The following is a 54099-nucleotide window of genomic DNA, read 5'->3' on the forward strand; positions in this document are numbered from 1 at the left end:
GCCCCCCCCCCCCCCCCCCCCCCCCCCCCCCCCCCCCCCCCCCCCCCCCCCCCCCCCCCCCCCCCCCCCGGATCGGCCCGCGCATCGCGCGGGCCGATCTGCGTTCAGGGCCGCCAGCGCAGGAAGTTGGCGATCAGGCGCAGGCCCGTCCGCTGGCTCTTCTCGGGGTGGAACTGCGTCCCGACCACGTTGTCCCGCGCGACGATCGCCGTGACGTCCCCGCCATAGTCGACATGGGCCAGCCGGTCCGCCGGATCGGCCATGGTCATCGCGTAGGAATGCACGAAATAGGCGTGATCGCCCGTCTCGATCCCCTCCAGCACCGGATGGTCCCCGGTGAGCACGAGGTCGTTCCACCCCATATGCGGCACCTTCAGCGCCGCATCCGAGGGCACGATCCGGTCGATCGTTCCGGGCACGAGGTCGAACCCTGCGACGGGCTCGTATTCGCGCCCTTCGGTGGCCAGCATCTGCATGCCCACGCAGATCCCCAGAAACGGCACCCTGCGGACCGTCACGGCGTCCAGCAAGGCCTCCTCCAGCCCGTCGAACCCCTTCAACCCGCGCCGACACGCCGGGAAAGCACCGTCGCCCGGCAGGACCACGCGATCCGCGCGCGCGACGTCCTCGGGGCGCTGGGAGACGAGCACCTCGCCCGCATCCGCCTCCCGCGCCATGCGCTCGAAGGCCTTCTGCGCCGAATGGAGATTGCCGCTGTCGTAATCGACGAGAACCGTCAGCACGTCAGAGCGACCCCTTCGTGGACGGGATCGCATCCGCCTTGCGCGGGTCCGTCTCGAGCGCGTCCCGCAGCGCGCGCGCCACGGCCTTGAAACTCGCCTCGGCGATGTGGTGCGAATTGACGCCGCGCAGCCCGTCGACATGCAGCGTGATCCCGCCATGGGTCGAGAAGGCCTGGAAGAATTCGCGCACCAGCTCGGTGTCGAACCCCTTGATGGCGGGCGCCGTCATCGGCACCTCCCACGCGAGCCACGGCCGGCCCGACAGGTCCAGCGCGGCCCGTACCAACGCATCGTCCATCGGCAAGTAGCAATGCCCGTAGCGACGGATCCCGCGCTTGTCGCCCATGGCTTGCGTCAGTGCCTGGCCCAACGCGATGCCCACGTCCTCGACGCTGTGGTGGTCGTCGATATGCGTGTCGCCCGTGCAGCGCACCTCCATGTCGATCAGCGCGTGGCGGGCCAACTGGTCCAGCATGTGGTCGAAGAACCCGACACCGGTGCGATTGTCGTAACGTCCGGTCCCGTCGAGGTTCACCGACACCGTGATCTCGGTCTCGGCGGTCGTGCGGGTGATCGTGGCCTGGCGCATGAGGGCGGCTCCGGTTTGCGGTCGCCGCCGTCATAGGACGCGATCGCACCCGGTGGGAACCCCCCGGGCCGGCGCGCCCCGAGATGCGTGACGCCATGTCCGCAACAGTCTGTAGATGGCCGGGGATCCCGCACCGGTCATATTTAGGACAACTTATTCAGGCATTTGAAGAACTGCGGAGGTTCGGCGCCAAGATCGGATCCCGTGAGGCAAACACGAGCACGGATCCGACGACCCCATGGCGACTTTTTCGTTCCGAATCTACGGGGTAGACCCGTGGAATGTGTTCAGCCAGACGGCGGGCAACACGTCGACATGGAGCTCGACCTCCGCCGCGACGGGCACGCTGGACCTCACCGATAACGGCGGCGGGGCCGAGGAAACCTACCTCACGGATGCCAGCAATGGCGAAACGGCCACAGGTGACATCACCTTCCCCGGCACCACGATCTCCAATGCCGATATCCACGCTGGCGAGACCTGGATCCTCGAGGACAGCGTCACCGGCGAACAGATCAAGGTCACCACGATCACCGTCAATGGCGGCGCGAGCTACTATACCATCTCGTCGGTGCCGCTGGTCGAGGGGCGCAGCTACGAGACGATCCAGTTCGACGCCACGCCGGACCAGCCGTCGGGCACCCAGTTCGACTATGACGAATACAATGACGGCACCGTTCTCGGAACCGCAGGCAACGACACGATCGACCGCGACTACACGGGCGATCCGAACGGCGACAAGGTCGACGCCAACGATCTCTATACCTCGCAGACCTCCGAGCAGCTCTTTCAGTGGAACACCTTCGCGGCGAACCAGGACATGTCGGCCGGGGCCACGCAGACCCTCGACGACGTCTCGGTCACGATCACGTCCAGCCTGCCCACCGGCTCGACCTTCATCGCCAATTACGACGTCGGCAACGCCGCCGCCGACGAGCTTCCGTCGGGGCAGGGATTCTCGACCACGTCCAACGCCCGCTTCTTTTCCAACGGCAACGAGACGAACACCACCCTGACCGTCGATTTCGACAGCGCGGACCCCTCGAAATCGACCGAGGTCCACAATGTCGAATTCATCATCTCCGACATCGACGGCATCACGAATGGCGGCAACAACTTCCTCGACGTCATAACGGTCGATGCCTTCGACGCAGAGGGCAACGCGATCACCGTCGATATCGAGATCCTCGGCGATGATATCCGGTCCGGCAACACGGTCACGGCCGCGAACAATCTCGACGCCACGAACGAGACGGCCGGCGCGATCCGGATCACGATCCAGGGGCCGGTCGAGCGCATCGTCATCGACTACGACAACCTGCCCGCGGGCGGCGGTACGACGACCCAGCAGGCCGTCCTGATTTCGGACATCCAGTTCGACGCCGTCTCATCCCAGGGCAATGCCGACCTGATCGACGCAGGCGCGGGCGATGATGATGTCTTCGCGGGGTCGGACAACGACACGGTCTTCGGCGGGACCGGCAACGACACGATCGACGGCGGCAGCGGCGATGACAGCCTCTCGGGCGGCGCGGATGACGACAGCATCCTCGGCGGGTCCGGCAACGACACGCTCGAAGGCGATGGCGGCAACGACACGTTGGACGGCGAGGCGGGCGATGACAGCCTCTCGGGCGGTGCGGGCGACGACAGCCTCGTCGGCGGCTCGGGCAGCGACACGCTCGACGGCGGCGCCGACAACGATGTGCTCGACGGGGGCGGCAATGCCGACAGCCTCGTCGGCGGGGCGGGCAACGACACCATCATCGGCGGCGGCGGCGCGGATACCGCCTTCGGCGGCGACGATGCCGACAGCATCACCGGCGGCGGCGGCAACGACGTGCTGGATGGCGGGTCGGGCGGCGACACGATCGATGGCGGCAACAACAACGACAGCATCACCGGCGGCGCGGGCGACGACAGCCTGATCGGCGGCGCGGGCAGCGACACGCTCGCGGGCGGCCTCGGCAACGACACGATCCTCGTGGGCACGGGTGACACCGCGACCGGCGGCGACGGCGACGACCTCTTCCTCATCGACCCCGCGCAGGTCGGCGGCGGCACCCTCACGGTCGTGGGCGGCGAGGGCAGCGAGACGGGCGGCGACACCCTCGATTTCAACGGGCTCTGGGTGCCAGGACAGGTCTTCATCGACGACAGCCTGCCCGACAGCGCGGGCGGCTTCTCGGGCAGCGCCACGCTCTCGGACGGCACGGTCGTCACCTTCGAGCAGATCGAGAAGATCATCTGCTTCGCCCATGGCACTGAGATCTCGACGCCGCAGGGCGCGCGCCGGGTCGAGGATCTCGCCCCCGGCGACATGGTTCTGACGCGCGACGCGGGCGTACAGCCGCTGCAATGGATCGGATCGCGCCACGTCCTGACCGCCGCCGACCAGGCCCCGATCCGCTTCGCGCCGGGCACGGTCGGCAATTCGCGCGTCCTGCGTGTCTCGCCGCAGCACCGGATGCTCGTCCGCGGCTGGCGTGCCCAGCTCACCTTCGGCGAGGACGAGGTGCTGGTGCCGGCCAAGGCCCTGATCGACGGGGCGGGCGTGGTGCAGGAGGGCGTCGGCCCGACCAGCTATTTCCACCTGATGACCCCCGATCACGAGGTGATCTTCGCCGAGGGCGCCGAGACCGAGACCTTCCTTCCGGCCGCCTTCGGCCTCGAGGGCATCGCCGCCGCCGATCGCGAGGCGCTGTTCCGCGTGCGTCCCGAACTGCGTGCCGACCTCGCGGCCTATGGACGGGCCGCGCGGCCGCTGGCGCCGACCCGCCTTGCGCGCCTGCTCGCCGCCTGATCGCGACCTGCGCGAAACCGCCCCCCGCAAACGCAAAGACCCCCGGCCGTTCCCGGCCGGGGGTCTTTCGCGTCCGAATTGGAGCGGGCGAGGCGATTCGAACGCCCGACCCTAACCTTGGCAAGGTTATGCTCTACCCCTGAGCTACGCCCGCCCTCTTCGGTGTGGGTCACTTAGAAAACGCGCGGCGCGGGTGCAAGGGGAAATACGGGCGCATCCCCCGGTTTTTCGACCCGTTCGCGCCCCGGTCAGGCCGGATCGGCGAGACCCAGCATCGTGAAGTTGTCGATCGCGAAACTCTCGTCCGAGATGCCCTGGTTGGCATCCGAACCGAAGCCGAACTTGATCGACTCGCCCGGGTTGGTGACCGTGATCTGGATGCTCGTCCGGCTGTCGCGGGACCAGCTCTGCTCGATCATCATGCCGCCCAGTTCGATATCCTGTTCGATCACGTTGCCGACGATGGTGATGCCGTTCTGTTCGACCGCCGTGAAGGTCGACTTGCCATGCTCCGACGTCACGTAGCCGACGACCTGGTCGCCGATATAGACGTAGCCGCTTTCGTTATCGAGGCTGTCGAGCGACAGCAGATCGAAGCTGATCGTGGCCTCGGTCGCGTCGGCTGCGACGTCGAAGACCTTGGTGACGGTCTGCGCGCCCGTGCCGCCCGCAATGGGGCCCAGCACGGTTCCGACGCCGAACATCTTCTTGGCATCGGCGCCGACCCAGCCAACGGCGCCGTTGTCGAACCCGTCGCTGTAGACGAGGCCCGGCCCCGAATATCCGGGCTTGCCGCCCAGCTCGTCGTTCACGTTGCCCGCAAGCACGCCCATGCCGCCGAACAGCACCTCGTTCACCGCGAACCCGAGGCCTACGGCCGCGGCGGTGATGACGACGTAATCGACGGTCACCGCACCGCGCGTGTCGGCGACGAAGCGGCGAATGGGGGCGAGGGGGGCAAACATGGGGGCACTCGTGTTATGACGGTTGACCCGAATGACTAACCCCGAAGCCTGACGCTGGGATGGCGGAAACCGGGCACGGATGGGGCGCCGCCACGTCGAAACGGCGACAATTCGTGCGATCCGACGCCGTCGTTGCCGCCCCCACGGTGGATCAGTCGGTCATTCCAGCTCGACCAGAAGGTCCTTCGCGTCGATCTGGGCGCCCGGCGCGACATGCACTGCCTTGACCACCGCGTCACGCTCGGCATGGAGGCCGGTTTCCATCTTCATCGCCTCGATCGTCAGCAGAAGGTCGCCCTTGAGCACCTTTGCCCCCGCCTGCGCCGCGACCGATGCCACGACACCCGGCATCGGTGCGCCGACATGGTTCGCGTTGCCCGGCTCGGCCTTCGGCATCTTCGCGGCGCTGCCCGTGACCCGTCGATCCGGCACGCGCACGACGCGCGGCTGGCCGTTCAGCTCGAAGAACACCCGGCGGTCGCCGTCCTCGTGGGTGTCGCCCTGGGCCACGCAGCGGATGTTGAGCGTCACGCCGGGGTCGATCTCGGCCTCGATTTCGTCGCCCGGCTCCATCCCGTAGAAGAAGACCGGCGTCGGCAGGGCGCGCACGGGGCCGTAGAGCGCATGCCGCTCCGCGTAATCGGTGAAGACCTTCGGATACATCAGGTAGCCGTTCAGATCCTCGTCGTCGATCGCCACGCCGAGCTTGTCCGCAAGCGCCGTCCGCGTCGCCTCGAGATCGACGGGCGGCAGGTGCTTGCCCGGCCGATCGGTCAGCGGCGCCTCACCCTTCAGCGCCTTCTTCTGCAAGCCCTTCGGCCAGCCACCCGGCGGCTGCCCGAGATTGCCCTTCATCATGTCGACGACGCTGTCGGGGAAGCTGACCTCGGTCTTCGGGTCGGCCACCTGCGCCGTCGTCAGGCCCTGCGCCACCATCATCAGTGCCATGTCGCCCACGACCTTCGAAGACGGCGTGACCTTCACGATGTCCCCGAACATGGCGTTCACGTCGGAATACATCTGCGCCACCTCGTGCCAGCGGTCCTCCAGTCCCATCGAGCGCGCCTGCGCCTTGAGGTTGGTGAACTGCCCGCCCGGCATCTCGTGGAGATAGACCTCCGACGACGGCGCCTGCATCCCGCTTTCGAAGGCGAGGTACTGCGCGCGCACTGCGTCCCAGTAGTCGTCGATCCGCCGCACCGCGTTCATGTCGATGCCGGTGTCGCGCTCGGACCCCTTGAGGGCTTCGACCACGGTGCCGAACGTGGCCTGCGACGTGTTCCCCGAGAGCGAGTCCATCGCCACGTCGGCCGCGTCCACGCCCGCATCGGCGGCGGCGAGGATCGTCGCGCTCGCGATGCCCGCGGTGTCGTGGGTGTGGAAATGGATCGGGATCGCGATCTCGTCCTTCAGGGCCTTGATCAGCACCCGCGCCGCCGCGGGCTTCAGAAGCCCCGCCATGTCCTTCAGCCCGAGGACATGCGCCCCCGCCGCCTCCAGCTCCTTGGCCATGCCAACATAATACTTGAGGTCGTATTTCGCGCGATCCGCGTCGAGGATGTCGCCGGTGTAGCAGACCGTGCCCTCGCAGATGCGCCCCGTCTCGATCACCGCGTCCATTGCGACACGCATGTTCTCGACCCAGTTGAGACTGTCGAACACGCGGAAGACGTCGATCCCCGTCTCGGCGGCCTGCGCCACGAAGCTCTGGACGACATTGTCGGGATAGTTGGTGTAGCCCACGCCGTTCGACGCGCGCAGCAGCATCTGGGTCAGGAGATTCGGCATCGCCGCGCGGAGATCACGCAGCCGCTGCCAAGGGCATTCCTGGAGGAAGCGGTAGGCGACGTCGAAGGTCGCACCGCCCCAACATTCCATCGAGAAGATCTGCGGCAGGTTCGTCGCATAGGCCGGGGCCACGCGCACCATGTCGATGGAGCGCATTCGCGTCGCCAGAAGCGACTGGTGCCCGTCCCGCATCGTCGTGTCGGTCAGAAGAAGCGGCGTCTGCGCCAGCATCCAGTCGGCCACGGCCTTCGGGCCCTTCGCCTCGAGCAGCGTCTTCGACCCGGAGGGCGGCGCATCCGCGATCCGCTCGGGCGCGCGGGGCGCACGGATATCGGCGGGCGGGCGCGGGCGGCCCTCGGTCTCGGGATGCCCGTTGACCGAGATGTCGGCGATATAGGTCAGGATCTTCGTCGCCCGGTCGCGGCGCGGCTTGAAGTCGAAAAGGTCCGGCGTCGTGTCGATGAACTTCGTCGTGTATTCGTTCGACAGGAACGTCGGGTGCTTCAGAAGGTTGATGACGAAGTCGATATTCGTGCTGACCCCCCGGATGCGGAACTCGCGCAGGGCCCGGTCCATCCGCCGGATCGCGGCCTCGGGCGTCGGCGCCCAAGCGGTCACCTTCTCCAGGAGGCTGTCGTAATAGCGCGTGATGACGGCGCCCGAATAGGCCGTGCCGCCGTCCAGCCGGATGCCCATGCCCGTGGCCGACCGGTAAGTCGTGATCCGCCCGTAGTCGGGGATGAAGCTGTTCGCCGGGTCCTCGGTCGTGACCCGCGTCTGGATCGCATGGCCGTCCAGCTTGACGTCGTATTGGCTCGCGATGCCGGTCGCCTCGGTCAAGGACTTGCCCTCGGCGATCAGGATCTGGGCGCGGACGATGTCGATGCCGGTGACCTCCTCGGTCACCGTATGCTCGACCTGCACGCGGGGATTCACCTCGATGAAGTAGAATTCGCCCGAATCCATATCCATCAGGAACTCGACCGTGCCCGCGCATTCGTAATTCACATGCTCGCAGATTTTCTTGCCGAGGTTGCAGATCTGCTCGCGCTGGGTGCCGCTGAGATACGGGGCAGGGGCGCGCTCGACGACCTTCTGGTTGCGCCGCTGCACCGAGCAATCCCGCTCGTAGAGGTGGTAGGTGTTGCCGTGGCTGTCGCCCAGCACCTGCACCTCGACGTGACGCGCGCGCTGGATCATCTTCTCGAGGTAACCCTCGCCGTTGCCGAAGGCGGCCTCGGCCTCGCGGCGGCCCTCCAGCACCTTCTCCTCCAGCTCGTCCTCGCCCGCGATGGGGCGCATCCCGCGCCCGCCGCCGCCCCAAGAGGCCTTGAGCATCAGCGGATACCCGACCTCGGCGGCCTGCTTGGCGATCAGGTCCATGTCCTCGCCCAATACGTCGGTGGCCGGGATGACCGGAACGCCCGCCTCGATGGCCACCTGCCGCGCGCTGGCCTTGTCGCCCAGCTTGCGCATCGTTTCGGCCTTGGGGCCGATGAAGGTGATCCCGGCGGCGGTACAGGCATCGACGAATTCGGGGTTCTCGGACAGGAGGCCATAGCCCGGATGGATCGCATCGGCACCCGATGCCTTGGCCACACGGATGATCTCGGGGATCGACAGGTAGGCCGCGACCGGGCCCAGACCCTCGCCAATCTTGTAGGCCTCGTCCGCCTTGAACCGGTGGAGGCCCAGCTTGTCTTCCTCGGCGTAGACCGCGACCGTCCGTTTCCCCATCTCGTTCGCGGCCCGCATAACGCGGATGGCGATTTCCCCGCGGTTGGCGATCAGGATCTTCTGGAATTCGGCCATGGCGGGTCCCCCGGACATCTGTGACGGTTTGGTAACGCCCATGCCGCGCTGCGGCAACCGCCGGGTTCTGGGTAGGCGGCGGCCCGTGATAGCATCGTCGCGGAAGGACGGGCCCCATGCCGCGCATCATCCGCCTCTATCTCAAGGCCATCGCCGTCGGGTTCGGGGTGGCCGCGCTCTTCACCGCGCTCCTGCTCTGGTGGGACGTGGGGGGGCTCGGTCGCCTGATCGCGGGCTCGGACCGGGGTGCGCTCGCCACGTTTCTCCTTTGGTTCTTCAACGGCATCGTCTTCACCGGCGTGCAGGTCGTCTGGATCCTGAGCCAGATGGCCGGGGGCAACGAGGACTGACCGTCAGGCCACCACCTGCGACCGGAGCCGCGCCTCCATCGCATCCATGAACGCCTCGAGCCGCCGGGTCCGACGCTCGGGGGCGAAAGCCATGTGCACGGGCAAGGGGCGCGCCTCGGCCAACCGCACCAGAAGCCCCGCATCCAGCTCGCGCCGAAGGTACCAGTCGGGCGCGATCGCCACGCCCAGCCCCTCGACCAGCGCCCGCGCCACGACGGCGATGGAGTTGGTGTTGAGGCCGGGTGCTGCATCGAAGCGCCGGTCCGCCAGCACGATCTGCCGCCCCTCGTAGGGGCCCAGCGTGATCCACGGCGCGTCCGCCAGGTCGATCTCGGCGAACCGGGGATGCCCGATCGCATGGCGCGCCACGTCGCCCACATGTCGCACCACCAGCGTGTCGTCCGGCACCGGCCCGACCCGGATCCACAGGTCGGCCCCCGTCTCGGACAGGCGCACGGGAGCATCCGTCAGCTGCCAGTTGACGGTCACGTCCGGGTGCGCGGCCCGAAACGCGGCCAGTGCGGGCATCAGCTCCGTCTGGCCCAGCGCGATCGGGGCCACGACATGCAGCGGCCCCGACAGCGTATCGTCCTCGGCCAGGTCTTCGGCGATCCCGTCCCACGCGGCCAGCATCCGTCGCGCGCGGGGCAGGAGGGTGCGCCCCGCTTCCGTCAGGGCCAGCGCATGGGTCGTCCGGTGCAGAAGCCGCGTGCCGAGTTCCGCCTCCAGCGCGGCGATGGCCCGCGTGACCGTGGGCTGCGACACCGACAGGTCGCGGGCCGCCGCCGTCAGCGAGCCGCGCTCGGCCACGCGAAGGAACACTGCAAGATGGGACAATCGATCTGCCATACGTATCTTGTATGGCAGAGATGCAGGTCATGCCCATACCGTTGATCTGTTGCGAGTGCCATCTCTCCGATCAGCAAAGGAGACACGACATGGACAGCTTCACCTTCCTCAACGGCCGCACGATCAACCGCCTCGGGATGGGCGTCATGCGCCTCACCGGCCGGCCCGGCAATTTCGGCCCCTATCCCGTTTGGGACGCGGGCCTCGCCCTCTTGCGCCAGGCGGCGGATGCGGGCGTCCAACTCTTCGACAGCGCCCGCGCCTACGGCCCGGAACATGCCGACCGCATCCTGGGCGAAGCGCTCGGCAATCGCCCTGACGTTTTCCTCGCGACGAAGGGCGGCATCGACAAGCATTCGCCCACCGAAATGTCCCGCGACGCCTCGCCCGAGCGGCTGGCCGCGCAGATCGAGGATGCGCGCCGCAACCTCCGCCGGGACCGCCTAGACCTGTTCCAGCTGCATTGGGTCGACCCTAACGTGCCCATCGAGGTCTCGGTCGAGGCGATGGCCAAGGCCCGCGAGGCCGGCCTCATCGACATGATCGGCCTCAGCAACGTCACCCCCGAGGAGCTGGACCGCGCCCGCGCCGTCGCCCCCATCGCCAGCGTCCAGAACCGGCTCAACATGGACGACACCGAACAGCTCGAGATGGTCGAGAAGACCCGCGAACTGGGCATCGCCTTCCTCCCCTACGGACCGCTCGGCGCGAACCCGATGCAGCCGGGTGCCACGCTTGTCCCGGCCCGCGCGATCCGCTGGCTGCTGGACCTGTCGCCCAACGTCATCGCGATCCCGGGCACGACCAACCCCGACCACCTCGCCGCGAACATCGCGGCCGCGCGGGCCGCGACCTGAGGCATTTCGCGCCCAGATGGAACGCAACGCGAACACGGGCTTCCCTTGGCGGGAGGCCCGTCCTATCTGTGGGGCCATGGTCCAGCATGATGATTCCGACGCCTTCGAGGCGGCCTCGCTGTCGTCCCGCGCGATGGCGGCGCGACCCGCGCCCTATCTCGACGGGCTGAACCCGGCGCAGATCCAGGCGGTCGAGACGCTGGACGGCCCGGTCCTGATGCTGGCGGGGGCGGGCACCGGCAAGACCCGCGCCCTGACCGCGCGGATCGTGCACCTGATGGCGCAAGGCAAGGCACGCCCGAACGAGATCCTGGCCGTCACCTTCACCAACAAGGCTGCCCGCGAGATGCGCGAGCGCGTCGGCGCCATGATGGGCCAGGCGGCCGAGGGGATGCCATGGCTCGGCACCTTCCACTCGGTCTGCGTCAAGCTCCTGCGCCGCCACGCCGAACTCGTCGGCCGCACGATCATGGTGGGTGGTGATCCGCGCGACATCCATCTCCGCTCGAACTTCACGATCCTCGACACCGACGACCAGAACCGCCTCCTCAAGCAGCTGATCGAAGCCGAGGGCATCGACGCCAAGCGCTGGCCGCCCCGGATGCTGGGCGGCATCATCGACCATTGGAAGAACCGCGCCTGGACCCCCGACAAGATCCCGGCCCACGAAGCGCAGGCCTTCGACGGCAAGGGCGTCGCGCTCTACCGCGCCTATCAGGACCGTCTCCTGACGCTGAACGCCTGCGATTTCGGCGACCTCTTGATGCATGTCATCGACATCTTCCAGCGCCATGACGACGTGCTTGCGCAATATCGTCGCTGGTTCCGCTACATCCTCGTCGACGAATACCAGGATACCAACGTCGCCCAGTATCTCTGGCTGCGGCTGCTGGCGGGCGGACATCGGAACATCTGCTGCGTGGGCGACGACGACCAGTCGATCTACGGCTGGCGCGGCGCCGAGGTCGGCAACATCCTGCGCTTCGAGAAGGATTTCGAGGGCGCCGAGATCATCCGCCTCGAACAGAACTACCGCTCCACGCCCCACATCCTCGCCGCCGCCTCCGGCGTCATCGCCGGCAACAAGGGTCGGCTGGGCAAGACCCTCTGGACCGACGCGACCGAGGGCGAAAAGGTCCGCCTGATCGGTCATTGGGACGGCGACGAGGAAGCCCGCTGGATCGGCGAGGAGGCCGAGTCGATGCAGCGCGGCACGCGCGGCCTCGACCCCTACACGCTCGACGACATGGCCATCCTCGTCCGCGCCGCCCACCAGATGCGCGCCTTCGAGGATCGCTTCCTGACCATCGGGCTGCCCTATCGCGTGATCGGCGGCCCCCGCTTCTACGAGCGCTTGGAAATCCGCGACGCGATGGCCTATTTCCGCCTCGTCGTCAGCCCCGACGACGACCTCGCCTTCGAGCGGATCGTCAACACCCCCAAGCGCGGCCTGGGCGACAAGGCCCAGCAGACGATCCAGGTCATGGCGCGCTCGAACGGCGTCAGCCTCGTCGAGGGCGCGCGCCTCTGCGTGCGCTCCAAGACGATCGGCGGCAAGGGCGGGCGCGCGCTCGAGGAGCTGGTCGACGGTCTCGCGCGCTGGCGGGCGGAGCTGCTGGACGGGCGCGACCACATCCACCTCGCCGAGGAGATCCTCGACGAGAGCGGCTATACCGGCTTCTGGCAGAACGAGAAGACGCCCGAGGCGCCTGGCCGGCTGGAGAACCTCAAGGAACTCGTGAAGGCGCTGGAAGGGTTCGAGAACCTGCAGGGCTTCCTCGAACACGTGTCGCTCATCATGGACAACGAGCAGGCGCAGGACGAGCCGATGATCACCATCATGACGCTCCACGCCGCCAAGGGCCTCGAATTCCCGGCCGTGTTCCTGCCCGGCTGGGAGGACGGCCTCTTCCCCAGCCAGCGCAGCATGGACGAGTCGGGCGTGAAGGGCCTCGAGGAGGAGCGGCGGCTGGCCTATGTCGGCATCACGCGGGCCGAGGAGGTCTGCACGATCAGCTTCGCCGCCAATCGCCGCGTCTACGGCCAGTGGCAATCCGCCCTGCCGTCGCGCTTCATCGACGAGCTGCCAGCCGACCACGTCGATGTCCTGACGCCCCCCGGACTCTATGGCGGTGGCTTCGGCGCATCCGGCATGGCCGCGGCCCAGAAGACCGCGATGGGCGGCGGCGTCGAAAGCGACCTGCACGATCGTGCCACCAAGGCCGACGTCTACAACTCGCCCGGCTGGCGGCGGCTGCAATCCAACGCGACGCGCCCCGTGCGCCAGCCCGCCGAAGCCAAGAACCTCGTCATCGACGCCACCGCCGTCTCGGCCTTCTCCATCGCCGACCGGGTGTTTCACACGAAGTTCGGCTATGGCGAGGTGATGGCGATCGAGGGCGACAAGCTGGAGGTCGAGTTCGACAAGGCCGGGTCGAAGAAGATCGTCGGCCGCTTCCTGATGGCCGCCGATCAGGCGGGCGAGACCCCCTTTTAGGCCACCCCCAGCCAATCGAACGCGGCGGCGACCACCCCGTGCGCGTCCGCGGTGACGGGCGGGCCGTGCGCGAAGACCGCTTGCCGGATCGGCCAGTCGAGGATGCGCCGCACGGCCGCCCGACCTGCCCGCCGGTCCGTCTGGGCCAGCCGGAACTTCAACGGCACGTGCGGCCGGGGCCCCGTCATCCGGTCGAGCCGCGCGACCGCACCCCGCCAGCCGCTATTCGCGTCGGGCGGCAGCTGCTGGAGCAAGTCGGTGAAGATGACCGTGCCGCTGAGTGCATGAAACGCCACGATCTCGGTCGTGATGCGGTTGCCCGGCACGGTCACCGCGTCGAGCGCCCCGGCCCAGGTCTCGGGCCAGGGCGCGGACAGCACGCCGTTCAGGGCCAGGTCCGGTCGCTTGGCCGCGAGCCCCGGCGCGGCGAATATCCGCGCCTCGGGGCACCGCGCCGCCCAGTCCGCGATCCAGAGATGGTGCAGGTGGTTGGGTGCCACGATCTGTTCGACCGGACCGAGGGCCGCCGCGCCTGCGACCAGTGCGTCTCCCGCCGCGACCGGCGACCAGAGCACCAACCCGGCCGACGCCAGCCGGATCACCACCATCCGCGTCGGATAGCGAAACCCGGCCACCGTCGCGGTGGCGCCATCCGCAAGCCAGAGGCCGGGACCGAAGGGCAGGAGACAAGTCACGAACGGGAGCCTAGTGGGATCGAGCGTCGTGCAAAACGAAGAACGGCGGTGCTCCACGCTTTGGGGCACCGCCGTCTATGGTGCGCCGTCCGCTTCGGGGGGGACGATGTGCGGTCGCGGCGCGTCGGACGATCGCCAGAGGGAACAAGCGGCGTCCAATCAGTCACCGAACGCCGGTCCAGCCATCCGGTTCCGCCCAAGGGCGAAGTTTTCTTCGCGCACCGCGCGGTGGATGCCGGGCAAAGAGGGAGGGAGGGTCGTCCGGTCCGGCGATTCCCAAGGGAGGGTGGTTATCGCCGGACCGGTCGATGTCGCGCATCCGGCCCAAGGGAGGATGGGGGACGCGCGGAACGGTCTCGCCCGAGGGAGGACGGGGAGCCCGTGTCTGGCCGGCCGGTCGCGAACGCGGCCCGGCGCGGGGTCAGTCGGTCCCGGCGGCGCCCCTCAGGGAGGGATGGGGCGCCGTCAGGGCCTTCCGTGTGCACCGTTTCCCGTGGGAGGACGGGGTTCGGCGCGGACCGGCCCGAGGGAGGTCGGGCCGGGGGGTGTGGCGGACGATCCGGGAGGAGGACACCGCCACATCGACCCGTCGGAGCGCAAGGGAGGATGCGCCCGCCGGGATGGGAATTACTGCTTGCCGTAGGCCGCTTCCATCGCGATCCACGGGATGTTCGAACGCGCGATGGCGAGATCCGCCAGGTCGCGATCCGAGAGCGCCGAGAGCTCGTTGAGCGTCTGGCGGTAGACGCGCCACTGGCCCCATTGCACGCGGGCGAGACGCAGGCGGTCGGCGATACGATCGCGCAGCGTGGTGGAGGTGGCGGCCGTATTGCCGTAGGTGGTGACAGTCATGTCTGACCCTTTCTTTGAGGGGCATTCTGCCCCGCCGGTGACCGACCCCATTGCCGGGTGCATCCGTGTTTCCTTGAGAGGAAGATGGGCCGGATGCTGCACCCGCACAACGCCCCGATCCTTCAATGCTGCTATGCGGCATCTGCATGGGTGTCCTTGCGTCAGACCCCTTGTTTCGCCGCCGCGCCCTGTCGAAGCGCCCGGCATGCGCCATATCGCGATGCGATGAGCGCGCTCTCACATATCGGCTTCCGGGCCTATTTCGTGGCTGCCGTCCCGCTGGTGCAGGCGCTCTGGGCACAGCGCGTCACGCTGGGATGGCTCGCCTGGGACGTGTCGGGTTCGGCACCCTTCGTGGGGTTGATCGCGGCGCTGGGTCTGGCGCCGATGCTGATCTCGGGTCCGATCTTCGGCGTGCTCGTGGATCGCGCCGACATCCGCCGCGCGCTCTTCGCGACCAGCATCTCGATGGCGCTGCTGCTGGCGCTCGCGGCCCTTCTCGCCGGCGGGCCGGGGCTCGGGCGCTGGGGACTGGCCGGGCTGGCGCTCGCCATCGGGGTCGTCACCTCGGCGCATCACCCCGTCCGCATGTCGCTCGGCCCCCGGCTCGTGCCCCGCGCCGAGGTGCCGTCGGTCGTGGCGCTCTCGGCCCTCAACTTCAACCTCGCGCGGCTGCTGGCCCCCGTCCTGACCGGGATCGCCATCGCGGCGTTCGGCGCGGTCGCGACGCTCTGGGCCTCGGCGCTCCTCTACCTTCCGATGCTGGTGGCGATCCGCTGGATGGATCCGCGCCCGCTATCAGCCCGCACCACACAAACCAGCATCGGCGCAGGCATCGCCGAGGCCGCGCGATACCTCTGGACCACGCCCGTCGCCCGTCAGGCGGTGATCCTGACGGCGGCGATGGCGATCCTCGTGCGCGGGTATCTCGAGTTGCTGCCCGTCATGGCCGAGGGTGTCCACGCGCGCGGCGCCGAAGGATTGGGCTGGCTGACCGCGGCGGCCGGCGCGGGCGCGCTGGTCGCCGCGATGGCCAAGACCATGGGCGCGGGGCAGACCGAGACCGGCACCTCGCGCGCGACGCTCGCGATCCTCGTGGCGGGCATCGCGTCGCTCTCGGCGCTGGGCGCCTCGGTCTCGTGGCAGGGCGCGCTGGTCTGGACCGCGGTCGCGGGCTTCGCCTCGACCTTCTGCGGCGTCAGCTTCCAGGCCGCCGTGCAGCAGGCACTGCCCGACGACCTCCGGGGCCGGGTGATGTCGCTCTGGGTCGTGGTCGGGATCGGGGCGGTGGCGATCGGCTCGGGCCTTCTCGGCTGGCTCGCGGGGCCGTTCGACCTGCCGACGGTGCTGCGCTGGGCCGGGGCGGCCGGCGCCGGTCTGGCGGCGCTCCTGGTCTTGCCTTCCCTGCGCCGCGCCGCCACGTAAGGCCCGACACGGCGACAGGGGACGGGCCATGGCGATCACGCGCGACGACGTAAAGGCGGAACTGGCCCGCGTGGCGGTGCCCGACGGGCGCAACCTGGTCTCCGCCGACCTGGTCCGCGCGCTCACCGTGGCCGACGGCGCGGTCAGCTTCGTCATCGAGGCCCCGTCGGCCGAGATCGCCCGCCAGATGGAGCCGTTGCGCGCCGCTGCCGAGGGCCTCGTGGCCAAGATGCCCGGCGTCGCCCGCGTGCAGGCCGTGCTGACCGCCCCGACCGAAACCAAGGCGCCGCCGTCCTTGAAGGTCGGCGGCCACCCGAAGCCGCAGGACGGGCCGATGCGTGTGCCCGGCGTGGATCGCGTTGTCGCCATCGCGTCCGGCAAGGGCGGCGTGGGCAAGTCCACGCTCGCCGCCAACCTCGCCGTGGCGCTGGCACGGCAGGGACGGCGCGTCGGCCTGCTCGACGCCGATATCTACGGACCCTCCCAGCCCCGCATGATGGGCGCCAACCAGCGCCCCGCCTCACCCGACGGCAAGACCATCCACCCGCTTCAGGCCCACGGCGTCACGCTGATGTCGATCGGGCTGATGCTCGATGCCGACAAGGCCGTGGTCTGGCGCGGCCCGATGCTGATGGGTGCCTTGCAACAGATGCTGGGGCAGGTGGCCTGGACGCATCACACCGATGGCGCGAACCTTGACGTCCTGATCGTCGATCTGCCGCCGGGGACCGGCGACGTGCAGCTCACGCTCTCGACCAAGGCCGTCGTGACCGGCGCGGTCGTCGTCTCGACCCCGCAGGACGTGGCCCTTCTGGATGCGCGCAAGGCCCTCGACATGTTCGCCACGCTCAAGACTCCGGTGCTGGGGCTGGTCGAGAACATGAGCCTCTTTCACTGCCCGAATTGCGGCCACGAGGCGCATATCTTCGGCCACGGGGGCGTCGCGGCCGAGGCGGAGGCGCTGGGCCTGCCGCTGCTGGGATCGTTGCCCATCGACCTCGAGACCCGGCTCGCCGGGGACGAGGGCACGCCCGTCGCAGCGGGTGAGGGGCCGATGGCCGACGCCTTCGCCGCCCTCGCGCAGCGGCTGATCGAGATGGATGCCGGCTAGAGCCAGCCGCAAGAGCGGAATGGAATCTCATGCCACCACGTCCACCGATCCAGACGCCGTTCGATGACGCGCACAGGCCCACTCCGATTCGGAATCGTGCCCCGAACAGGTGATTTCGAAGCAAACCCCTGACTCCACGGAAAGATTCAGGGTTCGGCCTGAAATCCGGGCAGTGTGAGAACGCCGTGAACCGTTGGTCGGGGCTGACGTTGGGGCCGTTCCTGTGGGCAATTTGCCACTGTTCAAGCACGGGGACGGAACTCTCTCCCACTTTCTGAAAACACCACAAATTCCGTTAAATCTTTGCAGACATGCTACATATTGTGGTATATTCCGCTTATCCCCAAAGTTATCCCGTGGCTGTGGATAACTTTGGTGGCGCAAAGTGGCATAAAATGGGTTCCCAGGGCGGTCCGTCTCTGGCATCAAGATTTCACAGAGCAGAGGGTGGCTACGGAGCGAAGACTTCAGACCCCCAAATCGAGTTGAGGCAGGTTAAAACAGGCACCCCCCTTCGTCTCTGAACGACGAAAAGATCCAAAGCGCGCCGTGGCAGACATCCCCCCAGGTGACAGCGCGCCAAGGACGCCCGGCAACGGGACACCAAGGCGGACCGGGTATTGGCAGACACCCGGTCCGCCTTTTTACGTCCGGGGGACGAATTCAACCCTGGCGTGTGCTCCCCGCATACGCCGAAACGGACAAGATCGGTGACGCTCCGCTTTCGAGGCAACAGCACGCACAAGGTCGATGGCAAGGGCCGGGTATCCATCCCGGCGGATTTTCGCCGCGTCCTCGATGCCGCCGACCCCGATCGCGAGCCGGGCACGAACGCCCGCGTCCATGTTCTCTACGGCGATACGCGCAACCCCTGGTTGACCTGCTATTCGGTCGCGGCGCTGGCCGAGGAGGACGCCAAGATCGAGCGTTTGCCCGACGGTCACCCCGACCGCGAGGTCCTCGAGGATTACTTCTATACCTTCGTCGAAACGCTCAGCATCGACGATAGCGGGCGGCTCGTGCTGCCCCGCGCGCTGCGCGATCAGGTCGGCATCGGCGACGAGGCGGTCTTCGCCTCGAAGGGCCGCACCTTCCGCATCCTGTCGCCGCAGGTGCCCGAAGTGGCGGCCAACCCGCTGAAGACCCGGCTGGGCGAACTGCCGGAAGGTTTCTCGATTACGCGGCTGCTTCCGTCCGACACGCCGCCCGCCGCATCGTGACCGCACCGAGTGAGTCCGGGGCGCCACATGTCCCCGTTTTGCTGTCGGCGATCCTCGAAACCGTGGCCCCCGTCCGTGGCGTCTGGTTGGATGGCACCATGGGCGCCGGCGGATACACGCGGGGGCTGCTGGAAGCGGGGGCGGACCGGGTGATCGGTCTCGACCGCGATCCGACGGCCCACCAGATGGCGCGCGAATGGGCAGACGGACGGGTCGAGTTGGTGAAGACGGTTTTCTCGCGGATGGACGAGGTCGCGCGCGATCTCGATGGTGTGGTCCTCGATCTCGGGGTCAGCTCGATGCAGCTCGACCAGGCCGAGCGCGGCTTCAGTTTCATGCGGGACGGCCCGCTGGACATGCGGATGGGGGATGACGGGCCCAGTGCCGCCGATGTCGTCAACACGGCCCCCGAAGCGCTCCTCTCCGACATCCTGCACCGCTACGGCGAGGAGCGGGCCGCCCGCCGCATCGCCCGCTCCATCGTGCGGCGGCGCGACGAGGCCCCGTTCGAGACGACGCTTGACCTGGCCGAGACGGTCGCCGCCAACCTGCCGCGCCAGAAGCCCGGCCAGTCCCATCCCGCCACCCGCAGCTTCCAGGCGATCCGCATCGCAGTGAACGACGAGTTCGGCGAGCTGGCGCGCGGTCTGTCGGCCGCCGAGCGTGCGCTCGCGCCGGGCGGTTGGCTGGCCGTCGTCACGTTCCATTCGGTCGAGGACCGCGCCGTCAAACGCTTCCTTGCCGACCGCTCCGACGCGGGCGGCGGCGGATCGCGCCACGCGGCCCCCCAGCCGCCCCGGAACCCAGCCTTCGACGTGATCCACAAGGCCATCGCGCCCAGCCCCGAGGAGGTCGCGAACAACCCGCGCGCCCGCTCGGCCCGGCTGCGCGTCGCCCGCCGCACCGATGCGCCCGCGGGCGAGGTCGACCGCCGGACGCTGGGTCTACCCGACCCGGTCGAGGGGATCTGACGATGCGCGGTCTTCTCTACGCCTTGTCCATCGCCGCCGTCGTGGGTCTCGCCTTCTGGGCCTATCGCGAGGGCTACGACACCCGCGACACCGAGCGGCAGGTGGCCCAGCTCAAACGCGAGATCGGCGCCCGGCATCAGGAGCTGTCGATGCTGCGCGCCGAATGGGCCTACCTGAACCGCCCCGATCGCCTGACGGCGCTGACCGAGATGAATTTCGAGCGGCTCGGGCTGATGCCGCTGCAGGCCGACCATTTCGCGCTGGCCGAGCAGATCCCGTTCCCGCCCCCCGCGACGCCCGCCTTTCCAACCGTCTGGGCCGCCGATGAGGGTCTGGACGAGAAGCTGGGCGAGGTCATCATCATGAACCACCGCTTCGGCGCCGATGCGGCGCCTGCGTTGATCGCGCCGCCGACGCTGGCCGATGACGGGGAGCAGTTGCCGTGATCCGCCGCCGCCGTCGTCCCGCCGTCGCCACCGACCCGTTCCAGCCGGTCGTTCCCACGATTCCGCGCGCCCGGGTTGAGCCGGTCGCCGTGCCCCGCGAAGCGCCCGAACGCGTCCGATTGCGGGCCGAACGTCGCCTCAAGTTCACCGCCGCCTGCTTTCTGGTGGGCTTCGCCGCGATCGGGCTGAAGATGGGCGCGATCTCGGCCTCTGAGGCGCGCGAGCCGTCGATCGGCGCCCGCGCCGGGGCCTCCATCGTGTCCGAGCGGTCCGACATCACCGACCGCACGGGCCGCGTGCTGGCGACGAACGTCGTGGCCACCGCGCTCTATGCGCAGCCGCATCTGATGGTCGATCCGGTCGCCGCCGCCGAGGGCCTGTCTCGGGTGTTCCCGGACATGGACGCCTCGGTCTGGTCCCGCCGCTTCCAGAGCGGGTCCAAGTTCTTCTGGCTCAAGGGAAATATCTCGCCCGAGCAGCAGCAGGCCGTCCACGACCTGGGCGAGCCGGGGCTTCTCTTCGGCGAGCGCGAGATGCGCCTCTATCCCAACGGGCCGCTCGCCTCCCACGTGCTGGGCGGCGCCCGCTACGGCGAGCAGGACGTCCGCGCCGCCGAGATCAAGGGCATCGCAGGCGTCGAGGCCGTGTTCGACGACTACCTCCGCGATCCCGCCCAGCAGGGCGCGCCCCTGCGCCTGAGCATCGACCTGTCGGTGCAGACCGCGCTGGAGCAGGTCCTTTCGGGGGGCATGCGCCTGATGAACGCCAAGGGCGCGGCCGCGATCCTGATGGACGTGCATACGGGCGAGGTCGTCGCGCTCGCCAGTCTGCCCGATTTCGACCCGAACGACCGACCGCGCCCCGCGACCGAGGGCGATCCGGCCGACAGCCCGCTCTTCAACCGCGCGGTGCAGGGCGTCTACGAGCTGGGCTCGACCTTCAAGATATTCACCGCCGCCCAGAGCCTCGAACTGGGGCTGACCAACGCGGGCACGATGGTGAACACCCAAGGGCCGCTTCGCCAGGGGCGCCACCGCATCCGCGACTTCCACGATTACGGGCCGCGCCTCTCGGTGACGGACGTGATCGTGAAATCCTCGAATATCGGCACCGCACGCATGGCGCTCGATATCGGCGCCAAACGGCAGCAGGACTTCCTGCGCGCGCTCGGCTTCTTCGAGCCGACCGCGATCGAGCTGACCGAGGCGCCCGGCGCCCGCCCGCTCGTCCCGACGCGCTGGCCTGAGATCTCGACCATGACCATCAGCTACGGCCACGGCCTCTCGGCCTCGCCGCTTCATCTCGCGCAGGGCTACGCCTCGCTCCTGAACGGCGGCACGCGGGTCCGCCCGACGCTCTTGGCCCGGAGCGCCGTGCCCGATCCCGGCGCGCGGGTCGTCAGCACGCGCGTCTCGGCCGAAGCGCGGCACATGCTGCGACAGGTCGTGATGCGCGGTACCGCCTCCATGGGCGAGGTGCCCGGCTACCAGGTCGGCGGCAAGACCGGGACCGCCGACAAGCCCAAGCACACGGGCGGCTATTGGGATGACAAGGTCATCACCACCTTCGCCAGCGTCTTCCCGGCGCAGGATCCGAAATTCGTCCTCGTCGTCACGCTGGACGAGCCCGAGATCGACGCGGCGGGCGAGCGGCGCCGCACCGCGGGCTGGACGGCGGTGCCGGTGGCGTCCGAGATCACGGCGCGCGTCGGCCCGCTTCTGGGGATGCGGCCCGATTTCGACCCCGCACAGGATGCCTTCGGTGCATATCTGACACAGGCGGGTCTGCGCTGATGGACGGGGCGCGCCGGGCGGGATAATCCGGGCGCGCGATACGAGGCACGGGCGAGGGCGCCATGATCAGGACACTGGCGGAACTGGGGCTGACGGGACCATCGGACCTGCGCGTGTCGGGCCTGGCCGTCGACAACCGCCGCGTCCGCCCCGGCGACCTGTTCGCTGCCTTGCCCGGCGAGAAGACCCACGGCGCGCGCTTCGCCGCCGACGCGGTCGCGCGTGGTGCCGTCGCGATCCTGACCGACCCCGCGGGCGCCGCCGTCGCCGGGGATGTCGCCCCCGTCATCGTGGTCGAGGACCCGCGCGCGGCCCTCGCCTTCGCCGCCGCGCTGATCGCCGGACGCCAGCCCGAGACGGTCGTCGCCGTCACCGGCACCAACGGCAAGACCAGCGTCGCCAGCTTCACGCGCCAGATCTGGGACGCGCTGGGCATCCAGGCCGTCAATATCGGCACCACCGGGGTCGAGGGCGCCTTCCACGCCCCCGCCACCCACACCACGCCCGAGCCCATCACGCTGCACCGCCTGCTGGCCGAGATGGCCGAGTTCGGCGTCACCCATGCCGCGATGGAGGCGTCGTCCCACGGGCTCGACCAGCGCCGCCTCGAGGCCGTGCGCCTCGCCGCCGCGGGGTTCACCAACCTGACGCAGGACCATCTCGACTACCACGGCACGATGGAGGCCTATTTCGACGCCAAGGCCGGGCTCTTCGACCGCATCCTGCCCGGCGATGGCGTCGCGGTGATCGATCTCGACGACCCGCACGGCCCCGACCTCGCCGCCGCCTGCACCGCGCGCGGACAGGAGGTGATCGGCGTCGGCCGTCACGATGACGCGCGCATCCGACTGACCGGCCAGCGCTTCGACGCAACAGGGCAGGATGTCCTGTTCCAGTGGCAGGGCCACGCCCATACCGCCCGGCTCGACCTGATTGGCGGCTTCCAGGCGGCGAACGCGCTTCTGGCGGCGGGGCTGGCGATCGGCGCGGGCGAGGAGGCCGAGGCCGTCTTCCGCGCGCTGGCCAAGCTCGAGGGTGTGCGCGGCCGGATGGAGCTGGCCGCGACGCGCGACAACGGGGCCGCGGTCTTCGTCGACTACGCTCACACGCCCGACGCCATCGCCACCGCGCTGCAGGCGCTGCGCCCCCATGTGATGGGCCGCATCGTGGCCATCATCGGCGCGGGCGGCGACCGCGACACGGGCAAGCGGTCGCTGATGGGCGAGGCTGCGATGTCGCATGCCGACGCCGTGATCGTGACCGACGACAATCCCCGCTCCGAAGATCCGGCGGCCATCCGCGCCGCCGTGATGCAGGGCGCGCCCGGCGCGACCGAGATCGGTGACCGCGCCGAAGCGATCCTGCGCGGCGCGGGCGAGCTCGAACCCGGCGACGCGCTTCTGGTGATGGGCAAGGGGCACGAGACGGGCCAGACCGTCGGCGACATGGTGCTGCCCTTCGACGATGTCGAACAGGCCTCGATCTCCGTCGCCGCCCTCGAAGGCCGCGAGGCATGACGCTTTGGACCGCAGCCGATGCCGCGGCCGCCACGGGTGGCACCGCGACCAGCGACTGGGCCGCAACCGGCCTCAGCATCGACACGCGCACGCTCGCGCCCGGCGATCTCTTCGTGGCGCTGACGGCCGCGCGCGACGGGCATGAGTTCGTCGCCGACGCCCTCGCCGCCGGGGCGGCCGCGGCGCTCGTCTCGCGCGTGCCGGACGGGATCGACGCGGCGCGCTGTCTCGTGGTGCCGGAGGTGCAGACAGGTCTGGAAGCGCTGGGTCGCGCGGGGCGCGCGCGCACGTCCGCGCGGGTCATCGCCATCACCGGCAGCGTCGGCAAGACCTCGACCAAGGAGATGCTGCGCCATGCGCTCGCCCGCCAGGGCCGCGTCCATGCCGCCGTCAAATCCTTCAACAACCATTGGGGCGTGCCGCTGACGCTGGCCGGATGCCCCGCCGATGCCGATTTCGCGGTCATCGAGATCGGCATGAACCATCCCGGCGAGATCGCGCCCCTGGCGGCACTGGCCGCGCCCGATGTCGCCATGGTCACCAATGTCGCGCCTGTGCATCTCGAGGCCTTCGCCGACGGCGTGCCCGGCATCGCGCGCGAGAAGGCGGCGATCTTCGGCGGGCTGCGCCCCGGCGGGGCCGCGATCTGGAATGCCGATCTCGAGACCTCCGACATCCTCGCGCGGGCGGGCACCGTCTCGTTCGGGTGGGCGGGGGCGGCGGATTGGCGGCTGATCGACGCCAATCCCGGCCCCGACGGAACCGCCTGTCGCGCGATGACGCCTCTGGGCGAGGTGCTGTTCCGCGTCGGCGCGCCGGGTGCGCATTTCGCGCTGAACGCGCTGGCCGTTCTGGCCGCCATCCACGAGGCCGGGGGCGACGTGGCGCTCGCCGCGCTGTCGCTCGCCGACTGGACTCCGCCCGCGGGGCGCGGCCAGCGGCACGCGCTGGTCCTCCATCCCGACGAGCCGCAGGTCGACCTGATCGACGACGCCTACAACGCCAACCCGGCTTCGGTCGGCGCGGCGCTGGACCTTCTGGCCGCGACGCCGGTGCCGCCCCGCGCCCGCCGCATCGCGATCCTCGGCGACATGAAGGAGCTGGGGCCGACCGGACCCGACCGCCATGCCGCGCTGGCCGATCACGACGGGCTGGCCGCGCTCGACCGCATCCATACGGTCGGCCCGCTGATGCGGCATCTGCACGACGCGCTTCCGGGCGATGCGCGTGGTCGGCATGTCGATACGAGCGACGCGCTGCTGCGTGACCTGCGCGACATGGTGCGACCCGGCGACGCCGTGCTTGTGAAGGGCTCGCTTTCGATGAAGATGGCCAAGCTGGTCGCGGGTCTCCGCGCCCTGGGCGAGGCCGACGCCTCCACTCCGAAGGACTAGGACCGCACATGCTCTACTGGCTCACCCAGCTCTCGGATGGCGGCGACGTCTTCAACCTCTTTCGCTACATCACCGTTCGCGCGGGCGGCGCGTTCTTCGTCGCCCTCATCTTCGGCTTCATCTTCGGGCGACCGCTGATCGACCTCCTGCGTCGCCGGCAAGGCAAGGGTCAGCCGATCCGCGACGACGGCCCCGAGACGCATTTCGCCAAGGCGGGCACGCCGACCATGGGCGGGGTCCTGATCCTCGGCGCGGTGACGGTCGCCACGCTGATGTTCGGGCGGCTCGACAACCCCTATGTCTGGCTCGTGCTCTTCGTGACCATCGCCTTCGGCGCCATCGGCTTCGTCGACGACTACGCCAAGGTCTCGGCGGGCAACGCCAAGGGCGTGCCGGGCCGCGTGCGGCTGGCGCTGGGCTTCGTGATCGCGTTGGTCGCGGGACTGGTCGCGGTCTGGGTCCACCCACCTGAGCTAGAGAACCAGCTCGCCTTCCCGGTCTTCGCGGACGTCCTTCTGAACATGGGCTGGGTCTTCATCCCCTTCGCGATGATCGTGATCGTGGGCTCGGCCAACGCCGTGAACCTGACCGACGGGCTGGACGGGCTGGCGATCATGCCGGTGATGATCGCCGCGGGCACCCTTGGGGTCATCGCCTACGCCGTGGGGCGCACCGACTTCACCGAATATCTCGGCGTGCATTACGTGCCGGGCACGGGCGAGCTTCTGATCTTCTGCGCCGGGTTGATCGGCGGGGGGCTCGGGTTCCTGTGGTACAACGCGCCGCCCGCGGCGGTCTTCATGGGCGACACGGGCTCGCTGGCGCTGGGCGGCGCGCTGGGCACCATCGCCGTCGTCACCAAGCACGAGCTGGTCTGGGCCATCATCGGCGGCCTCTTCGTGGTCGAGGCGCTCTCGGTCATCATCCAGGTCCTCTATTTCAAATCGACCGGCAAACGCGTCTTCCTGATGGCGCCGATCCACCACCATTTCGAGAAGAAGGGCTGGGCCGAGCCGCAGGTCGTGATCCGCTTCTGGATCATCGCGCTGATCCTCGCGCTGATCGGGCTTGCCACGCTGAAGGTCCGCTGATGGGCCTCTGGGGCGAGGGCAGCGACAAGGCAGGGGGTACGCGGCCTGCGCGCAATCCCCTCGCGCTGTCGACCAAGGCCGCGCGCTACGGGGCGGTCGCTGTCCTCGCCGGGCTCGCGATCCTCGCGCTGCCGGTCGGGCGCGGCTATCTCGACGGGCGGGCCGTGGCACCCGACCATGCCGCGCGTGCGGATGCGCTGATCGCCGAAGGCCGGGGCGGCGACGCGCTGGGCGAGGGGCGACTCGACCGGCTGCTCGAAGTACAGGATCCCGGCTTTCACGAACATCGCGGCATCGACCTCGCCACGCCCGGGGCGGGGATCACGACGATGACCCAGAGCCTCGCCAAGCGCGTCGGGTTCGAGGAATTCCAGCCGGGTTGGGCCAAGCTGCGCCAGTCCGGTCTCGCCATGGGCTACGAGACCGGGATGACCAAGGCGCAGATCGCCGCGCTCTGGCTCGAGACGGTCGAGATGGGGCCGATCGAAGGCCAATGGCGCATCGGGTTCTTCGACGCGGCCGAGGTGCTGCACGACCGACCCGTCGCCGCCCTGACGAATGCGGAGTTCGCGGACCTGACCGCGCGGCTGATCGCCCCGGGGGCCTTGGGCCGGGACACGGAGGCGCGTGAAGAGCGGGTCGCGCGCATCCTGCGCCTCTGGGCGGGGGACTGCGCGCCCACCGGGCCGCGCGACGTCTGGCTCGAGGGCTGCGCGTGATCCCGGTGCGCGGCTTCGACGGTGCCACGGTCGCCGTCCTCGGGCTCGGGCGCACGGGGCTGACGGCGGCGCGGGCGCTGCGGGCGGGCGGCGCGCATGTGCTGGCTTGGGACGACGGCGCGGCGGGCCGGGACGCGGCCGAGGCCGAGGGATTCGAGCTGCGCGACCTGACCCGTGCGGGCGCATTCGAGGACGTGGCGACCCTCGTCACTTCTCCGGGCATCCCGCATCTCTACCCCGCACCCCATCCCGCCATCGCCGCCGCTTGGGACGCCGGCGTGGCGGTCGACAACGATATCGGCCTCTTCTTCCGCTCGCTGGGATGGGATGGCGAGGCGCCCCGCGTCGTCGCGATCACCGGCTCGAACGGCAAGTCCACGACCTCGGCGCTGCTGCATCACGTCCTGACGCAGGCGGGCCGCACCGCGCATCTGGCGGGCAATATCGGGCGTGGGGTGCTGGATCTCGATCCGCCGGGTCCGGAGGATGTGATCGTCCTCGAACTCTCCTCCTACCAGATCGAACTGGCGCGCGCGCTGACGCCCGATGTAGGCGTCTTCACGAACCTCTCGCCGGACCATCTGGACCGTCATGGCGGCTTCGGGGGCTATTTCGCGGCCAAGCGTCGGCTCTTTGCCGAAGGCGGGCCGGATCGTGCGGTGATCGGCGTCGACGAGAACGAGGGCCGTTTCCTTGCCATGCAGATGCAGGAGGCGCGGGGCGACGATCGGGTGATCCGCGTCTCGACCGGAAAGTTGGCCACGCCCGGCTGGCAGGTGACCGCGCGCAAGGGCTGGCTGGCCGAAACGCGCAAGGGGCGGCAGGTCGCGTCGGTCGATCTGCGCGACATTCCGGGGCTGCCGGGGCGGCACAATCACCAGAACGCCTGCTGCGCCTGGGCCGCGGCGCGCAGCCTTGGGCTGGGCCCGCGCGAGATCGAGGCGGGCCTGCGCTCCTATCCGGGGCTGCCGCATCGCAGCCAGGTCGTCGCGGAGCGCCGTGGCGTCACGTTCGTCAACGACTCGAAGGCGACGAACGTGGACGCCGCCGCCCAGGCGCTGGCCGCCTTCCCGCGCATCCGCTGGATCGTGGGCGGGCTGGTCAAGGAGGGCGGCTTCGACCGCCTGCATCCGCATTACGGCCACGTCGTCCGCGCCTATGTCATCGGGCGCGAGGCGGCGGGGATTGCGCTGGCGCTGGGGCCGGTCAAGACCGAGATCTGTGGTGACATGGAAACGGCGGTCGCACGCGCGGCGACGGATGCGGAGCCGGGCGAGACGGTGCTTCTGGCCCCCGCCGCGGCGAGCTTCGATCAATACGACAATTTCGAACGGCGGGGCGAGGATTTCGCGGCGCGGGTCGCGGCACTGGACGACGCGGGCTGAGGCGCGCAGGCTCGGGGCCGAAGGAGAGCCGCGCCATGACCTGCACCCATACCGATACCATCACCCGCCCGCGCCTGACCGAGGACGAGAAGGCCGGCGCGGTCTGCGCGGATTGCGTGAAGATCGGCGGCGACTGGCTGCATCTGCGGCACTGCCGGAGCTGCGGCGCGGTGCTCTGCTGCGACGACAGCCCCAACCGGCACGCCCGCGCCCATGCGGATGGCGAGGGCCATCCGATCATCACCTCGGCCGAGCCGCGCGAGATATGGTCCTACTGCTATGTCGACGACCAGATGTTGCCGCGCGGGACCTGAGGTCAGCTGACGACGGTCGCGCCCTCGGGCACCTCTTTCGGGAGCTGGCTGGCCGGGTAGACGAGCCCCGCCGAGATCACGAGCTTGGCGGCGTCCTCGACCGTCATGTCGAGCATGATGATGTCCGAGACCGGCAGGAACAGCAAAAACCCCGAGGTCGGGTTGGGCGTGGTCGGCAGGAAGACCGACATCATGGGTTCGGCCGCGCGGCCCGCGATCTCGCCCTTGGCGGTGGTCGAGACGAAGGCGATGGCCCAGGCGCCGCGCCGGGGATACTCGATCAGGCAAGCCTGTTCGAAGGAGGTCTGATCCTGCGCGAGGATCGTCTCGGCGATCTGCTTGAGCCCGCCATAGATCGAGCGGATCACCGGCGTCTTCTGCACCAGACCTTCGGCCCAGCGAATGATCGAGCGCCCGATGAAGCCCTTGGCCAGCCAGCCGACGAGGATGGTGAAGACGAAGAAGAACGCCACACCGATCCCGCGGATGTCGACGTCGAGGCCGAAGCGCTGCAGCAGCCAGATATCGGGGCGGTAGGCGGCGGGGACGAAGGGGAGGACCCAGCTGTCGAACCAGCCGATCACCGACCAGATCAGCCAGAAGGTCAGGCCCACGGGCGCGATCACGATCAGGCCGGTCAGGAAGCTGTTCCTGAGCCGGGTCAGCAGCCCCGCGCGGGGCGGCTTCACCTTGATGTCGTCGCCAAGCTGCATCGGATCTCGATCTCTTTCGGCTTCGACATATTCCCCGCATCCGGCGGGAACAAGGACAGGTTGAGCCGCCGCCGGGGCAGCCGCCCCGAGCCACGCCGCGTGCCGCGGGCTTGGGCGCGGTGCCCGGCGATGCGGCGACGCTCAGGTGGTCCAGGCCGCGTTCTGAAGAACGGTGCGCCAGCCTTCCGGGTCGGCATAGGTTCGGCCCCGCGCGTCCCAGTAGGGGTTCGCCGCCTGGACCGGCGCGAACCCGGCGCGCGCCATGCGGCCCGTCGCCGCCCGCCAGTCGTCGGGATCGGGCAGGTAGAGGACGAGCAGGCTCTCGGGGCCGGGCGGCGGCGGGGCGGGCGCGTCGCCGTGGCGGGTGAATTCCAAGTGCCAAGGCGCGTTCGGATGGCCGAGGATCAGCCCGTCGAACCCGTCGTGATCCATGAACCGCACGAGCACGTCGAACCCGAGACCCTCGACGTAGAATGGCAGGAGCGCGTCGAGATCGGTCGCCGCCCGCGCGACCCGAAGCGTCGGGGGCGCCATCAGTAGCTGTCGCCGGACACGTAGATCGCCGCCGCCTCGAGCGCGCGTTCGAGGGCGGCATCGGGCGCGGCCCCGCCCGCCTCGGCGGCGATATGGGCCGCCATGAACGTGTCGCCCGCACCGGTGACGCGGGTCACCATCACCTCGCGGGGCTGCCGCGTCAGCACGCCGCCCGGATGGGCGCAGGCGGCCATGCGCGGCCCGTCGGTTACCAGCGCCCGATGCAGGCCGCGGGCGCGCAGGGCCGCGGCGGCGGCGGGCGCGTCGGGCTGGGGCGCGTGAAGAAGGGTGCCGGCCTCTTCCAGGTTGACGTAGAGCGTCGCGGCGTCGTGGCCGAGGAACGGCATCAGCCGATCGGCCTTGCCCGGCGAGGCGGGCGCGATCCGCAGGTCGGCGGCGGCGAAGCGCGGGTCGGTGGCGATCCGCGACAGCAGGTCCTGCGTCAGGTTGCCGTCGAGCGCGATCGGTCCCTCGAAGCCCAAACCATCCAACGGCCGAAGGATCTTGTCGCCCGCCGCCTCGAGCGAATGGGCGTCGGCGATGGCGGCAATCAGGCCGTTGGCGCCCTCGACCGCCATGTAGACGTCGGTGGGCAGGTCGTCGGAGCGATAGAGCGTGTCGGTCACGAGGCCCAGCCGTCCGAGTGCGGCGACCAGCTCCTCGCCCTCGGGATCGCGGCCCACGCAGGAGAGGAGCGCGGGCGTCATCCCGTAGGCGCGCGCGGCCATCGCGATGTTCAGTGCGACGCCGCCGGGCAGGCGGGTGATGCGCCCGCCGACATCGGTGCCGCGCTCCATGTGGACGGGGGCGCGGCCGATGATGTCCCAGAGGACCGAGCCGATGCAGAGAAGGTCAGGCGTCATGGCGGGAGTGATGGCGGCTGGACGCGGCGGGGGCAAGGTCGGGCGCGGCGCGGGCGGGAGGGCGACCCGGACCGAGTTGCGAGGGGGGCAGCCGCCCAGGCCCCCCCAGGCATCTTTTCGGAGCAAAGAGGGTGGGCGAGGCCTCAGGGCCCCTCGATGCCCCACTTGCGCTCGAGCCCCTCGATGGCGGCGATGCGCTCGTCGGTCTTCGGGTGGCTCATCAACCAGGCGGGCGCGCCGTTGCCCCCGAGGCCCGAGAGCTTTTCGAGCTTGGAGAAGAGCGCCTTTTGCGGCGCCGTCCCGATCCCGGCCTTGACGAGGAGCGCGCTGGCATAGGCGTCGGCCTCGTATTCGTCCTGCCGCGAGAGGCGGGCGGCCACCAGCGAGGCGACCGCGTTGGCGATCCAGATGCCGACGCCGGGAATGATGCGCCCGAGGACGCCCGCCAGCACGACGCGGATCGCATTCTGGCCCGAGAAATCGATCAGCCGCCGCCGGGCGTGGCCCAGCGCCACGTGCCCCAGTTCATGCGCGACGACCGAGGCCAGCTCGTCCGGCGTCACCGCGCCGGAATCGAGCTTTCGCAGGAAGCCGCGCGTCAGGAAGATGCGGCCATCGGGCGCGGCGAGGCCGTTCACCGGCTCGACCTCGTGGACGTTGACGCGGATGCGCTCGACCTCGAGGACCTTCGCCATGCGGGCGAGGACGGGCGCCAGCCGGGGATCGTCGAGCGGGGTCGAGGTCTGGTCCATCTGGCGCTTGAGACGCCAGGCCGAGAAGAGCCAGAGGACGAGGCCGTAACCGATCGCGAGGGCGAGGGCGGGGAGCTTGAGCATGATCCTCGATATGGGGGCTGGGCGCGCCGAAGGGAACCGTGCGGGCCCCCCGCGCGTCGAGACGGGCAGGGGAGGACCGACATGCCGGACTGGATGACCTATTTCGTGGACGCAGCCGTCCTCGTACCCGTGATGGTGCTGTTCGTGCGGCTGGCGGGGCTGCGCGCCTTCTCGAAGATGTCGAGCTACGACTTCGCGGTGACCGTGTCCTTCGGCTCGGTCCTGGCGGCGACCGTCGTCAATCCGGGTGTCACGCTGGGACAGGGCGTGCTGGCGATGGCGGCGCTTTTTGCGGTCCAATGGATCATAGGGTGGGTGCGTTCGCGCTGGGACGCGGTCGAGGACGTCGCCGACAACGATCCGGTCCTCCTGATGCGGGACGGCACGATCCTGCACGATGCGCTGCGGCGGACCCGCGTGACCGAGGGCGACCTGCGGGCGAAGCTGCGCGAGGCGAACGTGCTGGATTACGGAATGGTCCGCGCCGTCGTGCTGGAGGCGACGGGCGACGTGTCGGTCCTCCATGGCGAGACGCTGGACGATGGTCTGCTGGACGGGGTGCGCGGCACCGGATGAGCCGGGTGCTCAGCGGGTCAGCATCTTCATGCCCGCAGTCAGCCCCTCGAGGGTCATCGGCACCATACGGTCCTCGAAGATCTCGCGGATCATGCGCACCGAATGGGTGCCGTCCCAATGCGTGCGCGGCAGCGGGTTGATCCAGAGGTTCGAGGCCCATTGCGCGCGGGCACGGTCCAGCCAGACCTGCCCGGCTTCGGCGTTCCAATGCTCGTTGGCCCCGCCCGGATAGGCGATCTCGTAGGGCGACATTGACGCGTCGCCGACGAAGATCGCGCGGTAGTCGGGGCCGTAGGTGTTGAGCACGTCGCGCGTGGGTGTCACCGCGTCCCAGCGGCGGCGGTTGTCGGTCCAGACGCCTTCGTAGAGGCAGTTGTGGAAGTAGAAATGCTGGAGCGTCTTGAACTCGGCGCGGGCGGCCGAGAACAGCTCCTCCAAGACCTTCACATACGGGTTCATCGACCCGCCGATGTCGAGAAACAGGAGCACCTTGACCGCGTTGCGCCGCTCGGGCCGGGTCTGCACGTCGAGATAGCCGTTCCGAGCAGTGGCCCCGATCGTGCCGTCGAGGTCCAGCTCGTCCTCGGCGCCGTCGCGGGCCCAGTTCCTCAGCCGCTTGAGGGCGACCTTGATGTTGCGCGTGCCCAGCTCGACCCCGTCGTCGAGATTGCGGAACTCGCGCTTATCCCAGACCTTCACGGCGCGCCGGTGGCGGCTTTCGTCCTGCCCGATGCGGATGCCCTCGGGGTTGTAGCCGTAGGCGCCGAACGGCGAGGTTCCGGCGGTGCCGATCCATTTCGACCCGCCCTGGTGGCGGCCCTGCTGCTCCTTCAGGCGCTGCTTCAGGGTCTCCATCAGCTTGTCGAAGCCGCCCAGTGCCTCGATCTCGGCGCGCTCCTCGGGGGTGAGGTGCTTCTCGGCCTGCTTTTCCAGCCAGTCGGCGGGCAGGTCGACGGCGTTCAGGATGTCGGCGGCGGTGATGTCCTCGAGCCCGGCGAAGGTCGCCGAAAACGCGCGGTCGAACCGGTCGATATGACGCTCGTCCTTCACCAGCGCGCTGCGGGCGAGGTAATAGAAGCCTTCGGCGTCGTAGATCACCAGCTCGGCGGCCATCGCCTCGAGGAAGGTCAGATGCTCGCGGAGCGAGACGGGGACACCGGCCTCGCGGAGGGTCTGGAAGAAGCGCAGGAACATGGCGGCGGTTCTAGCGCGGCGGCCGGGCGGGGCCTAGAGCCGCGCGAGAATGATCAGCGCGATCAGGCCCAGGAGGCCGCCGATGATGGCCCAGACGGCGGCCCATTGGGCCATGTCGAAGCCCGAGCCGCGGCGGCGGCGGGCGGCGAGGGCGCCGAGGACGGCGCCGATGAGGGCTGTGAGGATCGGCAACATGGGGGCGGCTTACGCGCCCGGTGCCAGACCCGCAACCTCGGCCACGCGCAGGGCGAGGACGCGGTCGCCCCAGGCGTAGCGGCCCCAGGCGAGGCCTTCGCGGCGGATGCGCGCGGCGGCGGCGGACGCGCCCTGCATCTCGGCAGCCTCGGCCCGAAGCAGCAGGAGCGTCGCGAGAAGGGCCGCGTTCTGCGCGCCGTCTGCTGCGGGGATGGCGCGGTCGAGCACGGCGAGGGCCGCGTCCGGCTGGCCGGAGGAGAGCGCGAAGGCCCCGAGTTGCAGCGCGACCTGCGCCTCGTGGATGCCGTCGGCCCCACCCGCCGCATAGAGACTGCCGGCTTCGAGGAAGGACGCGATGGCGAGTTCGCCGTCGCGGCTGAGCGCGGCGCGCCCGAGGGCGAGATGCGAGAAGGCCAGCCGTTCGTCGCGCCAGCCGGCCGCGCGTGCCAGCGTCACCGCGTTCTGCGCATGGGCCAGGCGGCCGCGTTCGGAGCCGCGCGGGTCGAGCGCGCCGCGGATCGAGGCGATCCACTGGGGCGACGATTCGGGGACCGGCCCGCGATCGGCGACGCGGCCGCGCGGATTGATCCGGGCGAGGATGGCGGGCAGCCGGGCGGCGACGTCCGCCTGACTCATCCCCGAGCGGAGGTCGCGGTCATAGGTCGCGCGCAGCACGAGCATGTCGAAGCTGGTCAGCACGACGTGGGTGTTGTCGTCGTTGAAGACCGACCAGGGCATCCGGTAGAGATCGTTGAGCGGGCCGAGCGCCTGCGCGATCTCCTCGTGGAGGCAGTCGCGGATCTCCTGCGGGGAGACGTCGGCGGGCAGGAAGACGCTGGCGCGACGGCGGGTCTTGAGCGTGGTCCAGTCGGTCGCGGGGCCGAGCCGCTTGGAGAGGTAGTCCTTCCAGCCCGCGACGCGCGGCACCACGAAACAGGCCGCACCCGGCACGAAGCGCTGGAGCGTCTTGCGGGGCAGGGCGGAGACCGTGATCGAACCCATCTCGCCCTTGCTCGCGCGGCGGATGTCGATGCCGGCCTCGTTGCGCAGGCGCGCGATCAGGTCGTTGAGATCGGGGCCGAGCGTCGGCGGGGCCGCGCCCTCGACCGCGACGGTGATCGGGCCTTCGAAGCGGGTGAAGACCGGCAGCGCGCGCCCGGTCTCGAGCTGGAACGACAGCGCCATGATATCGCGCGCGAGCTGGCCGTTGGGCTGGACCGGGACGGCGATGCGCGGCGCGCCGGTGAAGCGTCGGGCGTCGGGCAGGGCGTCGGACATGGTCGCGACCGAGGCACGGGTGGCCTGTGGCCCGCCGGTCGGCGCGCAGGAGGCGACGGCCATCGCGGCGGCCAGGAGCGTGGCGCGGATCATCATGCGGCGGGCCGGTCGTAGCGGATGAAATCGGTGAGAGTGCCGATGCGGTCGTAGAGACGGCGCGCGGCGTGGTTGTGCGACTGCGTCAGCCAGTAGACGCGCGGCGTGCCGTGGGCGTCGGCATCGGCATAGACCGCCTCGATCAGGCGGCGGGCGACGCCGTGGCCGCGCGCCTCGGGCGCGGTGTAGAGATCCTGGAGATAGCACGTCCCCTCGGGGCGCCACATATGCGGATGGAACACCCAGTGGACCAACCCGACGGCGCGGTCCCCGGCCCAGGCGAGGCGGCCGCGAAAGCTGGCCGGATCGTCCGAGAGCAGACGGTCGAAGGCGGTGTCGTAGGTCGTGTCGGGCAGGGCGGTCCCGTAGAAGTCGAGATAGGCGCGCCACAACTGACCCCAGGCGTCACGGTCGCCCGTCGCCACGGGCCGGAGCCCGATCGTTTCCATATCCATCACTGCTCGTCCGCATCTGCGTGCTTTGCGTCGAGGCTAGGTGTCCAATGTGGCGGGAATGGGGCGCGGAGGCCGTCCGGCGGCGTCAGAACCGATAGGAGAGCCCGAGTGTTGCACTGCGGATCGGACCGTTCTCGACGGTGTAGGCCTGCGAGCCGGGCGCGCCCTGTCGATTGGCCCGGCGAAAGGACGGGATGTCGATTTGCATGACCTCGCCACGCAGCGACCAGCGCTCGGTCACGCGCTGCTCGAAGCCCACGCCCAGCGCGAGGCCCGAGCGGACCGTGTCGCTGCGATAGGCGTCGTTTTCGTCGAGGCGGCCGCCGTCGATATCGCCGCCAAGATTGGCGATCTGCGCCGCGCCCCAACCACCGCGCGCGTAGACGAGCGTGTCCCCCGTCGCATAGCCGATCCGTGCGGTCACATGGCCGGTCCAGTCCACTTCGAGCACGTCGATCGCCCCGTCGGCCCCGGAATTGGCGAGCCGCACCGTCGATCCGAGCGGAGCGGCGGCGATCGCGGCCCCGAGCCCGAACACGAATTGGCCCCGCTGCCAGTCCCAGCCGCCGCTGAGCTCGACCACCGGGCCGACATCGCCATGGGTGACGCGGTTGGCAGCGCGGTTGAGGTCGTAGGTGTTGCGCGTGCCGGTAATGTCGGCACCCCCCGACGCGACGCCGAACCCGATCCCGACATGGCCGCCGGACCAGATGTCCTGGGCCACGGCGATGCCGGAGGATGCAGAGACCAGGATCGCGGCGACGAGGGCGGCGCGGAGCGTGCGGAAATCGTTAGCCATCTGCCGCGAATGGCAGGGGGCGCGGCGCGGGGCAAGCGCGGGCGCGTCGATTGCATGACGGCCGCGACCCTGACGCCACGTCGAAGGGCCGGCAGGACGCGTTGTCCGGGCCGGTCGGTCTGGCGTCTCGCGTCGGGGGTCGTGAGGTGGGGTGGCGCCACCCCGGTTCGGGGGGACGGCCCCTCGCGTCACGGGACGCCGGTTGGGGCGCCCCGCCTGGGGTCGGGCCCGACCCCGCGCGAAGCGGAGCCGTCCTGTGAATGGGCGATGGTGTCAGCACCGCCCGGATGTCGCGACAGGTGGGGTTCTGGGCCCGAGCGGTTAACGGGTGGTGAATGGCGCGTGCGCCGGGTTCAGGCGTCGGGGGCCGCCGCGCGCAGGCGTCCCAGATGCTCGTCCCAACCCTTGTCGAGCGCGAGGGTCAGGTCGAACGCCTCCGCCCCCTGCGGCAGCCCCTCGTGGCGCAGCGTCAGGTTGGTGCCGCCAGGGACTTCGGTCAGGCGGAACCGCACGGTGCTCGTGGCGCCTTCCATCTGCTTGATCGAGAAGGTGTATTCCAGCCGCTCGAACGGATCGGCCACGAGGATTTCGCCCCACATCAGGCGGTCGCCGCTTTCGGTGCCGAACATCTCGTATGTGCCTTCGACGAGCGGAGATTTCGGCGCGTGAAACCAGACGGCGAGCTTTGCCGGCTCGGTCAGGTAAGCCCATACGCGGGCCGGTGTGGCGCGCAGATAGATGGATTTCTCGAGAACCGTATCGGTCATTGGACGTCCTTTTCGATTGCGGATTTGAGCCTGTCGAGACGGCTGTCCCAGAAGGCGTCGAAGACGCCGAACCAGTCGAACAGGGGCCGGAGCCCGTCCGCGTTGAGGGCGTTGCGGCGCGCGCGGCCCTCGGCCCGGACCGAGATCAGGTTGCCGTCCTCGAGGATCGTCAGGTGCTTCTTGACGGCGGCGCGGGTCATGTCGAACCGGTCGGCCACCTCGGCGATGGTCATGTCGTCGGTGGCCAGCATCCGCAGGATGCGGCGGCGCGTCGGATCGGCGAGCGCGCGGAACCCGGCCTGTTCGGACGCGGGGGCGGGCGGTCCGGCGGACAGGTCGGACCGGGGCGGGGGCTGGGTCATGTCGGCTCCTGAAGTGATACCGTCTGGTATCTCTTCATATGAAACCGATAGGTATCATGTCAACGGCATTCGCCGCCCCTAGCGCTGACCCCGCGCCATGAAGGCCAGTCGCTCGAAGAGATGGACGTCCGCCTCGTTCTTCAAAAGCGCGCCGTGCAGCCGGGGCAGGGCGTTGGTGCCGTCGGCGGCCAGATCTTCGGGCGAGAGATCCTCGGCGAGGATCAGCTTCAGCCAATCCAGAACTTCGGACGTGGACGGCTTCTTCTTCAGGCCCTGCTGGTCGCGGATCGCGTAGAACCGGGTCAGCGCGGCGGTCAGGAGTTGTGACTTGATGTCGGGGAAATGGACGCCGACGATCTTCCTGAGCGTCTCCATCTCGGGAAAGCGGATGTAGTGGAAGAAGCAGCGGCGCAGGAAGGCGTCGGGCAGCTCCTTCTCGTTGTTGGACGTGATGATGACGATGGGGCGATGGATGGCGCGGATCGTCTCGCCCGTCTCGTAGACATGGAACTCCATCCGGTCGAGCTCCTGCAACAGATCGTTCGGGAACTCGATATCCGCCTTGTCGATCTCGTCGATCAGCAAGACCACGCGCCGATCCGCCTCGAAGGCCTGCCAGAGCTTGCCCTTGCGGATGTAGTTGGCGACGTCATGAACCCGCGCCTCGCCGAGCTGGCTATCCCGGAGCCGCGAGACGGCGTCGTATTCATAGAGGCCCTGCTGCGCCTTGGTGGTCGATTTCACCGCCCATTCCAGCATCGGCACGCCGAGGCTCGCGGCGACCTGGCGGGCCAGCTCGGTCTTGCCCGTCCCCGGCTCGCCCTTGACCAGCAGCGGACGCTGCAAGGTGATCGCGGCGTTGACCGCGACCGTCAGGTCATCGGTCGCGACGTAGTCTTCGGTGCCTTCGAAACGCATGTCGGTCCCCGTGCCATTCGGTCCGCGCGCGACCCTATCAGCGCGGCGATGGGGCGCAACCGACCGGACCCGCGAAGGACGTGACAAGGCACGTGACGTGATGTAAGCGCCGTCCCACAGACCCCGGCCCGCCATCCAAGACGGACTGAAACCTGCAACGGGCCGGTGTGAGGGAGCCACCGAATGAAAGCCGAGACCTTTCTTCCGAACGACTACTCGCCCGCCGAGGACGAGCCTTTCATGAACGAGCGCCAGACGGAGTATTTCCGCCGCAAGCTGCAAGCCTGGAAGGCGGATCTGCTGGACGAGACCGAGCGCACCATCAGCGGCCTGCAAGGCGCGGCGCGCAACATCCCCGACATCGCCGATCGCGCCAGCGAGGAGACGGACCGCGCGCTCGAACTGCGCACCCGCGACCGCCAGCGCAAGCTGATCGCCAAGATCGATTCGGCCATGCGCCGCATCGACGAGGGCGAGTACGGCTATTGCGAGGTGACGGGCGATCCGATCTCGCTCAAGCGGCTGGATGCGCGGCCCATCGCGACCATGTCGCTCGAGGCGCAGGAGCGGCACGAGCGGCGCGAGAAGGTGCATCGCGACGACTGACGCGATGCGCCGATGCGCGATGTGGTCGGCCGTCCCGCGGTGACGGCCGACGTCACGATCCTCGGCGCGGGTATCGCCGGGCTGGCTGCCGCGATCGCCTGCGCGCGTCGCGGACATGCCGTCGAGGTTATCGAACAGGCCCCGGCCCTGCGGGAGGTGGGGGCGGGCCTGCAGATCGCACCCAACGGGGCCCGCGTGCTGGACGCGCTGGACGTCGACATCCCCCATATCGAATCCCGCACCGTCGCGTTGGTCGACGGCCCCACGGGGCGGCCCGTCCTGCGGATGCCGCTCGCCGCACCCTTCCGGCTGGTGCATCGCGCGGACCTGATCGCGGGCCTCGCGGCGGCGGCAAAGGACGCGGGCGTCACACTCCATCTCGGGCAACAGGTCCGGCGCGTCACCGAGGCGGGGCTGGAGACGGCGGCCGGGCTCCGGCCCTACGTGCGCCTGATCGGGGCCGACGGCGCGCGCGGCGCGTCCCGCGCCTTCGTGGCGCCGGACCATGCCGCCGGGCAGGGGCGGCGCTTCACCGGACAGGTCGCGTGGCGCGCGACGCTGCCGGTGACCGACTGGCCGCACGAAACGCGGGTCCAGATGGGGCCGGGGCGGCACCTCGTCCTCTACCCGCTGCGCGGTGGCGACCGTCTCAATATCGTGGGCGTCGAGGAGCGGGCCGACTGGACGCCCGAGGGCTGGGATATCGACGACGATCCCGACCATCTGCGCGCGGCCTTTTGCGGCTTCGCGGCACCGGTCCGCGCCCTTTTGGACCGGGTCGAGACGGTGAAGCTCTGGGGTCTGATGGATCACGGTGCGACGCCGCGCTGGACCCGGGGCCGCGTCACGCTGGTCGGTGACGCGGCGCACCCGACGCTGCCGTTCCTCGCGCAGGGCGCGAACCTCGCGCTGGAGGATGCCTGGACGCTCGCCGCCAGGCTGGATGATCCCGCGGCCTGGGAGGCGACGCGACGCACCCGCGTCGAACGAGCCCTCGCTGCTGCGCGCGGGAACGCGACGAACTATCACCTGAGCGGGATGCGTCGGGTCGTCGGGCACGGCGTGCTGCGCGTTCTCGACCGGGTGGCGCCGGGCGTGATGGCGCGGCGGTATGATTGGCTCTACGGGCATGACGTGACGAAGGGGTAGGGTGCGGGCTCGGACGGTCGTGACGAGGACCCGCAGGGCGGTCCCATAAGGCTGAACCCGCCGCCGGACGCCTTGTGCATCGACGATGGCGTATAGAACCGCAGATTTCTGCTTCGCAGAATTCGCGGGGCCTGGGGTCTTGTGGAGAAACCCGACAGTTTCGGCTCCGCCGAACCTGCGGGAGGATGGTGCTGTGAGAGAGGATTGAACTCTCGACCTCACCCTTACCAAGGGTGTGCTCTACCACTGAGCTACCACAGCATCCGGTGCGCGGATTAGACCGAACCGCGCGGCCCCGCAACCCCCTAGGCGCGGCTCTCTGGACCCCCGTGCCGCCACCCGCTATGTCGGCGCGAGGCAACAGGACCGCGCATGGCGAAGCGACCCCCCGAGACCCGCGAAGACCGGCTGAAGGCCGCGCTGAAGGCCAATATGGGTCGGCGCAAGGCGCAGGCGCGGGCCCGGGACGAGGAGGAGCCGCCGAAGAAGCCGGCCGAGCAGGAGAACGACAATGGATAGCATCATCGTCACGGGCGGTGGCCCGTTGAAGGGCGACATCCCGATCGCCGGCGCCAAGAATGCTTGCCTTACGCTGATGCCCGCGACGCTTCTGTCGGACGAGCCGCTGACGCTGACCAATGCGCCGCGCCTGTCGGATATCCGCACGATGTCGACGCTGCTCGAAAGCCTCGGGGCCGAAGTGTCGCCGCTCTCGGACGGGCTGGTTCTGGCGATGTCGTCCCATGCGCTGAACGGGGCGCGGGCCGATTACGATATCGTCCGCAAGATGCGCGCCTCGATCCTCGTCCTCGGCCCGCTTCTGGCGCGGCTGGGCGAGGCGGTCGTCTCGCTGCCGGGCGGCTGCGCCATCGGGGCGCGGCCCGTCGATCTTCATCTCAAGGCGCTCGAAGCGCTGGGGGCCGACCTGGACCTGCGCGACGGCTACGTCCACGCCAAGGCGCCGTCGGGCGGGCTGCGCGGCGGGGATGTCGAGTTTCCCTTCGTCTCGGTGGGTGCGACCGAGAACGCGCTGATGGCCGCGACGCTGGCACGGGGCACGACCCGCTTGAAGAACGCCGCGCAAGAGCCTGAGATCGTTGATCTTGCCGATTGCCTTCGAGCCATGGGCGCGCAGATCTCGGGCGACGGCACCGACACGATCGAGATCCAGGGCGTCGACCGGATGCACGGCGCGACGCACCGGGTCGTGACCGATCGGATCGAACTCGGCACCTACATGCTGGCCCCGCTGATCGCGGGCGGCGAGGTGACGTGCCTCGGCGGGCGGCGCGATCTGCTCTCCGCCTTCTGCGACAAGATCGAGGCGGCGGGCGGGTCGGTGACCGAGAGCCCCGAGGGCCTGACCGTGACGCGCGCGAACGGGCCCATCCAGGCGGTCGATGTCGAGACCGAACCCTTCCCCGGCTTTCCGACCGACCTGCAGGCGCAGATGATGGCGCTTCTCTGCACCGCCGAAGGCACCAGCATGCTGGAGGAGAAGATCTTCGAGAACCGCTTCATGCACGCCCCCGAATTGATCCGCATGGGCGCTCAGATCGACGTCCATGGCGGAACGGCGACGGTCACGGGCGTCGAGCGGCTGCGCGGCGCGCAGGTGATGGCGACCGATCTGCGCGCCTCGGTGTCGCTGATCCTCGCCGGGCTCGCCGCCGAGGGGGAGACGCGGGTCGGCCGGGTTTATCACCTCGACCGCGGCTACGAGCATGTCGTCCGCAAGCTTTCGGCCGTCGGCGCCAAGATCGAACGGGTGCGCGACGATGAGTGACGCGCGCTTCCACGATGCCGACGGCGCACCGCTGCGCCTCTGGGCGACCGATCCCGAGGATCTGCAGATCGTCGCGGCGCTGTGTCAGGACGCGGTCCTGCCCGCCTCGGAGATGCGCTGGTCACGGGAGGCGCGGACGCTCGACCTTCTTCTGAACCGCTTTCGGTGGGAGCATGGGGCGCGAACGCCTGAACGGGTGCGTTGCGTGCTGCGTGCGACCGATGTGCGAAACGTACGCGGGCAAGGGGTCGTGCCGGGCGATGCGGATACGATCCTGTCGCTCCTGACCGTGGAATGGGTGCCGGGCCCCGATGCCGACGGTGCGTTGCGGCTGACCTTTGCGGGCGACGGCGTGATCGAAGCGGCCTGCGACTGCCTCGACGTGACGCTGTCCGACGTCACGCGGCCCTATGCCGCGCCGTCGGGCCGGACGCCCAGCCACGACGCATGACGACGGTCCGACCGCTCGGATTGGCGGACGGACCAGCTTGGGCCGCGCTGTTCCGCGAGGCGACGCGCACCCATCCTGCGGCCTTCATCACGACGGCGACCGAGGCCGCGGCGCTGAGCGAAGATGCGATCGCGGCCCGGATGGACGGCGATCTGCTGGGCGCCTTCGACGGCACCGATCTCATCGGGTTCGGCAGTCTCGTTCGCACAGAACGCCCAAGCCTGCGCCACCGTGCGGAACTGGGGCCGCTCTATGCCACGTCACGCCATCACGGGACGGGTGCGGGGCAGGCGTTGATGGACGCGCTCGTGGCCCACGCTCACGGGCATGACGTCGCATGGCTCGACCTCTGGGTGGCCGAGAACAATGCCCGCGCGCGCGCCTTCTACCGACGGAACGGGTTCTCCGACGTCGCCCGCAGACCGGACGCGGTGCGGGGTGCGGATGGACCGGAGACCGACATCCTGATGACGCGCTGTCTTGAGGCCGGGGCGGGGCGGGGCTAGAGGGCGACATGCCCCAGTTCCTCGATACGACCGACGCAGACTTCGACGCCCGCTTCGCCGCGCTCCTGACCATGAAGCGCGAGGATGCGCCCGACGTGGATGACGCGGTCGCGGCGATCATCGCGGATGTCCGCGCGCGGGGCGACGCGGCGGTGCTGGAGCTGACGGCGCGGTTCGACCGGCTGGAGCTGACGGCGGACCGGATGCACGTGTCGGAGGCCGAGATCGACGCCGCCGTGGCCGAAGTCTCGCCCGAGGATCGCGCGGCGCTCGAACTGGCGGCAGCGCGGATCGAGGCCTACCACGCACGCCAGAGGCCCGCGGATGACAGCTGGACCGACGAGACCGGCGCGACGCTCGGCTGGCGCTGGGGGCCGGTCGACGCGGCGGGGCTGTACGTGCCCGGCGGTCTCGCCTCCTACCCGTCGAGCGTTCTGATGAATGCGGTGCCGGCGCGGGTGGCCGGCGTGGGCCGGCTGGTGATGTGCGTGCCGAGCCCGGACGGCGTGCTGAACCCGCTGGTCCTCTTGGCGGCGCGGCTTTCGGGCGTCGATGAGGTCTACCGGATCGGCGGCGCGCAGGCGGTGGCGGCCATGGCCTACGGCACGGCGACGATCCCACCGGTCGACAAGATCACGGGGCCGGGCAACGCCTATGTCGCGGCCGCCAAGCGGCGCGTCTTCGGGCGCGTCGGGATCGACATGATCGCGGGACCGTCCGAGATCCTGGTGATCGCGGATGGCGAGAACGATCCGGACTGGATCGCGGTCGACCTGCTCAGCCAGGCCGAGCATGACGAGAGTGCGCAGTCGATCCTGATCACGGACGACGCGGGCTTCGGACGGGCGGTCGCGGCGGCGGTCGAGGCCCGGCTGGAGACGTTGGAGCGGCGGGCGATCGCGGGTGCGTCCTGGCGCGATTTCGGGGCGGTGGTGACCGTGCGCAATCTGGACGAGGCCGCGGTGCTGTCGAACCGGATCGCGCCGGAGCATCTGGAACTGGCGGTGGCGGATCCCGACGCGTTGGCGGCGCGGATCACCCACGCGGGCGCGATCTTCCTCGGGACGTGGACGCCCGAGGCCGTCGGCGACTATATCGGCGGGCCGAACCACGTGCTGCCGACGGCGCGATCGGCGCGCTTCTCGTCGGGGCTGTCGGTGATGGATTTCCTCAAGCGGACGACGCTGGCGCGCATGACGCCAGAGAGTTTGCGCGCGGTCGGTCCGGCGGCGGTTCGATTGGCGCGGTCGGAAAGCCTCGAGGCGCACGGTCTATCGGTGCAGGCGCGGTTGGACCGGTTGAACCGGGAATAGTGGACTGGGATCAAGTTTACCCTAGATGCCTGCCTTAATTCGAGCCACAGGTTGGTAAAAGACTAGTTCCGATCGTCCGAAAGTGCCGTGAAGCGGGCGATCATGGCGTCCGGCATCTGGCTTGAACGGCGGCTCTCCATGTCGACATGGAGCAAGAGTTGATCGCATTCCGCGAGGATCTCGCCGCCGCGTTGCATGGAATGGACAAGTTTCAGCTTCTTGCCCTCTGCCTGTTCGATCCGCGTCGTCACGGCGATCGCATCGCCGATCCGCGTCTCGGCCCGGTAGCGGATCGTGGTCTCGACCGTGAAGAAGGACCAGCCGTCGCCCGGGGCGGGCATGGCATCGGCGGCCGCGAGGACCGCGTCGGCGGCATCCGAAAAGATCTGACCGTAGCGGCCTTCGTTTATGTGATCGTTCCAGTCGCCCCAGGTGACCGGCACGATCCGGGCGACGGTGACCGGGAAGGTCGGGGCAGGGAGGCGTGCATCGTGTGCCCCGAGGACCGCGCCCGCGCCCTGATCCCGGCGGCGCAGACCGCGCAGGATCGACACCAGCGCGTCGTCGCGGACCCGTTCCAGCGCGCGGTGGTCGAGATGGCCGGATTGCGCGTCGGATTGCGCCGCGATCTTCGCGACCAGCGCGTCGTCGAGATCGGGGACGTCCATCAGCTTGGTCCAGGGCCATTTGAGCGCGGGCCCGAACTGCGCGAGGAAATGCGCCATCCCCGCCGGGCCCCCCGCGATGCGGTAGGTTTCGAAAAGGCCCATCTGCGCCCAGCGGAGGCCGAAGCCCATGCGGATCGCCTCGTCGATCTGGGCGGTCGTGGCGACGTCGTCGCGCACCAGCCACAGGGCCTCGCGCCAGACCGCCTCCAGCAGGCGGTCGGCGATATGGGCATCGATCTCGGCCCCGATCTCGAGGGGGTACATCCCGATCTCGCGCAGGATCGCGGCGGCGGGCGCCGTGTCGTCGCCGACGAGCTCGACCAGGGGCAGCAGGTAGACCGGGTTGAAGGGGTGCGCGACGATGGCGCGTGCGCCGATCGCGTTCAGGTCCGAGGGTTTGAAGCCCGAGGTGGAGGAGGCGACGATGCCGGTGGCGTGGGCGCAGGCCTCGCCCAGCACGGCGTGCTTGAGGTCGAGGCGTTCGGGCACGCTCTCCTGCACCCAGAGGGCCCCGTCGACGGCCTCGGCCAGGGTGGGGCGGAATGTCAGCCGTCCCTCAGGCGGCAGGCTCCGGTCGTGGAGCATCGGGAGCGCGCGGCGAGCCCCGACGAGCACCTCGTCCAGCGCGGCCGCCGCGCCCGCGCCGGGGTCGAACACGTCAACGTCCCAGCCGTCCAGGAGGAAGCGCGCGGCCCAGCCGCCGCCGATCACGCCGCCGCCGAGGATGGCGGCCTTCTTCCTCTGGCCGGAAATACCTCGGGGGTCCGGGGGCTGGCCCCCGGCCCGGTCGGACGGGCCGCTCATGCCGGGTCCCGGCGCGTCAGGCCGAGCCGGGCGCGTACCTCGTCCGGCCCGAGGATGCGCGCGCCCATGCGGGTTACGATCTCGACCGCGCGGGTCACCAGTTGCGCGTTGGTCGCCAGTACGCCGCGATCGAGCATCAGGTTGTCCTCCAGCCCGACGCGCACGTGGCCCCCGGCGAGGACGGCCGCCGCGGCGTAGGCCATCTGGTCGCGCCCAAGCGAGAAGGCGGACCATGTCCAGCCATCCGGCACCGCGTTCACCATTGCCATTAGCGTATTGAGGTCATTCGGCGCCCCCCAGGGCACCCCCATGCAGAGCTGGACGAGGGCAGGCGTGTCGAGCACGCCTTCGCGCGCCAGTTCGGCGGCGAGCCAGAGATGGCCGGTGTCGAAGCATTCCACCTCGGGTCGCACACCCAGCTCGCGCATGCCCGTGGCCATCGCGCGCAGCATGCCGGGCGTGTTGGTCATGACGTAATCGGCCTCGGCGAAGTTCATCGTGCCGCAATCGAGGGTGCAGATCTCGGGACGGCATTCGGCGATATGGGCCAGCCGGGCCTCGGCCCCGATCATGTCGGTCCCGTCCCGGAGTGGCAGCGGCGCGTCGGGCGGGCCGAAGATCAGGTCGCCGCCCATGCCGGCCGTGAGGTTCAGGACGACATCCGCATCCGACGCGCGCACTCGTTCCACCACCGCGCGGTAGAGCGCGGGGTCGCGCGCCGGGGCGCCGGTCTCGGGGTCGCGGACATGGACATGGGCGATGGCGGCCCCCGCGCGGGAGGCGGCGATGCAGTCGTCGGCGATGGCCTCGGGCGTGCGGGGGACGTGGGGGCTGCGGTCCTGCGTGGCCCCCGATCCGGTCACGGCGCAGGTCACGAAGACCTCTCGGTTCATCTGTAGCGGCATGGGCTCTCCTGATCTCAGGGGGGACGGTCGCGGCCCGATCGCGACGCGTCTCGCCCACGCGCGACAGGATGGCATGGCGCGGCGGCGCGGGCTGCGGTAATGGCGGTTTCATGACGAACCGCATCGCCAATATCCGCATCGACGACGCCAATCTGCCGACCCCCACGCCCGAGATCGAGCAGGAGCGGGCGGTGGCGATCTTCGACCTTCTGGAAGCGAATTCCTTCGCGTTGTCCGCCGAGGACGCGCCCGCCGGGCCTTATGACCTGGCGCTGGCGATCCGCGAGCGGCGGCTGGTCTTCGCGCTGGCCGCGGGCGACGGGGCGGCCGGCGAGTTCCATCTGGCGCTGGGCCCGTTCCGTCAGGTCGTGAAGGATTATTGGCAGATCTGCGAAGCCTATTTCGACGCGGTCAAGAAGCTGCCGCCCAGCCAGATCGAGGCGATCGACATGGCGCGGCGCGGCATCCACGACGAGGGCGCGCGGGTCCTGCAGGAGCGGCTGGAGGGCAAGGCCGAGATCGACAAGGACACGGCGCGACGGCTCTTTACCCTGATCTGCGTGCTGCATTTCGGCAAATGAGCCGCGCGGGCACATATGGTGCGGGGGCGCGCGCGTGAGCCTGCCGCAATCGGTCCTTTTCTGCTGCGACCACAATGCCGTGCGCTCGCCCATGGCCGAGGGGCTGATGAAGAAGATGCACGGGCACGAGATCTACGTGCAATCGGCAGGCGTGAAGAACGACCTCGAGATCGACGGCTTCACCATCTCGGTCTGCGAGGAGATCGGGGTCGAGCTGTCGCGCCACCGGACGCGCAGCTTCGACGAGATGCGCGAATGGGGCGACGACCTCGAGGGGTTCGACCTGATTGTGGCGCTGTCGCCTGCGTCGCAGCGCATGGCGCAGGAATTGGCCCGCCACGCGCATATCGAGGTCGAGTACTGGCCGATCATGGACCCGACGGGCCTGGGCGAGGGACGCGAGGCGAAACTCGCCAGCTACCGCCAGACCCGCGACCAGATCGTGGACCGCCTCCAGGGGCGCTTCGGCGGCACCGTCTGAGGCCCGTGGCTCTTTCTGTCTTGAACATCCGGGCCGTTCCGCCCATCTAGCGGCATCCCGCCGCGAGCCCCGTGGCGACACCACAGGAGACAGCATGGCCAAGGAAGAACTTCTCGAATTCCCCGGCGTCGTGAAGGAACTCCTGCCGAACGCGACATTCCGGGTCGAACTCGAGAACGGCCATGAGATCATCGCGCATACGGCAGGCAAGATGCGGAAGAACCGTATCCGGGTTCTGGCCGGCGACAAGGTGCAGGTCGAGATGACGCCCTACGACCTGACCAAGGGTCGCATCAACTATCGCTTCAAATAGCGCCGCCGCCGCCGCGAAGGTGGCCGGCTCGGCCGACCGCGTCGCGGCGTTCGATACAGATGGGTGGAGGATTCTGACATGAAATCAGCCCCCTCCCGGCCGAAACTCATCCTCGGATCGGGCTCGCCCCGGCGGGCGGAGCTTCTGGCCGTGCTCGGCGTCTCCGCCGATGACGTGCGCGCCCCGGACGTGGACGAGGCACCCCGGAAGGGCGAGGTGCCGCGCGTCTATTGCGAGCGGATCACGGCCGCCAAGATCGCCGCCGTGCGCGCCGATCCCGACGATGTCGTGCTTTGCGCCGATACCACCGTCGTGGTGGGGCGACGCATCCTCGGCAAGCCCGGGGACGCGGCCGAGGCGCGCGCGTTCCTCGACCTCCTCTCCGGTCGGCGACACAAAGTCGTGACGGCGCTGGCAGTGCGGCGGGGCGAGCGGACATGGTCGCGGACGAACGTGACCTCGGTGCGTCTGAAGCGCCTCGCCGCGCACGAGATCGACGGCTATCTCGCCACCGGAGACTGGCGCGGCAAGGCGGGCGGCTATGCCATCCAGGGCCCGGCCGCCGCCTTCGTCGCCTGGATCGAGGGCAGCCATTCGGGCGTCATGGGCCTGCCCGTCCACGAGACGGCGAACCTTCTGGCCGCGGCCGGCTACGACATATGGGGGCCGCGATGATCGGCACGCAGATCCATCTCGGAACGCATGAGGGGCGTGGGGCGGCGGGCCTGATGGAAGACGGCCGCCTGATCGACGTCCTGATCGACGCCGATGACGACATCCCCGTGCCCGGAACCGTGTTCCGCGCGATCTGTGATCGGCCGGTCAAGGGGCAGGGCGGCATGATCCTGAAGCTCGGGGGCGGGCTGACGGGCTGGCATCGCAACGCGAAGGGTCTGGCCCCGGGGCAGGCGCTGCTGGTGCAGGTCACGGGTCATGCCGAGCCGGGAAAGGCCGTGCCGGTGACGGATCGCGTGCTCTTCAAGTCGCGGCTCTGCATCGTGACGCCGGGTGCGCCGGGCCTCAACGTCGCGCGCTCGCTCACCGATGACGAGGAACGGGATCGCCTGCTGGAGATCGCCCATGACGTGCTCCCCGAGGCGCGCGGCGAGACGGGGGTGATCCTGCGGACCGCTGCCCAGGGCGCAGATGCCGATGCGCTGGCCGAGGATCTCGCCACGACCTGGGCTGCGGCGATGACAGTCCTCGGCGACGAGGGCACCGGTGCCGAGCGCCTGCTCGACGGGCCGGATGCGCAGACCTTGGCGTGGCGCGACTGGCCCGATGCGCCGGTTAACGACGACTGGGGACCTGTCGCCGATGCGCTCGATGCGCTGCGCACCCCGGAGGTGCGGATCGGAGCCGTGACGCTCTGGATCGAGCCGACGCGCGCGTTGACGGCGGTGGATGTGAACACGCCGGACGGCGGCGCGGGCGGGTTGCGCGCAAATCTCGCCGCGGCCAAGGAACTGCCGCGCCAGCTGCGGTTGCGCGGGATCGGCGGGCAGGTGGTGGTGGACCTCGCGCCGACCTCCAAGAAGGACCGCAAGGCCGTCGAGAGCGCATTCCGCCATGCCTTCCGCGCCGACAGCGTCGAGACCTCCTTCATCGGCTGGACACCGCTCGGCCACGTGGAACTGACCCGGCGCCGCGAACGTCGTCCCCTGACGGACCTGCTCTGAGGAGGCGCCCATGGCCTGCCCGATCTGCGAAAAACCGACGATGCCCGCCTACCGGCCCTTCTGCTCGAAGCGCTGCGCCGACGTGGATCTCGGCCGCTGGCTGAACGGCAGCTACGCCGTCCCGTCCGCTGACCCCGACGATGCCGAGGCGGCGGCCGATGCGATCGATGCCGAAGCGGCGCAGGCGGCGCGCGACCGGACGCACTAGGCGCGGCACGACCGAGCCAGCCGACCCCTCCGGTCGCGGCGAAAGTCGCCCGGCGAGCGCAGTGTTGCGTCCGCTCGACGGTACCGCCAAGGCGGCGTCCCGACTGAGGCGAGGAGGTTCAGCCAACGCCGTTCCTGCTCTTTCGACCATCGTCCCGACCTTCCCATTCCGTCCGTTAAGCGCCCGACGTCCGGGCAGGAGAAAAACGGCCCTTGCCACCCAAATCGCCCTGTCCTAGACGGTCCCCACCCCGCGCCGGGAAACCCGCGCGAACCCGGTGCCTGGGTAGCTCAGGGGTAGAGCAGTGGATTGAAAATCCTCGTGTCGGTGGTTCGATTCCGCCCCCGGGCACCAAAGCACCTCTCAGTTTTAATGAAATCAATGGGTTATGGGGCAAAATTGTCCCACCGTTTTCGCGCTTGGGGAAAAGTGGGACTTTTTTGTTCGCGGTTCGTGCATGCCCGCTCTGCCCTCACTCGAAGGCAGCTAGTACTTTTCGTGTGTTGGGTCTTCGTTTGGGAAGGGTTCGACATGCCCGAAGTTGACCTCTAGTCTATCCTTCACAACATCGGCTGATACCGGTGTTGGCTCAGGGTCGAGGTCTCTCTTGACCGTTACGACAAGCGTGAAAGTATGCTTCGACTCGATCTCGGCGTATTCTGTGCTGAGAGTGACGTAGTCTTTGTCGATGCTGTCATAGGCATAGAACGTGAAGCCCGCTTCGAACGCCACCAATGCCTCCACCCGAAACGTGAAGGACACTTCGTCATCAGTGGCATCCGTGATGATTGGGTTCGTAATTGTTGCGTAGTCTACCAATTGAAGTGACACGGATGTCGGCTCGGCCTCATAGTCCAAACCCACATGCGTCTCAGCCTCGAAGTCAAAGTCGTCTAGCCTTGCTTGAATTGCCAGTTCGATATCATCATTGAGCGCCTCGGCTTCTCCTTTCTTAAGCATTTCAACGACGTCATCAGCTGTGTTTCTACCAGTGTCGTGAAAGTAGGAGAGGGCAATGTCCAAGTCTTCTGCGCAAATGAGCCATTCAGATTGCTCGGCAAACGTATGCCACCCTTTATCTTTAGATACGCAAAGAAGGTACTGCCGGCGCATCGTGAACGCTCGGTCTAGACTGACTAATGCGAAGGCATCAGGAAACTCAGATTTCTTTTCCTTCTTGTTTTCAAAAGGTGTTTCGCCCGCGAAGTAGCGACGCATGACTTCTTCGGTGATCTCCTTGTCGCCAGCAGCTGTCACGACCATACCTTCAACAGCCTTCATGAATTCTTGGATTCGCATCTCTGCAAATGCGCTTGGGTCGCCATCGGTCTGGAGAACTTTGGCGATATCCGCCTCAACAGGAGCAGTCTTCCACGTTCGTGCAAACCTTTTGATGGCTTGGTTGAGAGCTGTTTTTGTCTCGTCAGCCTTGTCGGTTATGTGAGAGCCGACCTCCGAAACGATGACATCGGAGAACACGACGGCGATCTTGCCAGCTTCAAACTGGGAGAGGCTTCTCAGCAGTGGAAAATTGAGATTGCAGCCGTATCTATCAAAGATCGACGTGTCCAGAGTGATAGCTGTTAAACTGCCATCCGCAATGCGCGCCTTTATTTCGTCTTCGGCAAGCTTCGGCATGAGGTGTCCTTTCGGATAGCCTACCTAATCGCTTCAACCATCAAAATCGATAAGTATTATTTGTTTAAAAGGTGATTTCAAAAGTTATTACGTTTCGCGCGAACAGAGATTCTTCCCAGACGCCGCCAGAGCATTCTGGCGTGCAGCGCGGGTGTGGCTCGACGCCTCCTTCATGTTGGTCCAGCCTTGCAAGGAAGACGTCCGGTTCTCGCTGACTAGCTGCGGGCCTCTTCCTGACTTAGCGACTGCGCTCTGGCGCGCATAACACGTCGCGGCTCATCCGTCTCTCCCAGCCCCTCCAGTGCAACCGGAGCCTTACCGGGGAACTCGACCATGAGCTTTAGCTCCCCACCCATCGCGCGGACGTAACTCGTCAGCGTCGAGAGCAGGAGGTCACTCTGGCGTTCGTACTTCGCGACGGTGGCCTGCTGAACGCCGAGGGTTTCGGCCAGTTGCACCTGGGTAAGCTGCTTGGCTTTCCTCAATTCCTGCAGCGTCAGGTACTCGGCATGCAGCCGATCCGCCTCGGCCTCGATCGTCGCGCGACGGGCGGGGTCGAGGGTCGCCAGCTTGTCCTTCAGGCTCCGGGCCATCGTCGTCATCCTTTCCGTCTCTCCAGGTGGCGGTCGAAGCGGTCGTCCGCCCTGGCGATCAGCGACTTGTAGAACCGCTTTTCGCTGCCACCCGATTTGTCCCCACCGACAAGCAGGATCGCCTGCCGGTCGGGGTCGAATGCGAAGGCGATGCGCCAGACGCCGTCGGCGGCGTTGCAGCGCAACTCCTTCATGTTGGCATGCTTCGACCCGGTCAGGGTGTCCGCATGGGGTCGCCCGAGCATGGGGCCTTCCCGCTCGAGCAGAAGCGCCCGGGCGAGGATCGCGTCCTGCACTTCTTGTGGAAGGGCATCGAATTCCGGCTCGAATTCCTCGGCAAAGGTTACGGTCCACGGCATCGGGCAAATACTACTTTGAAGCTATATAGCCTTGAAGAACTATTTTTGCAAGCACGGGCTGCAGAGCGAAGAAGTCGTGTCTGCAAGCGTGGGGCGACGATCAGTCTGCGTCTTTGAGCAGCCGTTGCGCCTCTTCCGCCGCTCGAGCGAGGCCGGGAATCCGCTTCCCGAGGGCTTTCGTGGTCGCTTCGAACTTGGCGAACGCTTCGGGCGGAAGCGTCGAAGATTCGTCATCGTCCAGCTTAAGTTTCTCGGTCTTTGTCATGACTGCCTCCATAGTTTTCTTCTTGGTCGTTTCAGTCTTGGCGGGGGGATTTGGTGTATCACGTTTCGCCACCCCGCGCTTCCTCCCTTTCCGGCCCGCCCACGTCCCGCGACAACAGCTTCATCCCCGACGCCGCCAGCACTTTCTGGCGCGCGGCGCGGGTGTAGCGCGAGGCCTCCTTCAGGGTCGTCCAGCCGAACATCGCCATCAGCTGCCGCTCGGTCGCTCCGTTCTCGGCCGCGAGTGCCGCGCCCGCCTTGCGGAGCCCGTGAGCGGAGCAATTCTTCAACCCGGCCTCGTCGCATTGCTTGCGGAACCAGTTGCCGAAGCCGTTCGAGGTGAAGGGCTTGCCGAAGGCCGTGACGAGGAAGGCGAGGTTGCCGGTGGGCGTGGCGTCGAGCACCGACTTCAACTCCGGCAGGACCGGGATAGAGAGGGTGACGGGTTTGCGGTCGCGGTTCTTGGCCTGGGTCAAGGTGATCCATCCGTTCTTGATGTGCTGCGGCCCTAGTCGGACGATATCCGACCGCCGCTGCCCGGTGTAGAGCATGAGCGCTAGCGCGAGGCGCGGCTTGCTGCCGATCGGGTGATGGTCCTCGAACTGCCGGACCTCCTCCATCGTCCAAGAGTGAAAGCCGTCCCCCTTGGCCTTGAGGTAGGGCACATCGCGGGCCGGGTTTCGCTGCGTCAGCTCGTATTCGACCGCGAAGGCATAGACCTGCCTAAGCGCCTTGACGAAGCCGTTGGCGGCCTCGGGCCGGTCGGCCATCTCGTCCCGCATGCGCCGGACGTGACGCGGCTCCATCAGCGCATAGGGCTTCGATCCGTTATTCTCGCAGATCCGGTCGAGGATGCCGCGTCGGACATACTTGGTGCGCCCGCTCAGGCGCTGGTATTCGGCGGAAACGAAATACTGCTCACAGAGCCACTTGAAGCTGCCCTTCGACCCGCGCCGCTCGAGCGGTCCGGTGGGCGCGCGCGGCGTCGCGCGAATCATCGCAGCGCGGTATTCGGCGAGGAAGTCCTCTGTACCCGGCTGGCTCCGCAGCCGCACCTTCAGGTGCCCGAACCGTCTCTCATCCTGAATGTGGGCATGGCACGCGCCGCCTTTCGTCAGCCGTCAGTCGTCCCAGGGATTGTGGTCGGAGTGATCCCCATCAGGGATCAGCTCGAACGCCCGGTCAAGTTTTTTCCGGTCCCAGACCGTGCGGGCATTTATCCGCTTGGGCGGCGGCATGCGCCGGTCGCGAACCAGGTGATCGAAGAGCGTGGGCGAGACCCCGATATAGGCCGCCGCTTCGGTCCGCGAGAGACCGCGGGGCGCGAGCGTGGGCGGCAGAATGGCGGGGCGCTTGGGCATAGGCGATCGGTCTGGGTTTCGGGTGCCCCGAGGATGCCGGAAAGGGAGGGAGGAACGAAGCCGAGAACGGGCGGGATAGGCCTGTGGCGGGGAATGACAGGTGGGCGGCGGGTGTGGCGAAACAGGGCGATCTCCTGGCTGCGCTGGCGTAGTCGTGCTACGCCGCGCATAAGGCTCGGCGCCGCATACAAAATCGTGCGAAATCAGATAATTGGCGAATTCCTCGCCGCAAGACCCGAGAAAATGCCGCGCATTTTCCCGTTCGACATCAACAACCTGCAAGAATCTGCGGCAAGCCTTTTATCTTGCGCTCCCATTGTTGAGCGCGAGATATCCGCTTCCGATGCTCAGAGTTCTGGCCCCTTCAACAGAATAAACGCCAAGTGCACGATTCCGCAGTGTGCATGCCAGTGGTCTGAAAACACTGAAAAATTGTGGGAATCCTGCACACGACCGAATTGCATGCACGCGAAAACGCCAGTCACGTCAGTGACTTGCGGAGTTCTTGGTAGGCGCTTTTATCTTGCCCTTTTCAATCCCGTCGCACTCCAAAGGCTTGCTCTCCGCCGTTTGTTCGCCATTACATTCTAGCTCTCGATACCGCAAGAAGCTGCCAATTGGTTAGTCGCATCACTGGAATGGCCGCCAAAGGTACCAAAACT

At 68.7% G+C, this 54099-nt stretch carries 57 protein-coding genes and 3 tRNA genes; 31 read left to right on the forward strand and 29 right to left on the reverse strand.

Translation table 11 applies throughout. From position 1 onward, the window contains the following. Positions 1-104: 104 nt before the first annotated feature. The gene (gene hisH, locus ACK8OR_RS00005; RefSeq protein WP_410187442.1) at positions 105-743 is read right to left on the reverse strand and encodes an imidazole glycerol phosphate synthase subunit HisH; all 639 of its coding nucleotides are present in this window, start codon (positions 741-743) and stop codon (positions 105-107) included. A gap of 1 nt (position 744) precedes the next feature. Continuing rightward, entirely contained in the window at positions 745-1332 is a 588-nt protein-coding gene (hisB, locus tag ACK8OR_RS00010; protein ID WP_410187443.1) for an imidazoleglycerol-phosphate dehydratase HisB, read from the reverse strand. A 238-nt stretch (positions 1333-1570) separates the two neighbouring features. Here hisB and ACK8OR_RS00015 point away from each other — a divergent pair, with 238 nt between their 5' ends. Next, on the forward strand, positions 1571-4135 hold the full coding sequence (locus ACK8OR_RS00015) for a Hint domain-containing protein (protein WP_410187444.1): 2565 nt from the start codon (positions 1571-1573) through the stop codon (positions 4133-4135). Between the two features lie 79 nt (positions 4136-4214). Here the strand turns inward: ACK8OR_RS00015 and ACK8OR_RS00020 are convergent. From ACK8OR_RS00020 to ACK8OR_RS00030, 3 genes are all read right to left on the reverse strand, one after another. Further along, positions 4215-4289, reverse strand: a tRNA-Gly gene (locus tag ACK8OR_RS00020). 94 nt (positions 4290-4383) lie between these two features. Beyond that, a complete protein-coding gene (locus tag ACK8OR_RS00025; protein WP_410187445.1) occupies positions 4384-5100 on the reverse strand; it encodes a hypothetical protein in 717 nt (238 codons plus the stop codon). 159 nt (positions 5101-5259) lie between these two features. Further along, positions 5260-8700 carry a pyruvate carboxylase gene (locus ACK8OR_RS00030; RefSeq protein ID WP_410187446.1) on the reverse strand — a complete coding sequence of 1147 codons (3441 nt, stop codon included), beginning with the start codon at positions 8698-8700 and terminating at the stop codon, positions 5260-5262. A gap of 116 nt (positions 8701-8816) precedes the next feature. On the opposite strand from ACK8OR_RS00030, the gene ACK8OR_RS00035 reads away from it, so the two are divergent. Next, a complete protein-coding gene (locus tag ACK8OR_RS00035; protein ID WP_410187447.1) occupies positions 8817-9050 on the forward strand; it encodes a hypothetical protein in 234 nt (77 codons plus the stop codon). A gap of 3 nt (positions 9051-9053) precedes the next feature. Here ACK8OR_RS00035 and ACK8OR_RS00040 read toward each other — a convergent pair whose 3' ends face one another. Further along, complete coding sequence (locus tag ACK8OR_RS00040; protein ID WP_410187448.1) at positions 9054-9887, reverse strand: LysR family transcriptional regulator; 834 nt, start codon at positions 9885-9887, stop codon at positions 9054-9056. A 101-nt stretch (positions 9888-9988) separates the two neighbouring features. Here ACK8OR_RS00040 and ACK8OR_RS00045 point away from each other — a divergent pair, with 101 nt between their 5' ends. Both ACK8OR_RS00045 and ACK8OR_RS00050 read left to right on the forward strand, forming a co-directional pair. Then, on the forward strand, positions 9989-10756 hold the full coding sequence (locus ACK8OR_RS00045; protein WP_410187449.1) for an aldo/keto reductase: 768 nt from the start codon (positions 9989-9991) through the stop codon (positions 10754-10756). Between the two features lie 76 nt (positions 10757-10832). Then, the gene (locus ACK8OR_RS00050) at positions 10833-13253 is read left to right on the forward strand and encodes an ATP-dependent helicase (protein WP_410187450.1); all 2421 of its coding nucleotides are present in this window, start codon (positions 10833-10835) and stop codon (positions 13251-13253) included. On the opposite strand, the gene ACK8OR_RS00055 is transcribed toward ACK8OR_RS00050, so the two are convergent. Both ACK8OR_RS00055 and ACK8OR_RS00060 read right to left on the reverse strand, forming a co-directional pair. Continuing rightward, on the reverse strand, positions 13250-13948 hold the full coding sequence (locus ACK8OR_RS00055; RefSeq protein ID WP_410187451.1) for a DUF4336 domain-containing protein: 699 nt from the start codon (positions 13946-13948) through the stop codon (positions 13250-13252). The genes ACK8OR_RS00050 and ACK8OR_RS00055 overlap by 4 nt on opposite strands. Positions 13949-14575: 627 nt before the next feature. Continuing rightward, positions 14576-14800, reverse strand: a complete 225-nt coding sequence (locus tag ACK8OR_RS00060; RefSeq protein WP_410187452.1) for a DUF1127 domain-containing protein — start codon at positions 14798-14800, stop codon at positions 14576-14578. Positions 14801-15025: 225 nt separating this feature from the next. Between ACK8OR_RS00060 and ACK8OR_RS00065 the strand changes: the two genes are divergently transcribed. The 12 genes from ACK8OR_RS00065 (at position 15026) to ACK8OR_RS00120 (ending at position 28186) form a co-directional block, all read left to right on the forward strand. After that, positions 15026-16225: an MFS transporter gene (locus ACK8OR_RS00065; protein ID WP_410187453.1), complete on the forward strand. Its 1200-nt coding sequence runs from the start codon at positions 15026-15028 to the stop codon at positions 16223-16225. A 28-nt stretch (positions 16226-16253) separates the two neighbouring features. Then, positions 16254-17336, forward strand: a complete 1083-nt coding sequence (locus ACK8OR_RS00070) for an Mrp/NBP35 family ATP-binding protein (RefSeq protein WP_410187454.1) — start codon at positions 16254-16256, stop codon at positions 17334-17336. Between the two features lie 710 nt (positions 17337-18046). Continuing rightward, entirely contained in the window at positions 18047-18556 is a 510-nt protein-coding gene (locus ACK8OR_RS00075) for a division/cell wall cluster transcriptional repressor MraZ (RefSeq protein WP_298430736.1), read from the forward strand. Beyond that, entirely contained in the window at positions 18553-19527 is a 975-nt protein-coding gene (gene rsmH, locus ACK8OR_RS00080; RefSeq protein WP_410187455.1) for a 16S rRNA (cytosine(1402)-N(4))-methyltransferase RsmH, read from the forward strand. The genes ACK8OR_RS00075 and rsmH overlap by 4 nt, the downstream gene beginning before the upstream one ends. A 2-nt stretch (positions 19528-19529) precedes the next feature. Beyond that, on the forward strand, positions 19530-19973 hold the full coding sequence (gene ftsL, locus ACK8OR_RS00085) for a cell division protein FtsL (protein WP_410187456.1): 444 nt from the start codon (positions 19530-19532) through the stop codon (positions 19971-19973). Positions 19974-20032: 59 nt separating this feature from the next. Beyond that, the gene (locus tag ACK8OR_RS00090; protein ID WP_410189843.1) at positions 20033-21766 is read left to right on the forward strand and encodes a peptidoglycan D,D-transpeptidase FtsI family protein; all 1734 of its coding nucleotides are present in this window, start codon (positions 20033-20035) and stop codon (positions 21764-21766) included. Positions 21767-21828: 62 nt separating this feature from the next. Next, positions 21829-23283: a UDP-N-acetylmuramoyl-L-alanyl-D-glutamate--2,6-diaminopimelate ligase gene (locus ACK8OR_RS00095; RefSeq protein WP_410187457.1), complete on the forward strand. Its 1455-nt coding sequence runs from the start codon at positions 21829-21831 to the stop codon at positions 23281-23283. Continuing rightward, entirely contained in the window at positions 23280-24677 is a 1398-nt protein-coding gene (locus tag ACK8OR_RS00100) for a UDP-N-acetylmuramoyl-tripeptide--D-alanyl-D-alanine ligase (protein ID WP_410187458.1), read from the forward strand. The genes ACK8OR_RS00095 and ACK8OR_RS00100 overlap by 4 nt, the downstream gene beginning before the upstream one ends. An 8-nt stretch (positions 24678-24685) precedes the next feature. Further along, positions 24686-25768, forward strand: coding sequence for a phospho-N-acetylmuramoyl-pentapeptide-transferase (mraY, locus tag ACK8OR_RS00105; protein WP_410187459.1), 1083 nt, complete (start codon positions 24686-24688; stop codon positions 25766-25768). Then, positions 25768-26487: a transglycosylase domain-containing protein gene (locus ACK8OR_RS00110; RefSeq protein WP_410187460.1), complete on the forward strand. Its 720-nt coding sequence runs from the start codon at positions 25768-25770 to the stop codon at positions 26485-26487. The genes mraY and ACK8OR_RS00110 overlap by 1 nt, the downstream gene beginning before the upstream one ends. Further along, entirely contained in the window at positions 26484-27872 is a 1389-nt protein-coding gene (murD, locus tag ACK8OR_RS00115) for a UDP-N-acetylmuramoyl-L-alanine--D-glutamate ligase (RefSeq protein WP_410187461.1), read from the forward strand. The genes ACK8OR_RS00110 and murD overlap by 4 nt, the downstream gene beginning before the upstream one ends. A 35-nt stretch (positions 27873-27907) precedes the next feature. Further along, complete coding sequence (locus ACK8OR_RS00120; protein ID WP_410187462.1) at positions 27908-28186, forward strand: UBP-type zinc finger domain-containing protein; 279 nt, start codon at positions 27908-27910, stop codon at positions 28184-28186. A 2-nt stretch (positions 28187-28188) separates the two neighbouring features. Here the strand turns inward: ACK8OR_RS00120 and ACK8OR_RS00125 are convergent, their stop codons facing one another. The 4 genes from ACK8OR_RS00125 to ACK8OR_RS00140 all read right to left on the reverse strand — a co-directional run bounded on the left by ACK8OR_RS00125 (position 28189) and on the right by ACK8OR_RS00140 (position 31132). Beyond that, complete coding sequence (locus ACK8OR_RS00125; RefSeq protein ID WP_410187463.1) at positions 28189-28899, reverse strand: DUF502 domain-containing protein; 711 nt, start codon at positions 28897-28899, stop codon at positions 28189-28191. 141 nt (positions 28900-29040) lie between these two features. After that, positions 29041-29433: a VOC family protein gene (locus ACK8OR_RS00130; RefSeq protein ID WP_410187464.1), complete on the reverse strand. Its 393-nt coding sequence runs from the start codon at positions 29431-29433 to the stop codon at positions 29041-29043. Next, positions 29433-30296 (reverse strand): PfkB family carbohydrate kinase, encoded by an 864-nt coding sequence (locus ACK8OR_RS00135; RefSeq protein ID WP_410187465.1) that lies wholly within the window; start codon positions 30294-30296, stop codon positions 29433-29435. Before ACK8OR_RS00135 ends, ACK8OR_RS00130 begins: the two co-directional genes overlap by 1 nt. A gap of 143 nt (positions 30297-30439) precedes the next feature. Next, on the reverse strand, positions 30440-31132 hold the full coding sequence (locus ACK8OR_RS00140; RefSeq protein WP_410187466.1) for a M48 family metallopeptidase: 693 nt from the start codon (positions 31130-31132) through the stop codon (positions 30440-30442). 81 nt (positions 31133-31213) lie between these two features. Between ACK8OR_RS00140 and ACK8OR_RS00145 the strand changes: the two genes are divergently transcribed. Beyond that, positions 31214-31708: a DUF421 domain-containing protein gene (locus ACK8OR_RS00145; protein WP_410187467.1), complete on the forward strand. Its 495-nt coding sequence runs from the start codon at positions 31214-31216 to the stop codon at positions 31706-31708. Positions 31709-31717: 9 nt separating this feature from the next. On the opposite strand, the gene ACK8OR_RS00150 is transcribed toward ACK8OR_RS00145, so the two are convergent. The 8 genes from ACK8OR_RS00150 to ACK8OR_RS00185 form a co-directional block, all read right to left on the reverse strand. Beyond that, a complete protein-coding gene (locus tag ACK8OR_RS00150) occupies positions 31718-32902 on the reverse strand; it encodes a vWA domain-containing protein (protein WP_410187468.1) in 1185 nt (394 codons plus the stop codon). Between the two features lie 33 nt (positions 32903-32935). After that, a complete protein-coding gene (locus tag ACK8OR_RS00155) occupies positions 32936-33097 on the reverse strand; it encodes a hypothetical protein (protein WP_410187469.1) in 162 nt (53 codons plus the stop codon). Between the two features lie 9 nt (positions 33098-33106). Then, entirely contained in the window at positions 33107-34471 is a 1365-nt protein-coding gene (locus tag ACK8OR_RS00160; RefSeq protein WP_410187470.1) for a DUF2927 domain-containing protein, read from the reverse strand. Then, positions 34468-34926 (reverse strand): GNAT family N-acetyltransferase, encoded by a 459-nt coding sequence (locus ACK8OR_RS00165; protein WP_410187471.1) that lies wholly within the window; start codon positions 34924-34926, stop codon positions 34468-34470. The genes ACK8OR_RS00160 and ACK8OR_RS00165 overlap by 4 nt, the downstream gene beginning before the upstream one ends. A gap of 85 nt (positions 34927-35011) precedes the next feature. Continuing rightward, positions 35012-35725: an outer membrane protein gene (locus ACK8OR_RS00170; protein WP_410187472.1), complete on the reverse strand. Its 714-nt coding sequence runs from the start codon at positions 35723-35725 to the stop codon at positions 35012-35014. A gap of 353 nt (positions 35726-36078) precedes the next feature. Then, positions 36079-36492: an SRPBCC family protein gene (locus ACK8OR_RS00175; protein WP_410187473.1), complete on the reverse strand. Its 414-nt coding sequence runs from the start codon at positions 36490-36492 to the stop codon at positions 36079-36081. Continuing rightward, positions 36489-36854 carry an ArsR/SmtB family transcription factor gene (locus tag ACK8OR_RS00180; RefSeq protein ID WP_410187474.1) on the reverse strand — a complete coding sequence of 122 codons (366 nt, stop codon included), beginning with the start codon at positions 36852-36854 and terminating at the stop codon, positions 36489-36491. Before ACK8OR_RS00180 ends, ACK8OR_RS00175 begins: the two co-directional genes overlap by 4 nt. A 78-nt stretch (positions 36855-36932) precedes the next feature. After that, positions 36933-37772, reverse strand: coding sequence for an AAA family ATPase (locus ACK8OR_RS00185; RefSeq protein ID WP_410187475.1), 840 nt, complete (start codon positions 37770-37772; stop codon positions 36933-36935). A gap of 183 nt (positions 37773-37955) precedes the next feature. Here ACK8OR_RS00185 and dksA point away from each other — a divergent pair, with 183 nt between their 5' ends. Both dksA and ACK8OR_RS00195 read left to right on the forward strand, forming a co-directional pair. After that, positions 37956-38378 (forward strand): RNA polymerase-binding protein DksA, encoded by a 423-nt coding sequence (dksA, locus tag ACK8OR_RS00190; RefSeq protein ID WP_298430775.1) that lies wholly within the window; start codon positions 37956-37958, stop codon positions 38376-38378. A 12-nt stretch (positions 38379-38390) separates the two neighbouring features. Further along, on the forward strand, positions 38391-39527 hold the full coding sequence (locus ACK8OR_RS00195; protein ID WP_410187476.1) for an FAD-dependent monooxygenase: 1137 nt from the start codon (positions 38391-38393) through the stop codon (positions 39525-39527). A gap of 186 nt (positions 39528-39713) precedes the next feature. Here the strand turns inward: ACK8OR_RS00195 and ACK8OR_RS00200 are convergent. Further along, positions 39714-39788, reverse strand: a tRNA-Thr gene (locus ACK8OR_RS00200). 111 nt (positions 39789-39899) lie between these two features. On the opposite strand from ACK8OR_RS00200, the gene ACK8OR_RS00205 reads away from it, so the two are divergent. From ACK8OR_RS00205 to hisD, 5 genes are read left to right on the forward strand one after another with little or no spacing between them, the layout of a single operon-like run. Then, positions 39900-40046, forward strand: coding sequence for a hypothetical protein (locus ACK8OR_RS00205; protein WP_298430779.1), 147 nt, complete (start codon positions 39900-39902; stop codon positions 40044-40046). Further along, positions 40039-41313: a UDP-N-acetylglucosamine 1-carboxyvinyltransferase gene (gene murA, locus ACK8OR_RS00210; RefSeq protein ID WP_410187477.1), complete on the forward strand. Its 1275-nt coding sequence runs from the start codon at positions 40039-40041 to the stop codon at positions 41311-41313. The genes ACK8OR_RS00205 and murA overlap by 8 nt, the downstream gene beginning before the upstream one ends. Beyond that, complete coding sequence (locus ACK8OR_RS00215; protein WP_410187478.1) at positions 41306-41764, forward strand: DUF2948 family protein; 459 nt, start codon at positions 41306-41308, stop codon at positions 41762-41764. Before murA ends, ACK8OR_RS00215 begins: the two co-directional genes overlap by 8 nt. Continuing rightward, positions 41761-42270 carry a GNAT family N-acetyltransferase gene (locus tag ACK8OR_RS00220; protein ID WP_410187479.1) on the forward strand — a complete coding sequence of 170 codons (510 nt, stop codon included), beginning with the start codon at positions 41761-41763 and terminating at the stop codon, positions 42268-42270. Before ACK8OR_RS00215 ends, ACK8OR_RS00220 begins: the two co-directional genes overlap by 4 nt. Positions 42271-42278: 8 nt before the next feature. Then, the gene (hisD, locus tag ACK8OR_RS00225; protein WP_410187480.1) at positions 42279-43583 is read left to right on the forward strand and encodes a histidinol dehydrogenase; all 1305 of its coding nucleotides are present in this window, start codon (positions 42279-42281) and stop codon (positions 43581-43583) included. A 62-nt stretch (positions 43584-43645) separates the two neighbouring features. Here hisD and ACK8OR_RS00230 read toward each other — a convergent pair whose 3' ends face one another. Continuing rightward, positions 43646-45055 (reverse strand): 3-hydroxyacyl-CoA dehydrogenase NAD-binding domain-containing protein, encoded by a 1410-nt coding sequence (locus ACK8OR_RS00230; protein WP_410187481.1) that lies wholly within the window; start codon positions 45053-45055, stop codon positions 43646-43648. Then, entirely contained in the window at positions 45052-45960 is a 909-nt protein-coding gene (locus ACK8OR_RS00235) for a beta-keto acid cleavage family enzyme (RefSeq protein ID WP_410187482.1), read from the reverse strand. The genes ACK8OR_RS00230 and ACK8OR_RS00235 overlap by 4 nt, the downstream gene beginning before the upstream one ends. Before the next feature lie 110 nt (positions 45961-46070). Between ACK8OR_RS00235 and ACK8OR_RS00240 the strand changes: the two genes are divergently transcribed. The 7 genes from ACK8OR_RS00240 to ACK8OR_RS00270 all read left to right on the forward strand — a co-directional run bounded on the left by ACK8OR_RS00240 (position 46071) and on the right by ACK8OR_RS00270 (position 49576). Beyond that, on the forward strand, positions 46071-46541 hold the full coding sequence (locus ACK8OR_RS00240) for a UPF0262 family protein (protein ID WP_410187483.1): 471 nt from the start codon (positions 46071-46073) through the stop codon (positions 46539-46541). 34 nt (positions 46542-46575) lie between these two features. Next, complete coding sequence (locus ACK8OR_RS00245) at positions 46576-47022, forward strand: arsenate-mycothiol transferase ArsC (RefSeq protein WP_410187484.1); 447 nt, start codon at positions 46576-46578, stop codon at positions 47020-47022. Between the two features lie 94 nt (positions 47023-47116). After that, positions 47117-47335, forward strand: a complete 219-nt coding sequence (infA, locus tag ACK8OR_RS00250) for a translation initiation factor IF-1 (RefSeq protein WP_007205486.1) — start codon at positions 47117-47119, stop codon at positions 47333-47335. Positions 47336-47413: 78 nt separating this feature from the next. Beyond that, the gene (locus ACK8OR_RS00255; protein WP_410187485.1) at positions 47414-48010 is read left to right on the forward strand and encodes a Maf family protein; all 597 of its coding nucleotides are present in this window, start codon (positions 47414-47416) and stop codon (positions 48008-48010) included. Next, complete coding sequence (locus ACK8OR_RS00260) at positions 48007-49014, forward strand: ribonuclease E/G (RefSeq protein WP_410187486.1); 1008 nt, start codon at positions 48007-48009, stop codon at positions 49012-49014. Before ACK8OR_RS00255 ends, ACK8OR_RS00260 begins: the two co-directional genes overlap by 4 nt. Before the next feature lie 10 nt (positions 49015-49024). Further along, the gene (locus ACK8OR_RS00265) at positions 49025-49222 is read left to right on the forward strand and encodes a DNA gyrase inhibitor YacG (protein ID WP_410187487.1); all 198 of its coding nucleotides are present in this window, start codon (positions 49025-49027) and stop codon (positions 49220-49222) included. A 279-nt stretch (positions 49223-49501) separates the two neighbouring features. After that, positions 49502-49576, forward strand: a tRNA-Phe gene (locus tag ACK8OR_RS00270). A gap of 132 nt (positions 49577-49708) precedes the next feature. On the opposite strand, the gene ACK8OR_RS00275 is transcribed toward ACK8OR_RS00270, so the two are convergent. From ACK8OR_RS00275 to ACK8OR_RS00300, 6 genes are all read right to left on the reverse strand, one after another. Then, complete coding sequence (locus ACK8OR_RS00275) at positions 49709-50860, reverse strand: PIN domain-containing protein (RefSeq protein ID WP_410187488.1); 1152 nt, start codon at positions 50858-50860, stop codon at positions 49709-49711. 215 nt (positions 50861-51075) lie between these two features. After that, entirely contained in the window at positions 51076-51462 is a 387-nt protein-coding gene (locus ACK8OR_RS00280) for a helix-turn-helix domain-containing protein (RefSeq protein ID WP_410187489.1), read from the reverse strand. Beyond that, entirely contained in the window at positions 51459-51812 is a 354-nt protein-coding gene (locus tag ACK8OR_RS00285) for a type II toxin-antitoxin system RelE/ParE family toxin (protein WP_410187490.1), read from the reverse strand. The genes ACK8OR_RS00280 and ACK8OR_RS00285 overlap by 4 nt, the downstream gene beginning before the upstream one ends. A 100-nt stretch (positions 51813-51912) precedes the next feature. Continuing rightward, positions 51913-52077 carry a hypothetical protein gene (locus tag ACK8OR_RS00290; protein ID WP_410187491.1) on the reverse strand — a complete coding sequence of 55 codons (165 nt, stop codon included), beginning with the start codon at positions 52075-52077 and terminating at the stop codon, positions 51913-51915. 58 nt (positions 52078-52135) lie between these two features. Then, positions 52136-53074, reverse strand: a complete 939-nt coding sequence (locus ACK8OR_RS00295) for a tyrosine-type recombinase/integrase (RefSeq protein WP_410187492.1) — start codon at positions 53072-53074, stop codon at positions 52136-52138. Positions 53075-53197: 123 nt separating this feature from the next. Then, entirely contained in the window at positions 53198-53437 is a 240-nt protein-coding gene (locus ACK8OR_RS00300; protein ID WP_012177662.1) for a helix-turn-helix transcriptional regulator, read from the reverse strand. Positions 53438-54099: the final 662 nt, after the last annotated feature.

The sequence above is a fragment of the Jannaschia halovivens genome (assembly GCF_046452375.1).
Taxonomy (GTDB): Bacteria; Pseudomonadota; Alphaproteobacteria; order Rhodobacterales; family Rhodobacteraceae; genus Jannaschia; species Jannaschia halovivens.

Bases quoted from the DNA above. Each gene is read 5' to 3' on its own strand.
- ACK8OR_RS00240 (WP_410187483.1), top strand. From the start codon at position 46,071: ATGACGAACCGCATCGCCAATATCCGCATCGACGACGCCAATCTGCCG.
- ACK8OR_RS00035 (WP_410187447.1), top strand. From the start codon at position 8,817: ATGCCGCGCATCATCCGCCTCTATCTCAAGGCCATCGCCGTCGGGTTC.
- ACK8OR_RS00195 (WP_410187476.1), top strand. From the start codon at position 38,391: ATGCGCGATGTGGTCGGCCGTCCCGCGGTGACGGCCGACGTCACGATC.
- ACK8OR_RS00140 (WP_410187466.1), bottom strand. From the start codon at position 31,132: ATGCTCAAGCTCCCCGCCCTCGCCCTCGCGATCGGTTACGGCCTCGTC.
- ACK8OR_RS00290 (WP_410187491.1), bottom strand. From the start codon at position 52,077: ATGACAAAGACCGAGAAACTTAAGCTGGACGATGACGAATCTTCGACG.
- ACK8OR_RS00265 (WP_410187487.1), top strand. From the start codon at position 49,025: ATGGCCTGCCCGATCTGCGAAAAACCGACGATGCCCGCCTACCGGCCC.
- murA (WP_410187477.1), top strand. From the start codon at position 40,039: ATGGATAGCATCATCGTCACGGGCGGTGGCCCGTTGAAGGGCGACATC.
- ACK8OR_RS00165 (WP_410187471.1), bottom strand. From the start codon at position 34,926: ATGGATATGGAAACGATCGGGCTCCGGCCCGTGGCGACGGGCGACCGT.
- mraY (WP_410187459.1), top strand. From the start codon at position 24,686: ATGCTCTACTGGCTCACCCAGCTCTCGGATGGCGGCGACGTCTTCAAC.
- ACK8OR_RS00295 (WP_410187492.1), bottom strand. From the start codon at position 53,074: ATGATTCGCGCGACGCCGCGCGCGCCCACCGGACCGCTCGAGCGGCGC.
- ACK8OR_RS00180 (WP_410187474.1), bottom strand. From the start codon at position 36,854: ATGACCCAGCCCCCGCCCCGGTCCGACCTGTCCGCCGGACCGCCCGCC.
- ACK8OR_RS00260 (WP_410187486.1), top strand. From the start codon at position 48,007: ATGATCGGCACGCAGATCCATCTCGGAACGCATGAGGGGCGTGGGGCG.
- ACK8OR_RS00185 (WP_410187475.1), bottom strand. From the start codon at position 37,772: ATGCGTTTCGAAGGCACCGAAGACTACGTCGCGACCGATGACCTGACG.
- ACK8OR_RS00275 (WP_410187488.1), bottom strand. From the start codon at position 50,860: ATGCCGAAGCTTGCCGAAGACGAAATAAAGGCGCGCATTGCGGATGGC.
- ACK8OR_RS00110 (WP_410187460.1), top strand. From the start codon at position 25,768: ATGGGCCTCTGGGGCGAGGGCAGCGACAAGGCAGGGGGTACGCGGCCT.
- ACK8OR_RS00285 (WP_410187490.1), bottom strand. From the start codon at position 51,812: ATGCCGTGGACCGTAACCTTTGCCGAGGAATTCGAGCCGGAATTCGAT.
- ACK8OR_RS00220 (WP_410187479.1), top strand. From the start codon at position 41,761: ATGACGACGGTCCGACCGCTCGGATTGGCGGACGGACCAGCTTGGGCC.
- ACK8OR_RS00255 (WP_410187485.1), top strand. From the start codon at position 47,414: ATGAAATCAGCCCCCTCCCGGCCGAAACTCATCCTCGGATCGGGCTCG.
- infA (WP_007205486.1), top strand. From the start codon at position 47,117: ATGGCCAAGGAAGAACTTCTCGAATTCCCCGGCGTCGTGAAGGAACTC.
- ACK8OR_RS00120 (WP_410187462.1), top strand. From the start codon at position 27,908: ATGACCTGCACCCATACCGATACCATCACCCGCCCGCGCCTGACCGAG.
- ACK8OR_RS00050 (WP_410187450.1), top strand. From the start codon at position 10,833: ATGGTCCAGCATGATGATTCCGACGCCTTCGAGGCGGCCTCGCTGTCG.
- ACK8OR_RS00175 (WP_410187473.1), bottom strand. From the start codon at position 36,492: ATGACCGATACGGTTCTCGAGAAATCCATCTATCTGCGCGCCACACCG.
- ACK8OR_RS00060 (WP_410187452.1), bottom strand. From the start codon at position 14,800: ATGACTGTCACCACCTACGGCAATACGGCCGCCACCTCCACCACGCTG.
- ACK8OR_RS00230 (WP_410187481.1), bottom strand. From the start codon at position 45,055: ATGAGCGGCCCGTCCGACCGGGCCGGGGGCCAGCCCCCGGACCCCCGA.
- ACK8OR_RS00235 (WP_410187482.1), bottom strand. From the start codon at position 45,960: ATGCCGCTACAGATGAACCGAGAGGTCTTCGTGACCTGCGCCGTGACC.
- ACK8OR_RS00280 (WP_410187489.1), bottom strand. From the start codon at position 51,462: ATGACGACGATGGCCCGGAGCCTGAAGGACAAGCTGGCGACCCTCGAC.
- ACK8OR_RS00130 (WP_410187464.1), bottom strand. From the start codon at position 29,433: ATGGCGCCCCCGACGCTTCGGGTCGCGCGGGCGGCGACCGATCTCGAC.
- ACK8OR_RS00030 (WP_410187446.1), bottom strand. From the start codon at position 8,700: ATGGCCGAATTCCAGAAGATCCTGATCGCCAACCGCGGGGAAATCGCC.
- ACK8OR_RS00070 (WP_410187454.1), top strand. From the start codon at position 16,254: ATGGCGATCACGCGCGACGACGTAAAGGCGGAACTGGCCCGCGTGGCG.
- ACK8OR_RS00160 (WP_410187470.1), bottom strand. From the start codon at position 34,471: ATGATGATCCGCGCCACGCTCCTGGCCGCCGCGATGGCCGTCGCCTCC.
- hisD (WP_410187480.1), top strand. From the start codon at position 42,279: ATGCCCCAGTTCCTCGATACGACCGACGCAGACTTCGACGCCCGCTTC.
- ACK8OR_RS00150 (WP_410187468.1), bottom strand. From the start codon at position 32,902: ATGTTCCTGCGCTTCTTCCAGACCCTCCGCGAGGCCGGTGTCCCCGTC.
- ACK8OR_RS00015 (WP_410187444.1), top strand. From the start codon at position 1,571: ATGGCGACTTTTTCGTTCCGAATCTACGGGGTAGACCCGTGGAATGTG.
- ACK8OR_RS00170 (WP_410187472.1), bottom strand. From the start codon at position 35,725: ATGGCTAACGATTTCCGCACGCTCCGCGCCGCCCTCGTCGCCGCGATC.
- hisB (WP_410187443.1), bottom strand. From the start codon at position 1,332: ATGCGCCAGGCCACGATCACCCGCACGACCGCCGAGACCGAGATCACG.
- ACK8OR_RS00125 (WP_410187463.1), bottom strand. From the start codon at position 28,899: ATGCAGCTTGGCGACGACATCAAGGTGAAGCCGCCCCGCGCGGGGCTG.
- ACK8OR_RS00100 (WP_410187458.1), top strand. From the start codon at position 23,280: ATGACGCTTTGGACCGCAGCCGATGCCGCGGCCGCCACGGGTGGCACC.
- dksA (WP_298430775.1), top strand. From the start codon at position 37,956: ATGAAAGCCGAGACCTTTCTTCCGAACGACTACTCGCCCGCCGAGGAC.
- ACK8OR_RS00135 (WP_410187465.1), bottom strand. From the start codon at position 30,296: ATGACGCCTGACCTTCTCTGCATCGGCTCGGTCCTCTGGGACATCATC.
- ACK8OR_RS00205 (WP_298430779.1), top strand. From the start codon at position 39,900: ATGGCGAAGCGACCCCCCGAGACCCGCGAAGACCGGCTGAAGGCCGCG.
- ACK8OR_RS00095 (WP_410187457.1), top strand. From the start codon at position 21,829: ATGATCAGGACACTGGCGGAACTGGGGCTGACGGGACCATCGGACCTG.
- ACK8OR_RS00215 (WP_410187478.1), top strand. From the start codon at position 41,306: ATGAGTGACGCGCGCTTCCACGATGCCGACGGCGCACCGCTGCGCCTC.
- ftsL (WP_410187456.1), top strand. From the start codon at position 19,530: ATGCGCGGTCTTCTCTACGCCTTGTCCATCGCCGCCGTCGTGGGTCTC.
- ACK8OR_RS00025 (WP_410187445.1), bottom strand. From the start codon at position 5,100: ATGTTTGCCCCCCTCGCCCCCATTCGCCGCTTCGTCGCCGACACGCGC.
- ACK8OR_RS00045 (WP_410187449.1), top strand. From the start codon at position 9,989: ATGGACAGCTTCACCTTCCTCAACGGCCGCACGATCAACCGCCTCGGG.
- ACK8OR_RS00155 (WP_410187469.1), bottom strand. From the start codon at position 33,097: ATGTTGCCGATCCTCACAGCCCTCATCGGCGCCGTCCTCGGCGCCCTC.
- ACK8OR_RS00300 (WP_012177662.1), bottom strand. From the start codon at position 53,437: ATGCCCAAGCGCCCCGCCATTCTGCCGCCCACGCTCGCGCCCCGCGGT.
- ACK8OR_RS00065 (WP_410187453.1), top strand. From the start codon at position 15,026: ATGAGCGCGCTCTCACATATCGGCTTCCGGGCCTATTTCGTGGCTGCC.
- ACK8OR_RS00145 (WP_410187467.1), top strand. From the start codon at position 31,214: ATGCCGGACTGGATGACCTATTTCGTGGACGCAGCCGTCCTCGTACCC.